57 protein-coding genes and 1 tRNA gene (1 of these 58 cut by a window edge) are annotated in these 53,500 nt (G+C 69.2%); 24 read left to right on the forward strand and 34 right to left on the reverse strand.

What is annotated here, in order from left to right; genetic code table 11:
- From ABS78_RS04560 to ABS78_RS04580, 5 genes are all read right to left on the reverse strand, one after another.
- The coding region (locus ABS78_RS04560; protein WP_293375489.1) for an acyl-CoA dehydrogenase family protein at window positions 1-770 on the reverse strand (770 nt) is incomplete at its 3' end.
- 128 nt (window positions 771-898) lie between these two features.
- Entirely contained in the window at window positions 899-1,306 is a 408-nt protein-coding gene (locus ABS78_RS04565) for a hypothetical protein (RefSeq protein ID WP_293375492.1), read from the reverse strand.
- 91 nt (window positions 1,307-1,397) lie between these two features.
- Window positions 1,398-1,772, reverse strand: coding sequence for a VOC family protein (locus ABS78_RS04570; protein WP_293375494.1), 375 nt, complete (start codon window positions 1,770-1,772; stop codon window positions 1,398-1,400).
- Between the two features lie 9 nt (window positions 1,773-1,781).
- Window positions 1,782-2,186: a hypothetical protein gene (locus tag ABS78_RS04575; protein WP_293375496.1), complete on the reverse strand. Its 405-nt coding sequence runs from the start codon at window positions 2,184-2,186 to the stop codon at window positions 1,782-1,784.
- A gap of 253 nt (window positions 2,187-2,439) precedes the next feature.
- Window positions 2,440-3,660, reverse strand: coding sequence for a cyclopropane-fatty-acyl-phospholipid synthase family protein (locus ABS78_RS04580; RefSeq protein WP_293375498.1), 1,221 nt, complete (start codon window positions 3,658-3,660; stop codon window positions 2,440-2,442).
- Window positions 3,661-3,872: 212 nt separating this feature from the next.
- On the opposite strand from ABS78_RS04580, the gene groES reads away from it, so the two are divergent.
- Together groES and groL are read left to right on the forward strand one after the other, a co-directional pair.
- A complete protein-coding gene (gene groES / locus ABS78_RS04585) occupies window positions 3,873-4,160 on the forward strand; it encodes a co-chaperone GroES (RefSeq protein WP_293375500.1) in 288 nt (95 codons plus the stop codon).
- Between the two features lie 68 nt (window positions 4,161-4,228).
- Entirely contained in the window at window positions 4,229-5,872 is a 1,644-nt protein-coding gene (groL, locus tag ABS78_RS04590) for a chaperonin GroEL (RefSeq protein ID WP_293375502.1), read from the forward strand.
- Between the two features lie 120 nt (window positions 5,873-5,992).
- Here the strand turns inward: groL and ABS78_RS04595 are convergent, their stop codons facing one another.
- The 3 genes from ABS78_RS04595 to ABS78_RS04605 form a co-directional block, all read right to left on the reverse strand.
- A complete protein-coding gene (locus ABS78_RS04595; RefSeq protein WP_293375504.1) occupies window positions 5,993-6,856 on the reverse strand; it encodes a CoA ester lyase in 864 nt (287 codons plus the stop codon).
- Window positions 6,857-6,992: 136 nt separating this feature from the next.
- Complete coding sequence (locus ABS78_RS04600) at window positions 6,993-7,424, reverse strand: hypothetical protein (RefSeq protein ID WP_293375506.1); 432 nt, start codon at window positions 7,422-7,424, stop codon at window positions 6,993-6,995.
- 92 nt (window positions 7,425-7,516) lie between these two features.
- Window positions 7,517-7,852 (reverse strand): hypothetical protein, encoded by a 336-nt coding sequence (locus ABS78_RS04605; protein WP_293375508.1) that lies wholly within the window; start codon window positions 7,850-7,852, stop codon window positions 7,517-7,519.
- Window positions 7,853-8,059: 207 nt separating this feature from the next.
- Here ABS78_RS04605 and ABS78_RS04610 point away from each other — a divergent pair, with 207 nt between their 5' ends.
- Together ABS78_RS04610 and ABS78_RS04615 are read left to right on the forward strand one after the other, a co-directional pair.
- Window positions 8,060-9,973, forward strand: a complete 1,914-nt coding sequence (locus ABS78_RS04610; RefSeq protein WP_293375510.1) for an ATP-binding protein — start codon at window positions 8,060-8,062, stop codon at window positions 9,971-9,973.
- A gap of 191 nt (window positions 9,974-10,164) precedes the next feature.
- Window positions 10,165-10,551 carry a hypothetical protein gene (locus ABS78_RS04615; protein ID WP_293375512.1) on the forward strand — a complete coding sequence of 129 codons (387 nt, stop codon included), beginning with the start codon at window positions 10,165-10,167 and terminating at the stop codon, window positions 10,549-10,551.
- 53 nt (window positions 10,552-10,604) lie between these two features.
- Here the strand turns inward: ABS78_RS04615 and ABS78_RS04620 are convergent, their stop codons facing one another.
- Window positions 10,605-11,417 carry a PhzF family phenazine biosynthesis protein gene (locus ABS78_RS04620; protein ID WP_293375514.1) on the reverse strand — a complete coding sequence of 271 codons (813 nt, stop codon included), beginning with the start codon at window positions 11,415-11,417 and terminating at the stop codon, window positions 10,605-10,607.
- A 91-nt stretch (window positions 11,418-11,508) separates the two neighbouring features.
- On the opposite strand from ABS78_RS04620, the gene ABS78_RS04625 reads away from it, so the two are divergent.
- Window positions 11,509-11,970: a GNAT family N-acetyltransferase gene (locus ABS78_RS04625; protein ID WP_293375516.1), complete on the forward strand. Its 462-nt coding sequence runs from the start codon at window positions 11,509-11,511 to the stop codon at window positions 11,968-11,970.
- A 12-nt stretch (window positions 11,971-11,982) separates the two neighbouring features.
- Here ABS78_RS04625 and ABS78_RS04630 read toward each other — a convergent pair whose 3' ends face one another.
- The 3 genes from ABS78_RS04630 to thiD are packed head-to-tail and all read right to left on the reverse strand — an operon-like array spanning window position 11,983 to window position 13,829.
- Entirely contained in the window at window positions 11,983-12,420 is a 438-nt protein-coding gene (locus ABS78_RS04630; RefSeq protein WP_293375518.1) for a hypothetical protein, read from the reverse strand.
- Window positions 12,421-12,447: 27 nt separating this feature from the next.
- Window positions 12,448-12,966: a nucleotidyltransferase family protein gene (locus ABS78_RS04635; RefSeq protein WP_293375788.1), complete on the reverse strand. Its 519-nt coding sequence runs from the start codon at window positions 12,964-12,966 to the stop codon at window positions 12,448-12,450.
- A 47-nt stretch (window positions 12,967-13,013) separates the two neighbouring features.
- Window positions 13,014-13,829 (reverse strand): bifunctional hydroxymethylpyrimidine kinase/phosphomethylpyrimidine kinase, encoded by an 816-nt coding sequence (gene thiD / locus ABS78_RS04640; protein ID WP_293375520.1) that lies wholly within the window; start codon window positions 13,827-13,829, stop codon window positions 13,014-13,016.
- 74 nt (window positions 13,830-13,903) lie between these two features.
- On the opposite strand from thiD, the gene ABS78_RS04645 reads away from it, so the two are divergent.
- The gene (locus ABS78_RS04645) at window positions 13,904-14,206 is read left to right on the forward strand and encodes a metalloregulator ArsR/SmtB family transcription factor (RefSeq protein ID WP_293375522.1); all 303 of its coding nucleotides are present in this window, start codon (window positions 13,904-13,906) and stop codon (window positions 14,204-14,206) included.
- On the forward strand, window positions 14,203-14,706 hold the full coding sequence (locus tag ABS78_RS04650; protein ID WP_293375524.1) for an SRPBCC family protein: 504 nt from the start codon (window positions 14,203-14,205) through the stop codon (window positions 14,704-14,706). Before ABS78_RS04645 ends, ABS78_RS04650 begins: the two co-directional genes overlap by 4 nt.
- A 12-nt stretch (window positions 14,707-14,718) precedes the next feature.
- Here ABS78_RS04650 and ABS78_RS04655 read toward each other — a convergent pair whose 3' ends face one another.
- The 5 genes from ABS78_RS04655 to ABS78_RS04675 form a co-directional block, all read right to left on the reverse strand.
- Window positions 14,719-15,051 carry a type II toxin-antitoxin system RelE/ParE family toxin gene (locus ABS78_RS04655; protein WP_293375526.1) on the reverse strand — a complete coding sequence of 111 codons (333 nt, stop codon included), beginning with the start codon at window positions 15,049-15,051 and terminating at the stop codon, window positions 14,719-14,721.
- Entirely contained in the window at window positions 15,048-15,326 is a 279-nt protein-coding gene (locus ABS78_RS04660; RefSeq protein ID WP_293375528.1) for a type II toxin-antitoxin system Phd/YefM family antitoxin, read from the reverse strand. The genes ABS78_RS04655 and ABS78_RS04660 overlap by 4 nt, the downstream gene beginning before the upstream one ends.
- Before the next feature lie 64 nt (window positions 15,327-15,390).
- Window positions 15,391-16,221: a dihydropteroate synthase gene (gene folP, locus ABS78_RS04665; RefSeq protein WP_293375530.1), complete on the reverse strand. Its 831-nt coding sequence runs from the start codon at window positions 16,219-16,221 to the stop codon at window positions 15,391-15,393.
- Window positions 16,222-16,270: 49 nt separating this feature from the next.
- The gene (locus tag ABS78_RS04670; protein WP_293375532.1) at window positions 16,271-17,890 is read right to left on the reverse strand and encodes an alpha-glucosidase family protein; all 1,620 of its coding nucleotides are present in this window, start codon (window positions 17,888-17,890) and stop codon (window positions 16,271-16,273) included.
- A 55-nt stretch (window positions 17,891-17,945) separates the two neighbouring features.
- A complete protein-coding gene (locus tag ABS78_RS04675; protein WP_293375534.1) occupies window positions 17,946-18,566 on the reverse strand; it encodes an ATP-dependent Clp protease proteolytic subunit in 621 nt (206 codons plus the stop codon).
- A gap of 128 nt (window positions 18,567-18,694) precedes the next feature.
- Between ABS78_RS04675 and ABS78_RS04680 the strand changes: the two genes are divergently transcribed.
- Complete coding sequence (locus tag ABS78_RS04680; RefSeq protein ID WP_293375536.1) at window positions 18,695-19,438, forward strand: extensin family protein; 744 nt, start codon at window positions 18,695-18,697, stop codon at window positions 19,436-19,438.
- An 85-nt stretch (window positions 19,439-19,523) separates the two neighbouring features.
- Window positions 19,524-20,321, forward strand: coding sequence for an SDR family oxidoreductase (locus ABS78_RS04685; RefSeq protein ID WP_293375538.1), 798 nt, complete (start codon window positions 19,524-19,526; stop codon window positions 20,319-20,321).
- Window positions 20,322-20,375: 54 nt separating this feature from the next.
- Here ABS78_RS04685 and ABS78_RS04690 read toward each other — a convergent pair whose 3' ends face one another.
- On the reverse strand, window positions 20,376-21,044 hold the full coding sequence (locus tag ABS78_RS04690) for a class I SAM-dependent methyltransferase (RefSeq protein ID WP_293375540.1): 669 nt from the start codon (window positions 21,042-21,044) through the stop codon (window positions 20,376-20,378).
- Between the two features lie 131 nt (window positions 21,045-21,175).
- Between ABS78_RS04690 and ABS78_RS04695 the strand changes: the two genes are divergently transcribed.
- The gene (locus ABS78_RS04695; protein WP_293375542.1) at window positions 21,176-21,955 is read left to right on the forward strand and encodes a helix-turn-helix transcriptional regulator; all 780 of its coding nucleotides are present in this window, start codon (window positions 21,176-21,178) and stop codon (window positions 21,953-21,955) included.
- Window positions 21,956-22,020: 65 nt separating this feature from the next.
- Window positions 22,021-22,545 (forward strand): hypothetical protein, encoded by a 525-nt coding sequence (locus ABS78_RS04700; protein WP_293375544.1) that lies wholly within the window; start codon window positions 22,021-22,023, stop codon window positions 22,543-22,545.
- Between the two features lie 267 nt (window positions 22,546-22,812).
- Here ABS78_RS04700 and ABS78_RS04705 read toward each other — a convergent pair whose 3' ends face one another.
- Entirely contained in the window at window positions 22,813-23,985 is a 1,173-nt protein-coding gene (locus ABS78_RS04705; RefSeq protein WP_293375546.1) for an aminotransferase, read from the reverse strand.
- 50 nt (window positions 23,986-24,035) lie between these two features.
- On the opposite strand from ABS78_RS04705, the gene ABS78_RS04710 reads away from it, so the two are divergent.
- A complete protein-coding gene (locus tag ABS78_RS04710; RefSeq protein ID WP_293375548.1) occupies window positions 24,036-24,488 on the forward strand; it encodes a GNAT family N-acetyltransferase in 453 nt (150 codons plus the stop codon).
- Between the two features lie 162 nt (window positions 24,489-24,650).
- Here ABS78_RS04710 and ABS78_RS04715 read toward each other — a convergent pair whose 3' ends face one another.
- Entirely contained in the window at window positions 24,651-26,456 is a 1,806-nt protein-coding gene (locus tag ABS78_RS04715; RefSeq protein WP_293375550.1) for an ABC transporter ATP-binding protein, read from the reverse strand.
- A gap of 209 nt (window positions 26,457-26,665) precedes the next feature.
- Between ABS78_RS04715 and ABS78_RS04720 the strand changes: the two genes are divergently transcribed.
- The gene (locus ABS78_RS04720) at window positions 26,666-27,139 is read left to right on the forward strand and encodes a hypothetical protein (RefSeq protein WP_293375552.1); all 474 of its coding nucleotides are present in this window, start codon (window positions 26,666-26,668) and stop codon (window positions 27,137-27,139) included.
- Window positions 27,140-27,205: 66 nt separating this feature from the next.
- Here the strand turns inward: ABS78_RS04720 and ABS78_RS04725 are convergent, their stop codons facing one another.
- Both ABS78_RS04725 and ABS78_RS04730 read right to left on the reverse strand, forming a co-directional pair.
- Window positions 27,206-27,874, reverse strand: coding sequence for a hemolysin III family protein (locus ABS78_RS04725; RefSeq protein ID WP_293375554.1), 669 nt, complete (start codon window positions 27,872-27,874; stop codon window positions 27,206-27,208).
- Window positions 27,875-27,919: 45 nt separating this feature from the next.
- Complete coding sequence (locus tag ABS78_RS04730; RefSeq protein ID WP_293375556.1) at window positions 27,920-28,540, reverse strand: glutathione S-transferase family protein; 621 nt, start codon at window positions 28,538-28,540, stop codon at window positions 27,920-27,922.
- A gap of 94 nt (window positions 28,541-28,634) precedes the next feature.
- Here ABS78_RS04730 and ABS78_RS04735 point away from each other — a divergent pair, with 94 nt between their 5' ends.
- Window positions 28,635-29,333 (forward strand): hypothetical protein, encoded by a 699-nt coding sequence (locus tag ABS78_RS04735; protein WP_293375558.1) that lies wholly within the window; start codon window positions 28,635-28,637, stop codon window positions 29,331-29,333.
- Between the two features lie 3 nt (window positions 29,334-29,336).
- Here ABS78_RS04735 and typA read toward each other — a convergent pair whose 3' ends face one another.
- Together typA and ABS78_RS04745 are read right to left on the reverse strand one after the other, a co-directional pair.
- A complete protein-coding gene (gene typA, locus ABS78_RS04740; RefSeq protein ID WP_293375560.1) occupies window positions 29,337-31,172 on the reverse strand; it encodes a translational GTPase TypA in 1,836 nt (611 codons plus the stop codon).
- Window positions 31,173-31,500: 328 nt separating this feature from the next.
- Window positions 31,501-32,412: an N-formylglutamate amidohydrolase gene (locus ABS78_RS04745; protein ID WP_293375790.1), complete on the reverse strand. Its 912-nt coding sequence runs from the start codon at window positions 32,410-32,412 to the stop codon at window positions 31,501-31,503.
- Between the two features lie 156 nt (window positions 32,413-32,568).
- Between ABS78_RS04745 and cpdR the strand changes: the two genes are divergently transcribed.
- Window positions 32,569-32,925 (forward strand): cell cycle two-component system response regulator CpdR, encoded by a 357-nt coding sequence (cpdR, locus tag ABS78_RS04750; protein ID WP_293375562.1) that lies wholly within the window; start codon window positions 32,569-32,571, stop codon window positions 32,923-32,925.
- A 90-nt stretch (window positions 32,926-33,015) separates the two neighbouring features.
- A tRNA-Val gene (locus tag ABS78_RS04755) sits at window positions 33,016-33,090 on the forward strand.
- 128 nt (window positions 33,091-33,218) lie between these two features.
- Here ABS78_RS04755 and ABS78_RS04760 read toward each other — a convergent pair.
- The 5 genes from ABS78_RS04760 to ABS78_RS04780 all read right to left on the reverse strand — a co-directional run bounded on the left by ABS78_RS04760 (window position 33,219) and on the right by ABS78_RS04780 (window position 41,500).
- Window positions 33,219-34,361 carry a hybrid sensor histidine kinase/response regulator gene (locus tag ABS78_RS04760; RefSeq protein ID WP_293375564.1) on the reverse strand — a complete coding sequence of 381 codons (1,143 nt, stop codon included), beginning with the start codon at window positions 34,359-34,361 and terminating at the stop codon, window positions 33,219-33,221.
- On the reverse strand, window positions 34,358-34,933 hold the full coding sequence (locus tag ABS78_RS04765; protein ID WP_293375566.1) for a chemotaxis protein CheB: 576 nt from the start codon (window positions 34,931-34,933) through the stop codon (window positions 34,358-34,360). Before ABS78_RS04765 ends, ABS78_RS04760 begins: the two co-directional genes overlap by 4 nt.
- The gene (locus tag ABS78_RS04770) at window positions 34,930-35,766 is read right to left on the reverse strand and encodes a CheR family methyltransferase (protein ID WP_293375568.1); all 837 of its coding nucleotides are present in this window, start codon (window positions 35,764-35,766) and stop codon (window positions 34,930-34,932) included. Before ABS78_RS04770 ends, ABS78_RS04765 begins: the two co-directional genes overlap by 4 nt.
- A complete protein-coding gene (locus ABS78_RS04775) occupies window positions 35,763-39,188 on the reverse strand; it encodes a response regulator (RefSeq protein WP_293375570.1) in 3,426 nt (1,141 codons plus the stop codon). Before ABS78_RS04775 ends, ABS78_RS04770 begins: the two co-directional genes overlap by 4 nt.
- A 344-nt stretch (window positions 39,189-39,532) precedes the next feature.
- Window positions 39,533-41,500, reverse strand: a complete 1,968-nt coding sequence (locus ABS78_RS04780) for a cellulase family glycosylhydrolase (protein WP_293375572.1) — start codon at window positions 41,498-41,500, stop codon at window positions 39,533-39,535.
- An 88-nt stretch (window positions 41,501-41,588) separates the two neighbouring features.
- Here ABS78_RS04780 and ABS78_RS04785 point away from each other — a divergent pair, with 88 nt between their 5' ends.
- Both ABS78_RS04785 and ABS78_RS04790 read left to right on the forward strand, forming a co-directional pair.
- Entirely contained in the window at window positions 41,589-42,542 is a 954-nt protein-coding gene (locus tag ABS78_RS04785) for an aldo/keto reductase (protein ID WP_293375574.1), read from the forward strand.
- Window positions 42,539-43,210 carry a polysaccharide deacetylase family protein gene (locus ABS78_RS04790; RefSeq protein ID WP_293375576.1) on the forward strand — a complete coding sequence of 224 codons (672 nt, stop codon included), beginning with the start codon at window positions 42,539-42,541 and terminating at the stop codon, window positions 43,208-43,210. The genes ABS78_RS04785 and ABS78_RS04790 overlap by 4 nt, the downstream gene beginning before the upstream one ends.
- Window positions 43,211-43,239: 29 nt before the next feature.
- On the opposite strand, the gene ABS78_RS04795 is transcribed toward ABS78_RS04790, so the two are convergent.
- Window positions 43,240-44,208, reverse strand: coding sequence for a WD40 repeat domain-containing protein (locus ABS78_RS04795; RefSeq protein WP_293375578.1), 969 nt, complete (start codon window positions 44,206-44,208; stop codon window positions 43,240-43,242).
- Between the two features lie 175 nt (window positions 44,209-44,383).
- On the opposite strand from ABS78_RS04795, the gene ABS78_RS04800 reads away from it, so the two are divergent.
- The 3 genes from ABS78_RS04800 (at window position 44,384) to ABS78_RS04810 (ending at window position 45,750) form a co-directional block, all read left to right on the forward strand.
- Window positions 44,384-44,827, forward strand: a complete 444-nt coding sequence (locus tag ABS78_RS04800) for a biopolymer transporter ExbD (protein WP_293375580.1) — start codon at window positions 44,384-44,386, stop codon at window positions 44,825-44,827.
- Between the two features lie 151 nt (window positions 44,828-44,978).
- Window positions 44,979-45,398 (forward strand): biopolymer transporter ExbD, encoded by a 420-nt coding sequence (locus ABS78_RS04805; RefSeq protein ID WP_293375582.1) that lies wholly within the window; start codon window positions 44,979-44,981, stop codon window positions 45,396-45,398.
- Window positions 45,399-45,561: 163 nt separating this feature from the next.
- Window positions 45,562-45,750, forward strand: a complete 189-nt coding sequence (locus tag ABS78_RS04810; RefSeq protein WP_293375584.1) for a hypothetical protein — start codon at window positions 45,562-45,564, stop codon at window positions 45,748-45,750.
- A gap of 25 nt (window positions 45,751-45,775) precedes the next feature.
- Here the strand turns inward: ABS78_RS04810 and ABS78_RS04815 are convergent, their stop codons facing one another.
- Entirely contained in the window at window positions 45,776-46,888 is a 1,113-nt protein-coding gene (locus ABS78_RS04815) for a GTP-binding protein (RefSeq protein ID WP_293375586.1), read from the reverse strand.
- A gap of 103 nt (window positions 46,889-46,991) precedes the next feature.
- Here ABS78_RS04815 and ABS78_RS04820 point away from each other — a divergent pair, with 103 nt between their 5' ends.
- On the forward strand, window positions 46,992-47,960 hold the full coding sequence (locus tag ABS78_RS04820; protein ID WP_293375588.1) for a cation diffusion facilitator family transporter: 969 nt from the start codon (window positions 46,992-46,994) through the stop codon (window positions 47,958-47,960).
- A 43-nt stretch (window positions 47,961-48,003) separates the two neighbouring features.
- On the opposite strand, the gene ABS78_RS04825 is transcribed toward ABS78_RS04820, so the two are convergent.
- The 3 genes from ABS78_RS04825 to ABS78_RS04835 all read right to left on the reverse strand — a co-directional run bounded on the left by ABS78_RS04825 (window position 48,004) and on the right by ABS78_RS04835 (window position 50,159).
- A complete protein-coding gene (locus ABS78_RS04825; RefSeq protein ID WP_293375590.1) occupies window positions 48,004-48,390 on the reverse strand; it encodes a hypothetical protein in 387 nt (128 codons plus the stop codon).
- 119 nt (window positions 48,391-48,509) lie between these two features.
- A complete protein-coding gene (locus tag ABS78_RS04830; RefSeq protein ID WP_293375592.1) occupies window positions 48,510-48,878 on the reverse strand; it encodes a PRC-barrel domain-containing protein in 369 nt (122 codons plus the stop codon).
- 69 nt (window positions 48,879-48,947) lie between these two features.
- A complete protein-coding gene (locus ABS78_RS04835; protein WP_293375594.1) occupies window positions 48,948-50,159 on the reverse strand; it encodes a helix-turn-helix domain-containing protein in 1,212 nt (403 codons plus the stop codon).
- Between the two features lie 170 nt (window positions 50,160-50,329).
- Between ABS78_RS04835 and ABS78_RS04840 the strand changes: the two genes are divergently transcribed.
- Together ABS78_RS04840 and ABS78_RS04845 are read left to right on the forward strand one after the other, a co-directional pair.
- The gene (locus ABS78_RS04840; RefSeq protein ID WP_293375596.1) at window positions 50,330-52,309 is read left to right on the forward strand and encodes a TonB-dependent receptor; all 1,980 of its coding nucleotides are present in this window, start codon (window positions 50,330-50,332) and stop codon (window positions 52,307-52,309) included.
- A 64-nt stretch (window positions 52,310-52,373) separates the two neighbouring features.
- On the forward strand, window positions 52,374-53,500 hold the 5' portion of the coding sequence (locus tag ABS78_RS04845) for a PepSY domain-containing protein (RefSeq protein ID WP_293375792.1). Its footprint extends 259 nt past the window's final position; the window shows 1,127 of its 1,386 coding nt (coding positions 1-1,127); the start codon lies at window positions 52,374-52,376; its stop codon lies beyond the right edge, outside the window.

Genomic DNA, 53,500 nt, shown 5'->3' on the forward strand with positions numbered 1-53,500 from the left:
ATGTGCATGTGGCCGTGCGGCGCGTCGGGATCGCCGAACACCTGCTGGCCCTGGACGATCTCGACGCCCTCGGTCGGCAGCGGCACCAGGATCTGCGACTGCTGCAGGTGCGGCGGGGCGTTTTCCTCGCCCGTCTTCACCATGCAGATCATCACCTTGCAGCGCGGGCTGCCCGCGCCCGAGATGTAGTGCTTCTCGCCGTTGATGATGTATTCGTCACCGACGCGGACGGCGCGGGTGTCGATGTTCTTGGCGTCGGACGAAGCCGTGTTCAGCTCGGTCATGCAGTAGGCCGACCGGATCTTCCCTTCCAGAAGCGGTTCGAGCCACTGCTTCTTCTGCTCGGGCGTGCCCACGCGCTCCAGAACTTCCATGTTGCCGGTGTCGGGCGCGGCGCAGTTCATGATCTCGGAAGCGAGGCGCACCTTGCCCAGCTCGACGGCGATGTAGGCGTAGTCGAGGTTCGACAGGCCCTCGCCGGTCTCGGCGTTCGGAAGGAAGAAGTTCCAGAGGCCCGCAGCCTTGGCCTTGTCCTTGGCGGCTTCCAGCACTTCGAGCTGGCCGGGCGCATATTGCCACGGGTCGGGACGGCCCTCGCCGAGACGATGCCATTCCTCGGACGCCGGCTCGGCGACCTCTTTGATGAACGTCTTGACGGCGTTGTAGAGCGGCAGCGCCTTGTCGGACATCCGCAGGTCGTTCAGCTCGTCCTGCGGGCTGAGGCCGAAGCTCGAACGGGCCTCGGTGGCCCGGTCTGCGGTCGTTGTCATGCTGGTCGCTCCCTGCAAATGGCTCTTGCGGGAGTTTTGGCGCACTTTCCGGCAATTTCAAACAACTGTTTTATGAACCGCGGCTCCGGTCCGGCGAAGCTTGCGCCCACCGGACCGGACGCGACCCGTCAGACCGTCGCGAGCGCGGCGCGGCGCGCCCGGCGCAGGATCAGGTACTGCAGATCGGCCACGACCGCCGCGGCCGCCGCCTGGCCCACGATCAGCACGACGCCGAGCGCCGTCGGCTCCACCCAGCCCAGGACGATCACCCCCACGCTCTCGACGGCCCACACCAGGTTGAACGCCACGAGGCCCCAGACGGCCTTGCGCGGGAGGGCGGGGCGCGCGGCCATGACGGCGAGGAGCGCCGCATAGCCCAACAGGAACAGGCCGACAGGCTGCGTGAAGGCCGGAGAAAGGCCCAGCGGGCCGGCCAGCACCGGCGCCGCGAAGGCCAGGCCCGCCCCGCCCGCGCCGCAGGCGGCGGCGTCTGCGGCGATCACGGCGCGGAGGAAGGTGGAACGGACATCAGTCATGAGGCGGCTCCCTGAAGGGTTAGACCCGGACGGGTCGGTGGCTTCAGGGTCGCGCGGCCTGCACGGCGGGTCGATTACCTCGGAGGTAGCGTCACGCCGGCGCGTGGCAGACGGCCTCGATGTTGTTGCCGTCGGGGTCCAGCACGAAGGCGCCGTAGTAGGTCGGGTGGTAGTGGGGCCGCAGACCCGGCGCGCCGTTGTCGCGCCCGCCCGCCGCCAGCGCCGCCGCGTGGAAGGCCTCGACCGTCGCACGCTCGGCCGTCGCGAAGGCGACGTGCGCGTAGCCTGCACGGCCGTCGGACCCGATCCAGAAGAACGGCCTCCCCGCGCCATAGCCGGCGAAGGTCTCGCCATCGCCGAAGAGACGGGTCAGGCCCAGAGGTCCAAGGGCGGCGTCGTAGAACGCCTCGGCCCGGCCGTAGTCCCCAACCTTGAGGGTCACATGGTCGAGGTTCGCCGCCGTCATCGACGGCCCCTATTTGACCGGCGCATGCTCGGCGTGAGGACAGACCGAGGCGATCAGGGCGGTGTTGTCCGCGCCTTCGGCCTTCTTGGGCGTGTCCGAACGCCAGTTGGCCTTGATGTCCAGCGGCTGGTTCGGGCGGTAGTTTGCCAGGGAGATGATGTTCTTCTTCGCGCAGTCGAGGGCGATGACGCTGCCCACGCTGTCGGCCTTGCCGGGCGCCGAGGGGCCGAGGGTCCCCTTGGAGAGCGCCTGCATGACGATGAGGCGGCCCGTCTGGCTGTCCTTGTAGGTGTAGTCGCTGTCGTAGGAGATGTCGGCCCCGTTCTCCATCGTGTGGAACTTGGTCCAGGTCTCGGCGGCGGCCGAGCCGGCCAGGATGGACAGGGCGGCGGCAAGCGCGATCGCGCGGCGCATGTTCAGGCTCTCCAGTGGGACGTTTCCTCAGGTGGTGCACGAGCCTAGCGGCGGTTTCAGGGCGCCTCCAGCCCTTTCCACGGCCGCCGGCATCGGCCGCCTTCGGCACATCAACCCCGAAGAGCACGAAAGGTCGCGAACCGGCGCCTCTCGGATCCGAAGGAACCACTGAAAGAGCGTCCGCTCGCGCGGAAGCTCGGGGATGATTCGCCCTTTCTTGCCCTTCGGGGTTCGAAAGGCGCTTCGGAACCGGTCAGGCGGCCTTCGGCCTGGCCTTGGCGAAGGCGCGTTCGGCTTCGCCGATATAGTCGCGGGTGATGGGAACGGCGTCCACGCGCTTGGCGAGCTGGATCTGGAAGATGAACTGCCGCCGCGCCCGGAAGCTCTGCTCGGCGATCCCCAGGTAGAACTCCCACATCCGGCAGAACCGCTCGTCGTACAGCTCTGCGATTTCGGGCCGCACCTTGCGGAAGCGCTCGCGCCAGTGACGGATCGTCTCGGCGTAGTGCAGGCGCAGGATCTCGACATCGGTGACGATCAGCCCCGCGCGCTCGATGGCCGGAAGCACTTCCGACAGCGCCGGGGAATAACCGCCAGGGAAGATGTACTTGTCGATCCAGGCGTTGGTGACGCCGGTCTCGGGCCGCCCGATGGAATGGACCAGGCCGACCCCGTCGTCCTTCATCAGCCGGGCCACGCCGTCGAAGTATTCCTGATAGTTCGGCCGGCCCACAGCCTCGAACATGGCCACCGACAGGACGCGGTCGTAGGTCCCCTTCAGGTCGCGGTAGTCGGTGAGCGAGAACCGCGCCTTGTGCGCCAGGCCCTTCGCTTCGGCGCGGGCCTGGGCGATCTTGAGCTGTTCGATGGAGAGCGTGATGGCGTCGACCTCGGCGCCGGCCTCCTCGACCAGTTGCAGCGCCATGCCGCCCCAGCCGCAGCCGATCTCGACGACGCTCATGCCGGGCTCGACGCACAGCTTGGCGGCGATGTGACGCTTCTTGGCCACCTGGGCCTCCTCCAGCGTCATGTCGGGCCGCTCGAAGTAGGCGCACGAGTACTGCATGTCCTCGTCGAGGAACCGCCGGTAGAGGTCGTAGGAGAGGTCGTAGTGGTGCGCCACGTTGCGGTGGGCCGCAGCGCGGTCGTTGGCCTCGCGCACGGTGCGCTTCATCCACCGCCGGACCCGGCTCAAGAGGCCGCGGGACCGGGGCTTGTTCTTGGCGTTGGCCCCGATGAGGTCGATGAAGTCGTCGATGTCGCCCTGCTCCAGGACGAGGCCGCCGTCCATGTAGGCCTCGCCCACGCCCAGGCCGGGCTTGGCCGCGATCCGCGCCGCCCAGCTCGCGCTGGTGATCCGCGCCACCAGCGGCGGACCCGCGCCGTTCCCCAGCCGGAGTTCGGACCCGCCAGGCAGCTTGATCGTCAGGTCGCCCTCGCGGACGAGGTTCCGGAGAACGTCTTGCAGCCCCACGCCTACCCTCCCATGTCAGGCGCCAGAGACTAGGTTGATGCGCGCATTTTCCAACCGCGCATTTGTCGCCCCCGGGCTTGACTCCAAAACGCGCTGTTCCTAACTCGCGAGCCGACGTTGGCACTCGTGAAGCCGGACTGCTAACAGCGCCCCTCACGGAGCCGCGTCACCGCAAATTCGACCGTCTCGAACGGAAAAGAGAGAGAACAAATATGGCGTTTCGTCCCCTGGGAGATCGCGTCCTCGTCAAGCGCGTCGAGGAAGAAGAGAAGACCAAGGGCGGGATCATCATCCCCGACACCGCGAAGGAAAAGCCGCAGGAAGGCGAAGTGATCGCCGTGGGCCCCGGCAACCGTGACGACGACGGCGACTACATCGCCCTCGACGTGAAGGCCGGCGACCGCATCCTGTTCGGCAAATGGTCGGGCACCGAGGTGAAGCTCGACGGCCAGGACCTGCTGATCATGAAGGAAAGCGACATCCTGGGCGTCGTCTCCTAAGCGAGCCGCACCCGGAGGGGCCGCTCGGCCCCCGCCTCCTCCCGAAATTCTAGGAAAGAGAACCAGCCATGGCTGCCAAAGACGTCTATTTCGCTTCCGACGCGCGCGACCGCATGCTGCGCGGCGTCAACACCCTCGCCAACGCGGTGAAGGTGACCCTCGGCCCCAAGGGCCGCAACGTCGTCATCGAGAAGTCGTTCGGCGCGCCGCGCTCGACCAAGGACGGCGTTTCGGTCGCGAAGGAAATCGAACTGTCGGACAAGTTCGAGAACCTGGGCGCCCAGCTCATCCGTGAAGTCGCCTCCAAGACCAACGACAAGGCCGGCGACGGCACCACCACCGCCACGGTCCTGGCCCAGGCCATCGTGGTCGAAGGCCTGAAGTCGGTCGCGGCCGGCATGAATCCGATGGACCTGAAGCGCGGCGTCGACAAGGCGGTCGCCAAGGTCATCGAAGAGATCAAGACCAACGCCAAGAAGGTCTCGGCCAACAGCGAGATCGCCCAGGTCGGCACCATCTCGGCCAACGGTGACGTGGAAGTCGGCGAGATGATCGCCAAGGCCATGGAAAAGGTCGGCAACGAGGGTGTCATCACCGTCGAGGAAGCCAAGACCGCCGAGACCGAACTCGACGTCGTCGAAGGCATGCAGTTCGACCGCGGCTACCTGTCGCCCTACTTCATCACCAACCCTGACAAGATGCAGGCCGAGCTGGAAGAGCCGCTGATCCTGCTCTTCGAAAAGAAGCTCTCCACGCTGCAGCCGCTGCTGCCGGTGCTGGAAGCCGTGGTCCAGTCGGGCCGTCCGCTGCTCATCATCGCGGAAGACGTGGAAGGCGAGGCGCTGGCGACCCTGGTGGTCAACAAGCTGCGCGGCGGCCTGCGCGTCGCGGCGGTGAAGGCTCCGGGCTTCGGCGACCGCCGCAAGGCCATGCTCGAGGATATCGCGATCCTGACCGGCGGTCAGCTGATCTCGGAAGACCTGGGCATCAAGCTCGAGAACGTCGCTCTCGACATGCTGGGCAAGGCCAAGAAGGTCACGATCGACAAGGACAACACCACGATCGTCGACGGCACGGGCGACAAGGCCGACATCGAAGGCCGCATCTCCCAGATCAAGAAGCAGATCGAGGACACCACCTCGGACTACGACCGTGAGAAGCTGCAGGAGCGTCTCGCGAAGCTGGCCGGCGGCGTCGCGGTGATCCGCGTCGGCGGCGCCACCGAAGTCGAGGTGAAGGAGAAGAAGGACCGCGTCGACGACGCCCTGAACGCCACCCGCGCCGCGGTGGAAGAAGGCATCGTCCCCGGCGGCGGCGTCGCCCTGCTGAAGGCCTCGAAGGTTCTCGACGGCTTCAAGGGCGACAACGACGACCAGGAAGCCGGCGTCGCCATCGTGCGCCGCGCGCTCCAGGCTCCGATCCGCCAGATCGCCGAGAACGCCGGCGTGGAAGGCTCGATCGTGGTCGGCAAGGTGCTGGAGAACGGCGCCGCCACCTTCGGCTTCAACGCCCAGACGGAAGAATACGTCGACCTGGTGAAGGCCGGCGTCATCGACCCGGCGAAGGTCGTCCGTACGGCCCTGCAGGACGCCGCCTCGGTGGCCGGCCTGCTGATCACGACGGAAGCCGCGATCGTCGAAGCGCCCAAGAAGGGCGGCGCCGGCGGACCTCCGGGCGGCATGCCCGGCGGCATGGGCGACATGGACTTCTAAGTCCGACGCCCGACACGGTATCGAAGGACGAGGGCGGGGCCGCAAGGCTCCGCCCTTTTTCGTGCCAATCAGTTCGCGTCGGCCAGGGCCTGCAGGATCGCCGGCGGACTGCGGCGGCGCTCAGGCCCCGACGGCGTCCGCGACGGCGTCCGCGATGGCCAGGGCGCGGCGGGCCGCCTCCAGGTGCAGCCGCTCGACCATCTGGCCCTCCACGCGCAGCACGCCCTTGCCGGCGTTCTCCGGCTGCGCGAAGGCCTCGACGACGGTCCGGGCCCACAGCACCTCGTCGTCGGTCGGCGCGAACGCCGCATTGGCCACCGGGATCTGGCGGGGATGGATCAGGGTCTTGCCGTCGAACCCGAACTCGACGCCCTGACGGCACTGCCGCCCGAGCCCGTCGTCGTCCTCCAGCGCATTGTAGACGCCGTCCAGGATCACCAGCCCCTCGGCCCTGGCCGCCGCCACGGCCAGCGACAGCGCCGCCAGAAGCGGGCGGCGCTCGGCGTCCAGGCGGCAGCGCATTTCCTTGGCCAGGTCGTTCGTCCCGATCACCCAGGCCGCGAGGGGCAGGGCGCGGGCGGTCGCGGCGATGGCGTCCAGGCGGAACAGGGCGCTACAGGTCTCGATCATGGCCCACAGCGGACGATCGCCGATCGCCGACGCATAGGCCGCCACGTCGTCGGCCGACGAGACCTTGGGCGCGAGGATGGCGTCGGGCCGCGCGGCTGCGGCGGCTGCGAGATCGTCGGCGCCCCAGGGCGTGTCCAGGCCGTTGACCCGTATCACCACCTCGCGCCGGCCGAAACCGCCGGTCCGCACCGCCTCGGTCGCCTGTCGGCGCGCGTCGGCCTTGGCCTCAGGAGCCACGGCGTCCTCCAGGTCCAGGATGACGACGTCGCAGTCGAGACTGCGCGCCTTCTCGATGGCGCGGGCGTTGGCCGCAGGCATGTAGAGGGCGCTTCGGCGAGGCCGCGGGGCGGACATTTCGGAATCTCCTCGCTGGAGCCCGGCGACCGGGCGCCGTGATGGCGTGGCGGCCGGAACCGAGCGGAGTCCGGCGATCGCTTCCCTAGCGGATTCGAGACTCCGGCAGCTAGCCCTGCCGGGCGACCCGGGTGCGTCAGCCGGCCTTGCGCCTGCGGACACGGGCGCGCCACGCCGCCGCGGTGCCGATCACGATGCAGAGGATGATCGCCATGAAGTTGGCGTTGTTGATCATGGCGTGCAGCAGGTCCGGCTTGCGGTCCATCACCAGGTAGTAGGATCGCAGCGCGAACTGGGCGGCATAGATCAGCATGGCCGCGCCCAGCCACATGCGGCCGAACATCAGCGTCATCGCCAGGAAGCCCACGGCGGTCGCACCGTCCAGGACCAGGCCGAAGATGTAGCTGGAGCCGGAGGCCAGGAGGTTGCCCCCGATCAGGGTCAACGCCGAATTGAGCAGGATGATGCCAGCGCCCAGGCGTTCGGGCCGCCCGCCCTTCCACAGGCCGAACGCACAGCCGGCCACCACGAGGGCCAGCAACATCTGAACGAGAGGTGAGGTCGGCATGATTAAGCGCCCCTATTGCGAAATAGAGGCGCCTAACCAGTTAATCTATTGCAATGATCGGCCGTTTACCGGCCGAGCAGCCGTCTCTCGGCTCAGCCGACGTCCCGCATGGCGGTCGAATCGGTGGCCGCGGAGATCGCGGGCTTGTCTTCCAGGCCCATCTTCGTGCGGATGCCGAGGCGAAGCTTCGCATCGTTCAGCTCGGTGTGCACGGCGACCATGGCCGTACGCGCTTCGCTGAGGGCCTTCATGGCCTCCATCATCTTCACCTGCACGTCGTCGGCGAACACCAGCGAGGTGCTGACGTCCTTCCGAGCCTTGAGCATTTCGCCCATCAGTTCCGCCGCTTCGACCAGAGCGCCGTCAACAGCGGCTTCGGTCTCGAACAGCTTCTTGGCCACACGCTTGGCCACGAACACCTTATCCATTGTGGATACACCCCTTGAGTTACCCGACACCCGTTAAGGTAAAGATACGGTTAGCGCACACGCAACAGATTCATGAGTTGTTAACCATATTTTCTTCCGCCAGCAGTTGTATCGTGGCGCCCAGAGCACAGTTTTTTCTGTGTTGCGCCCGAGCGGAGTGATCCTTCAGAAGCGAAGCGTTAGGACTATCGCCCTTAAACCGGCGCCATGGGTGATGCAGGGCAAATCGCCGAGGACGAGGCGCCGACCGGCTCCGCGCCGACGGCGACGTTCCATGCCCGGGTGGCCGGCGTGGGCCTCATCACCACGGTGGTCGTCCTGCTGGCGGCCTGCCTGACCTTCATGTTGCAGCAGTGGGCGGTCGCGCGCACCCAGTCGCACCGCTTCCACGAAGACCTGGCCGCCATCGCCGCCGAAATGGCGACGCCCAGCGTGGCCGCGCCCGGCCGCATCGAGCTGTCCCGTTCCATCGACGCCCTCAAGACCAGCCGCGATGTCGTGGCGGCGCGTGTGACCGACACGTCGGGCAAGGTGCTGGCCGATTTCCAGGTCCGGGAGGCCGGCGACGCCGAGACCGAGACCATCGTGCGGCCCGTGACGGTCGACGACCGCACGGTGGCGCAGTTCAGCATGACCTTCGAGCAGCCGTCCCTGGCGCCGCTGCTCCCGCAGTTCATCGCCCTGACCTTCGTCCTGCTGTTCGGCGGCGTGGGCGTGGCCCTCTTCCTGGCCCGCAGCCTGGCGCATCGGGTGATCCGACCGGTCCAGATCCTGTCGCAGGCCATGGGCGAGGTGGCGGCCACCGGCAGCTTCCGGCCCGTGGAGGTCACCGCCTCGGACGAGCTGTTCAAGAGCCTGACCGAAAGCTTCAACCACCTGCTGGCCAAGCTGGCCGAGCGCGAGGACGACCTGCGCCGCGCCATGCGCGAACTCGAACTCGCGCGCGACGCCGCCAACGCCGCCAACGTGCTCAAGACCCAGTTCCTGGCCAACATGAGCCACGAGATCCGCACGCCGCTGAACGGGGTGCTGGCGATGGCCGAGGTGATGGCTCTGGGCCAGCTCGACCAGGTGCAGCGCGATCGCCTGGACGTCATCCGCCGTTCGGGCGGGCTGCTGCTGGCGGTGCTCAACGACGTCCTCGACCTGTCGAAGATCGAAGCCGGAAAGCTCACGCTGTTCGAGGAGGATTTCGACGTCGAGGCCGCGATCGAGCAGGCGCGCGAGAACTTCGAGATCATGGCGCGCTCGAAGAGCCTGGGCTTCTCGGTCGAGGTGGCCGAGGAGGCCAGGGGCTGGTGGCGCGGCGACGCCGACCGCCTGCGCCAGATCGTCGGCAACCTGCTGTCCAACGGCGTCAAGTTCACGCCCCAGGGCTCGGTGGGCGCGCGGGTCGACCTCTCGCCCTCGGGCGCCCTGCGGATCGTGGTGCGCGACACGGGCGTCGGCATCGCGCCCGAGAAGCTGCCGACCCTGTTCGAGAAGTTCACCCAGGCCGACAACTCCGCCACCCGTCGCTTCGGCGGCACCGGGCTGGGCCTCGCCATCTGCCGCGAGCTGACCCAGATGATGGGCGGCGCGATCAATGTGGAGAGCCAGGAAGGCGTCGGCTCGACCTTCACCGTCGAACTGCCGCTGACGCGGGGCAAGCCCACCTCGCTGCCGGCCGCCGAGACGCCCCAGGCCAACGACGACGGCGACCTGCGCCTGCTGGCCGCCGAGGACAACGCCACCAACCAGCAGGTGCTCGCCGCCGTCCTGGGCTCGCTGGGGATCGACGTCCACATCGTGCCCAACGGCAAGGAAGCGGTCGACGCCTGGCGGACCGGGACCTACGACCTGATCCTGATGGACATCCAGATGCCGGTGATGGACGGGATCACCGCCGCGGCCACCATCCGCGACACCGAGAAGGCCATCGGCCGCCGCCGCACCCCGATCGTCGCCCTGACCGCAAACGCCCTCACCCACCAGGTCGAGGAGTATCTGGCGGTCGGCATGGACGCCCACGTGGCCAAGCCCATCGAGATCGCCAAGCTGTACGACGCCATCTCCAGCGTCCTGAACGCCGCGGCCACGGACGGCGTCTCGCCCGCAGCCCAGGCGACGTCCGCGGCCTGACGGGGCGCGGCCTGATGGGGCGCGGCCTGATGGGGCGCGGCCTGACCGGGCGCTCCCTGACAGGCGCTTCACCAAGCTGAACCTCGCCCAACGGCCGGCTCAGACACTGGTCAGGCGCGGCGTGGTCTCTTCAGTCCCATCGACGGCCGATCCCAATTCCTGGGGGCCGACACGGACCTGGAGGACCGGACATGAAGACCCTGATCGCCACCCTGGCCGCAGCCGCCGCCGTGACGGCCGCGGTCCCCGCGATGGCCCAGCCCTACGGCCACGGTCCCGCGCGTTATGAAACCCAGCGCTGGGATTCGCAGGCGAACGTGAACCAGCGCCAGCGCGAACTCGAGCGCATCATCGAGGCGGCCGCCCGCCGCGGCGACCTGAACCGGCGCCAGGCGAACGAGCTGCGCAACGACATGCGCTCCATCGCCCGGCTCGAGGCCAGCTATCGTTCGGGCGGCCTGAACGCCCGGGAGCGGGCCGAACTCAACCGTCGCCTCGACTGGGCCGAGCGGCGCCTGGTGAGCCGCCTGGACAACAGCGCCCATCGCTACGGCTACGGCTACGGCCACCGCCGCTAGGACGACCCCTGCCGCCGACGCCCCCGGAGTTCCGCTCCGGGGGCGTCTTTGCGTCAGAGCCGCAGGCGGCTCTCGATCACGGTGACGGCGTTTCCCGCCAGCATCACCCGCGCGCCGCGGTGGGCGCAGACGAGATCTCCGCCGCGCCCCGGGAAGGCCTGATGGAACCGCAACACCGGCCGGCCGAGCTTGCCGGCGAACAGAGGCGTCAGGATGCAATGCAGGGAGCCGGTCGTGGGGTCCTCGGGGATGCCCGACCCCGGCGCGAAGAAGCGATCGACCACGTCGTAGGGGGCGCCGGCGTCCGCCAGCGCGGCCACGCCGACGTTGCCCCGCCCGCCCGTGGCCTCGCCGGCGATGCGGTTCAGCGCGGCGAGATCCGGCGCGAGCCCCCGCACCGCCGCATCGTCGGACAGAACCGCCACCAGATAGCTCGACACCCACACTTCGACGGGCTCGGCGCCCAGAGCCTCGGCCAATCCCTCTGGAACCGCCGTGCGCACGGGCGGCTGGGCCGGGAAGTCCATCTCGTAGCCGACCTCGGCGCGGGCGACCGTGAGCGCGCCCGAGCGCGTGTCGAACGTCAGCGTTCCCGCCGTCGCGCCCAGTTCGGCGAACAGGACGTGCGCCGAGGCCAGCGTTGCGTGCCCGCAGAGCGGGACCTCCAGCGCCGGCGTGAACCAGCGCAGGCCGAAGCGCGCGGGATCCGGCGTCCGCAGCAGGAAGGCGGTCTCGGCCTGGTTGTTCTCGGCCGCCAGCGCCTGCATCCAGGCGTCGTCGGGCCAGGCGTCGAACGGCTCGACGACACAGGCCGGGTTGCCGCGAAACGGCGCGGCGGCGAAGGCGTCCACGGTCCACTGGCGCATCGGAAGGCTCCCTGTTGCCGACCGGGTCCTTGCGGCCTGGCCCGCCGCACGGCAATGGCCACTTCCCCGCCTGCGGACATTGGAGCGCGCCTTGGCTTGCGAGATCACCCCCTTCGAAATCACCGGCGATGGCTTCGTGATCAGCGACGACCCTTCCCGCTTCGACTTGCCTCGCGCCCACCGCTGGATCGCGACCGAAAGCTATTGGGCCGAGGGCATCCCGTTCGACACCTTCGCGCGCGCCTGCGCAGGCAGCCTGACCGTCGGCCTGTACGCCGCCGACGGAGAGATGGCGGCCATGGCGCGGGTGGTGACCGACCGCGCGACCTTCGGCTGGGTCTGCGACGTCTTCGTGGACGCCGCGCACCGGGGCGCCGGCCATGGCAAGCGGCTAGTGCGCTACCTGAAGGCCCATCCCGACCTGCAAGGCTTCCGTCGGCTGCACCTGGCCACCCGCGACGCCCATGGCCTCTATCGCCAGTTCGGCTTCACCGACCTGACCGGCGCCGACCGCTGGATGGAGATCCACGACCGCGACGTGTACCGAAGATAAGGCGTTCGAGGCTCACAGCCCACAACGTGGTAGCTGAGGGCCGTGCCACTGGATCATCTCGACGTCCTCCAAGGGACCAGGGCCAGGCGCACCGGTCGAGATGGTTATCTCGGCCCCTTCAACACCTGCTCGCCGCACGCCCACCAGGTTCCGAAAGGTTCCTCGGAGGGTCGCCATTCGCCGTTGACGCGATGAATGAAACTCCGATTGCTTGTCCCAGTCGACATGGATCGCATGCGCGCGTGACTGCGAGGAGCAGTAGTCGCGCCAACTCGAGTAGAGCCCCAGGTTCTCGAACTCTGCGACGACCAGTCCCGTCACTTGAACACGCTGGCCGTCCCAGCGATCCGGATGCGCGCTCAAGTCGATGATGGAGACAACAGCGAGGCCGTCTGGTGCGGGAGGAAGGCTTGCGCACCCCGCCGATATCAAAGCCAGCAGCGAGGCCATTCGCGCGCTCATGCCGACGATAGGAAATCAGGCCTCTGCGATCGTCAATTCCGGCCAGCGTGCCTTGGCCGAGGCGGCGATGCGGGGGAAGTTCTTCGCGCCCCGCCCGGGCGTCGGCCTCAGCACGCGGGCGAACAGGTCGTCGAGGCCGAACGGCGCCACCACCGTCATCGTGTCGTCGGGCTCCAGGCGAACGCCCACGGCGTGCAAGGGGCTTACGAAGCGGGTGAGGGCCTCGGCCGTGCAGGTGAGCGGTTCGTAGGGCAGACCGAACTTGTCTTCGAACCAGACGTGGACGCGGGCCTGGTTGCGCACCTCCACGAGGTCTCGGAGCGGCGGTTCGAACGCGGCGGCGACGCGCCGGATCACCACATCCTCGGCTTCGTAGGAGATGTCGGAGGCGTCAAAGTAACCGACGTCGTAGTCCTTGATCCCGTAGTCGGGATCGCGGCCGCCCAGGTGGTTCAGCACCCGCTGGTAGATCGCGCCCGAGAAGATCAGCCAATCGGGCGGGTCGAGGCTGCGGATCGTCCGCATCACCGCCATCAGCGGGGCCGAGCGCCGCAGGATCGTCTCCAGCTCGGCGGCGTGCTTCACGCGCGCCCCCGCAGCGGCCAGGCGTGGTCCAGCGGGCCGTGACCGGCGCCCAGGCCGGGCGCGCAGAGCATGGCGTTGTGGACGTAGTCCCACGCCCGCGCGACCGCCGACGTCAGGTCGAGCCCCTGGGCCAGCCCGGCGGCGCAGGCCGAGGCCAGGGTGCAGCCCGTGCCGTGGGTGTGGCGGCTGTCGATCCGCTCGCCCTCGAACGCGGTTTCGCCGGCCGGCGTCATCAGGAGATCGACCACCCGGTCGCCGGGAACATGGCCGCCCTTCATCAGGACGGCGCGCGCGCCGGCCGCCAGCAGCGCCGCGCCCGCCCGCCGGAGATCGTCGGTGGTGGCGACGGGCAGGCCGGTGAGCGCCTCGGCCTCGGGCGCATTGGGGGTCAGCAGGGCGGCCCGTGGGATCAGCCGCTCGCGCACCGCCGCCACCGCGTCGGCGGCCAGCAGCGAGGCGCCGCCCTTGGCCACCATGACCGGATCGACCACGGCCGGGACGGCCGCCTCGTCCAGAAGCTCGGCGACCAGGGCGACGACGGCCGCATCGCCCAGCATCCCGGTCTTGATGGCGTCGGCGCCGATGTCGGAGAGGACCGCCCGCGCCTGGGCCGCCACCACGTCGAGCGGGATCGGATGCACGCCGGTGACGCCCAGGGTGTTCTGCACCGTGACCGCCGTGATCGCGGTGGCCGCGTAGCCGCCCAGCGCGGTCACGGTCTTGATGTCGGCTTGAATCCCCGCACCGCCGCCGGAATCGGACCCTGCGATCACGAGAACGCGGCCGAGGGCCGAAGGCGAGGGGGAAGGCATGATCGCCGATAGCGCGTTTCCGACAGCGCATCATATATCTTGACGGTTATATTTCTACATAAGAATATTACCGGGTGAGCCCGTTCGAAGCCCTCGCCGAACCCAATCGCCGCCGGATCCTGGATCTTCTGCGCGGCGGCGAACGACCGGCGGGCGAGCTGGTGGACGCGCTAGCGATCAGCCAGCCGGGCGTCTCCAAGCACCTGAAGTTGCTGCGCGAGGCCGGCCTGGTGCGGATGCGCGCCGACGGCCAGCGGCGGCTCTACAGCCTTGAGCCGGACGGCCTCGCCGAGATGGACGCCTGGCTTGCGTCCTACCGCCATTTCTGGACCCGCCGTCTGGCGGCCCTCGAAGATCATCTGGAGCGCGAGCAATGAACGTCGATCCCGACCTCGGCGAGGTCGTCCGCCAGGGCGAGACCGTCACGCTGATCTTCCGCCGCCGCTTCGCCCGGCCGGTCGAGAAGGTGTGGGCGGCCCTGACCGTCCCCGAACGTATCTCCGACTGGTTCGCCGAGGCCAGAGTCGACCGGCTGGAGCCGGGCGGGACGATCCAGCTCTATTTCACCGGCGCCGACTATCGCAGCCTGGCCCGGATCGAGGTGCTGGACCCGCCCCGCACCATCGCCTGGACCTGGTCCGAACTGGACGGAAGCAAGGCGTCGCGCGTGCGCTTCGACCTGGAGCCCGACGGCGACGGCTGCCGCCTCACGCTCACCCATTCCGAGCTGCCGGCCGACGAGTCGTCGGGCGTGCTCTCGGGCTGGCACGCGCACCTGGAGGCGGTGGAGGACGCCTGCGACGGCGTCTTCACGCCCTGGGACACCCTGATCGCGCGCGAAAAGCGGATCGCCCCGCTCTACGCCCCGCCCGTCTGACGGATCGCGGCCTCAGTCTTCGAGCAGGCGGCGTTCGAGCAGAGCCTGCATGTCTCTTCGACTGTCGGCGACGACCATGACCACGACCGCCGCGTCATACAGACGATAGATCAACCGATATCGTCCGAGGCGCACCTGCCGGTAATCGGTGATCCCCAGCGGAGCCAATTCGCTCGGGATCGCGCCGCGGGCCGGATGCGTCTCAAGCTTGGAGACACAGTCCAGGATCTCGTCGAGAAGCGCGGCCGCAGCCCGTTCGGACCCATGGGCGGCGACGTACTCGACGATGTCGGCAAGATCCTGTTCGGCGGCGGCCGTCAGCCGGACGTCGAACCTGCCGCTCATTCTTCGGGCGCGAGGCGGCGTCGGAGCGTCTCGACCACGGCGCGCGCCGGCTTCGTCCGGCCGCTCTCAACCTGCGCCGACCCCAGGGCGAGCACCTTCAGCAGAGCCAGGGCTTCCTGCTGCTGCTCGAAGCTCGCCACGTCCTGGAGCACGGCCTTGGCTTCGCCGTTCTGGGTGATGACCAGCGGCCGGCGATCTTCAGCCAACTGCGCCAGGAGTTCGGCTGCATTGGCCTTCAGATAGCTGATCGGCTTGACCTGGGTGGAATATCGCACGGCTCGAACCCGACTGAATTCAGTCCGAATTTAGTCCGCTGATCGTCGGAAGGCAATCGGTCGTCTACGCCCCGCCCGCCTGACGGATCGCGGCCCAGACCTTGAGCGCCTGGGCCGTTTCGGCCACGTCGTGGACCCGGACGGCGGCGACGCCGGCCTCCGCGCCGGCCAGGGCCGCAGCGATGGAGCCGCCCAGGCGCGCGTCGGGCGCGGCGCCGCCGTCGAGGGCGCCGATGAAGCTCTTGCGGCTCGCGCCCAGCAGCACGGGGAATCCCAAGGCCACGATGCGGTCCAGATGCGCCAGGACGGGCAGGTTGTGGCGGGTCATGTGCTTGCCGAAGCCCACGCCCGGGTCCAGCCAGATGCGCTCGCGCGCCACGCCCGCTGCGACGGCCGCCTCGGCCCGCTCGGCCAGGAACTCCGCCACCTCGCCGACCACGTCGTCGTAGCGCGGCTCGGCCTGCATGGTCCGCGGCTCGCCCTGCATGTGCATCAGCACCACCTCGCAGCCCAGGCCCGCGGCGGTGTCCAGGCTGGCCGGATCGTGGCGCAGGGCGGTGACGTCGTTCCAGATCGTGGCGCCGGCGGCGACGGCCGCGCGCGCCACCTCGGGCTTCATCGTATCGACCGAGATCGCGACGTCGCTCTCAGCCCGGATCGCGCGGATCAGCGGGACCAGCCGCTCGATCTCCACCCCGGCCGGGACGGGATCGGCGCCCGGCCGCGTGGATTCCGCACCCAGGTCCAGGATGTGCGCGCCTTCCGCGACGAGGCGGCGGGCATGGGCCAGGGCGACATCGGAGTCGAGGAAACGGCCGCCGTCCGAAAAGCTGTCGGGCGTCACGTTGACGATCCCCATCACGCGGGGCGGCGGTCGGTCGGGTCGGAAACTCATCGGGCCTCGCCCTGGTCATACCGCCGGACGCGTCGTCTCTGGAAGCGCGTCAGATGAGACGCAGGAAACAGGCGGCGTAGGGCGACAGTCCCACGGACTCGCCGCGCAGTTCGGCCTCGCCGCTGCGCAGCGGATAGAGGTCGGCGCTGGCGAGGCTGGGGTGCGAGAACACCTGCGGTTCGCCGCTGAAGTTGAAGAGGCAGATCACCGCCTCGTCGTCCTGCTCGCGCACGAAGGCCAGGACCGGCGCATCCAGCTCGGCGAAGGCGATATCGCCCAGGCGCAGGGCGGGCGAGGCCTTGCGGAAGGCGATCATCTCGCGGGCGAAGGCCAGCATCGAGTCCGGGTCGCCGGCCTGTTCCTCGACCGACAGACCCCGGTGCTCGGCCGCGAGGGGAAGCCAGGGCTCGCCTTCGGTGAAGCCCATGTTGGGGCCGGGCGTCCAGGGCATCGGCGTGCGGCAGCCGTCACGGCCGCCGTCGTAGGGCCAGTAGAGGTCGCCCACGGGATCGCGGAGCTGGTCGCGGCGCAGGCTGGCCTGCGGCAGGCCCAGCTCCTCGCCTTGGTAGATCAGCGTCGTGCCCTTGAGCGCCACCAGCAGGGCGAACAGCATCCTGGCCAGTTCGGGCGGCGCCGACGGCCCGCCGAAGCGGCTGGCCGTCCGCGGCACGTCGTGGTTCGAGAAGCTGATCGTGGGCCAGTGGTCGGGGAAGCGCGCCAGGGTCTCGTAGTGCGCGGCGACGAAGCCGGGCTGGAGCTTGCGCGCCAGCAGCATCACGAAGGTGTAGGCCGAATGCAGGCCCTCGTCGGGCGTGCAATAGGCGCCGCAGCGCTCCTCTTCCTCCGAGAACTCGCCGAAGACGAACCGGGCGCCGCCGTTGACGCCGTCGTGGGCCTCGACCCGCCGCCGGATGACGTCGAGCATCCCGATGTTTTCCGCCAGGTTCGAGTCGTGGAGGTGGCGCTGGAGGTTGCCGGCGTGGCTCCAGTTGAGGCCGGTGCGGTCCTCCATCGGAACGGACGGATTGGGCGTCAGCGCCGGGTCGTGGAGATAGGTGCCAGCCACGTCCAGGCGGAAACCGTCCACGCCCTTGAACAGCCAGTAATCCAGGACCGACAGCGCGGCCTCCCGCGCGGCGGGATTGCGCCAGTTCAGCTTGGGCTGCTGGCGCAGGAACTTGTGGTGATAGTGTTGACGGCGCTTGGGCTGGTAGGCCCAGGCCGGGCCGCCGAAGACGCTGAGCCAGTTGTTCGGGGCCGTCCCGTCCGGCTGGGGGTCGGCCCAGACGTACCAGTCGGCCTTGGGTCCGTCCTTGCCGCCGGTCAGGCTCTCCACGAACCAGGGATGGACGTCGGAGGTGTGGCTGAGCACCTCGTCGAGAACCACCTTCAGGCCGCGCGCATGGGCCTCGTCGAGCAGAAGCTGGAAATCCTCGAGCGTGCCGTAGTCGGCCTGGACGCCCTGGAAGTCGGCGACGTCGTAGCCCCAGTCGCGGTTCGGCGAGGGATGGATCGGCGACAGCCACAGGCCGTCCACCCCGAGGCTCTGGATGTAGTCCAGCTTGGCGAGGACGCCCGGCAGGTCGCCGTGTCCGTCGCCGTCGGAGTCGAAGAAGCTGCGGACGTAGACGTGGTAGAGGACCGCGCCCTTCCACCAGGGATCAGCCATCATGACCTCCGCCCTTTCCTCCCCCGCGAAGCGGCGGGAGAGGGGCCGCGCAGGCCTAGACCTCGCTGGTGTCGGTGACGATGCGGCCCACGAGGCCGTACTCCACCGCCTGCTCGGCGTTCATCCAGAAGTTCCTCTGGGTGTCCTTGACGATCTTGTCGTACGGCTGGCCGGTTTCCTTGGCGATCATCAGGTTGACGCGCTTCTGCATCTTGATGATCTCCTCGGCCTCGATCTGGATGTCCGAGGCCTGCCCGCGCACGCCGCCCGCCGGTTGGTGGAGCAGGAAGCGGGTGTTGGGGAGGCAGAGGCGGTTTTCCTTCTTGGCGCCCAGGAAGATGTGCGCGCCCGCCGAGGCCACCCAGCCGGTGCCGATCACCTTCACCTCGGCGCCGCAGAACCGGATCATGTCGTGGATGGTGTCGCCGCTCTCCACGTGGCCGCCCGGCGAGTTGATGATCACGCGGATGGGCTTGTCGCTCTCGGCGGCGAACGCGGTGATCTGGGCCGTGACCCGTTCGGCCAAGCGCATGTCGATCTCGCCGAAGATCAGCACGGTGCGGCTCTTGAACAGCGCGTTCTGGACCGGACCGGCGGTCATGGGCATGTCGGGCAGGCGGCCCTTGTCCTCGTCGTCGCCGTTGTCGTCGTCGAGGTAGGAAGTCCACTTCAGCATCAGGGTCGCCTCAAAGAAGTTCGTCCCTCACGAGTTATTGGTCCGCGGCCCATCCCGCAAGCGCCGAGGCGGCTTTCCCTCGCCGCCACGGCCGCTGAACTCCGGCGGGGCGCCGGCATTCTTTTCCCGTGGCTCGCCCCCTGTTCCACCTGAAGACGGTCTCGCCGCGCGCGCTGGCCTGGGCCGGCGTCGGCGCCCTGGTGCTCGACCTGGCGGTCGCCGCGCTCCTGCTGGGCGTGGCCGTGGCCCGCTGGGCGCCGCCGCAGGACCTGCCCTGGACGCCGCTGCGGCTGGACGAGCCGGTCGGAATCGCCACGCGCGCCAAGTTCGAGGCGGTCGCCGGGGATCCGGCCCGATGCCGCGCGGTCCTGGCCGAGGGCGGTGTGGCCTTCGTCGAGGCGCCGGCGCGCCCGGACGGCGCCTGTCCGACCGAGGGCACGTTGCGGCTGGGACCGGGCGCGCTGCCGCTCTCCCCCGCCCGGCCGACGATGACCTGTCCCCTGGCCCTGGCCTACGTCTTCTGGACGCGCCACGACGTGCAGCCTGCCGCCCGCGCCGAACTGGGCCAGCCGATCTCGCGGATCGGACACTACGGAACCTTCGCCTGCCGCAACGTCTATGGCCGCGCGACCGGAGTCCGGAGCGAGCACGCCGCCGCCAACGCGCTCGACGTAGCGGCTTTCCGCGCCGCGTCGGGGACCGAGATCGGCGTCCTGCGAGACTTTCGGGGGGAGGACGCCGAGGGACGCTTCCTTCGCCGCGTCCGTGACGGCGCCTGCCGCTGGTTCCGCGCCACGCTCAGCCCCGACTACAACGCCGCCCACGCCGATCACCTGCACCTGGATCGGGGACGTTTCGCCGCGTGCCGGTGACTCGAAGGTCCCCACGCCTTGACCTTCCGGCAGGCCGCGTCGCAAATGGCCGCGAACTCAAACAACCGTTTGGAAGGAACGCCCGATGAGCAAGGTTCTCGAAGCCCCGAAGGTCAGCGCCCGCGGGCTCTTCGACCTCACCGACAAGGTCGCCGTCATCACCGGCTCGTCGCGCGGCATCGGCCGGGCCATCGCCGAGCGCATGGCGCAGCAGGGCGCGAAGGTGGTGATCAGCTCGCGCAAGGCCGGTCCCTGCGAAGAGGTCGCCGCCGGCATCAACGCCACCTATCCGGGCCACGCCATCGCCGTGCCGGCGAACATCTCGTCGAAGGAAGATCTCCAGCGCCTCATGGACGAGACGCGCAAGGCGTTCGGCAAGATCGACATCCTGGTCTGCAACGCCGCCTCGAACCCGTTCTACGGCAGCCAGCTCGACATCCCGGACGACGCGTTCCGGAAGATCATGGAAAACAACATCATCGCCAACAACTGGATGATCCAGATGGTGGCGCCCGAGATGCGCGAGCGGAAGGACGGGGCGATCATCATCGTGTCGTCCATCGGCGGCCTGCGCGGCTCGGAGGTGATCGGCGCCTACTGCATCTCCAAGGCGGCCGACATGCAGCTCGCCCGGAACCTGGCCCGCGAGCTGGGCCCCGACAACATCCGCGTGAACTGCATCGCGCCCGGCCTGGTGAAGACCGACTTCGCCAAGGCGCTGTGGGACAATCCGGCGGGCGAGGAGCGCGCCAGCTCGGGCACCCCGCTGCGCCGCCTGGGCGAGCCCGACGACCTGGCGGGCGCGGCCATCTACCTGGCGTCGCGCGCCGGCGCCTGGACCACCGGCCAGACCATCGTGGTCGACGGCGGCAGCGTCAGCTGAGCCACGCAAGCCTTCCCCGCTGTCGAGGTCGGCCTCGGCGGCGGGAACTGGGACCTATGTCCTGACCACCATCTCCAGCCCGTTCGCGAACGGCAGGGTGAGGGTCTTCAGGCCGTTCTTCGGATCGTCCACGAAGGCGAAGAAATCGCGGTAGGCGCGGCGGAACTGGTCGGTGTTGTCGGCCACCACCACCGCGCCCGGCCGCAGATGCGGCGCGACCAGTTCCAGCGCGGGGCGGGCCATCTCGGTCCAGATGTCCATCAGCACGAAATCCACCGGGCCCTCGATCGCCTTCAGGGTCTCGCGCAGGTCGCCCTCGCGCAGGTCGATCCAGGGCGTCAGGCCGGCGGCCTCGAAACTGGCCCGCGCGGCGGCCGCCTTGGCCGGCTCGTACTCGGTGGCGATCACCGTCCCGCCCCCATTCGCCCGCACCGCGTCGGCGAGGTAGAGCGTCGAGACGCCGAACGAGGTGCCGATCTCCACGACGCGCGTGGCCCGCAGCGCCCGGCACATCATGTGGCAGAACTCGGCCTTGACCGGCTCCAGCGCCACCAGCTTGTCGGCCATGTACGCGTGGGACGCGGCGTCGAACCCGTCCCACGACAGCTCGCCCTTCTTCGCCCGTTCCGAGAACCAGGCCGTCATCCCGACCTCCTGGGCGGTGCTCTGGGCCTGGAGCGCGTCCACCCGCGCCTGGAGGGCCGGATCGCTCAGCACGCTCATGGCCGGGCCTCGCGCAGCTTGGCGGCGGCGTCGGTCGAAAGATGTCGCGGGGTTGCGGGCATGATGTCCTCCGTCACGACCTCAGGATAGGACCTCCCATCGACGGCGTGCTTGCGCTAATCGGACGACTTATGTCGCGCGAACGACAGCCTGGTCCCGATCCCGAGGGTTTCGCGGTGCGCGGCCTCGCGCTCACCTACTGCGACGGCCACGTGCTGGACCGCCACACCCATCCGTGGGCGCAACTCGTCTATGCGGCCAGCGGCGTGATGCGCGTCTCCACGCCCGACGCCGCCTGGCTCGTGCCGCCCACCCGCGCGATCTGGGCGCCCGGCGGGACGCCGCACGAGATCGAGATGCGGGGCGCCGTGGCCATGCGCACCCTCTATCTCGCGCCGACCGGCGACGATCCCCGGCTGGCGGCCTGCCGCGCCATCGAGGTCTCGCCCCTGTTGCGGGAGCTGATCCTGCACATCGTGCGGGTCGGGACGCTGGACGCCGCCGACCCGGGCCACGCGCGCATCGAAGGCCTGCTGGTCGACCTCCTGGCTCAGGCCGAGACGGCGCCCCTGGAGCTACCCCTGCCGCGTGACCCGCGGGCGCGGCGGATGGCCGAGCGCATCCTCGCGGCGCCGGGACACGGGGCCCTGCTGGCCGACCTGGCCCGGGACGCGGGCGCCAGCCTGCGCACCCTCCAGCGCCTGTTCCTGGCCGAGACCCGCCTGCCGCTGGAGGCCTGGCGCGCGCGGGCGCGGATGCAACAGGCGGTGGCCGCCCTGGCCGGCGGCGCCTCGGTGACCGCCACGGCCCTCGACGCCGGCTACCAGAGCCCCTCGGCCTTTATCGCCGCCTTCAAACGCACCTTCGGCGTCACCCCGGCGCGGTGGCGGGGACAAGCGCAAACCCGCTGAGCGGCATTGCGGGTCAAGAACAAAATAGGTACGAATTCGAGATCATGGCCGAGCCTTGAGGTAGCATGATGGTTTCCGACTCGTCGAAGAACGCAGCACTGGAGCCCGGCTTCTTCGACGGCCGCTTCATGGTCGAGATCGCCGAGTGGGACTGGGGCTTGTACGTCGGCCTCAGTTCGGGGCTCATGCCCGTCGAGCACCGGTTCCAGGGCGGTCTGAACTACGTCCGGAGCATCGAGATCCTTGGGCGGATCCGGGCGCCCCTCGTTCACCGCGCAAAGCTCATGCGGATATGGATTTCTCCGTTCCGCTCAGACATGCGGTTCGGCGACGAAGGGCTCGATGAGGTTGGACAATTCTACCGGGGTGCGGGTGACGTGTTCGGAACCAGCTTCCAGGCAAGCCTACACCTCCCCGAAGATGCGCTCGCACCCGCCCTTTCGTGTTTGAGCTCCATCTGGAGATTCATGGATATCTGGACAGTCGAGGACGACCCGGACGATCGGGGAAGCGTCACGGCGTTCACCTTCTCTGCGCGCATCCATCCGAACCTCGCGGAGTGGGCTGGGCCGGAGCTGGAGGCTCGCTAGTCACCGGAGATCATCCTGCGAGCGGGATGCCCTGGAGGCCGTTAGGGAACCGAGTCCCGACACGGCGTTGAACAACATGGGCTCGTCATGGCCGGGTGTCCCGGCGACCCATCCCTCAGCCGCAACGCCGTGGGGGCGGGCCGCGCGGCGGCTTGCCGCAGAGGCCTACGGAAGCCGAAACATGGGTCCCCGGGACAAGCCCGGGGATGACGATCTAGAAAGAGAGGGGCGAGCGCCGAATCCCAAAGCGCAGCCCCCCAACAACCTCTAGATCGCCGCCGCCCGGCTGAGTTCTCTCGCCCACGCCAGCCGGCGCACGCCCTCGTCCAGGGTCTCGTCGGCCTTGGCGAAGCAGAGGCGCACGATGCTCGTGACCGGGTCGGTCTCGTAGAAGGCCGAGACGGGGATGGCGGCGACGCCGGCGTCCTTCACCGCCCGCAGGCAGAAGGCGCGGTCGGCCTGCGCCACCCCTGAGGCGGCGAGGTCGATGCTGAGGAAATAGGTCCCGTCGCCGGGCAGGACGGCGAAGCCCTCGCGCGCCAGGCCCGCGGCCAGGCGGTCGCGCGAGCGTTCGAGGCCTCGCGGCATGTCGCGGAACCAGTCGCCGGCGTTCTCCAGCCCCCACGCCGCCGCGCCCTGGAGGTTGGGCGGGGTGGTGAAGGTCAGGAACTGGTGGGCGCGGGCCAGCGCGTGGGTGAGGGCGGGCGCAGCGCAGAGCCAGCCCACCTTCCAGCCGGTGAGGCCGAACATCTTGCCGGCCGAGCCGATCTTGACGGTCCGCTCGCGCATGCCCGGACAGGCGACCAGCGGCCGGTGGCGAGCGCCGGCGAACACCACTTGTTCCCAGACCTCGTCACAGACGGCGATGACGTCGTGGGCCACGCAGAACTCGGCCAGCAGGGCGAGGTCCTCGTCCGGCAAGACGACGCCGGTGGGGTTCATCGGGTTGTTCAGCACCACCAGCTTCGTGCGCGGCGTGAACGCCGCCTCCAGCATCGGCCGCGTGAAGCGCCAGCGCGGCGGCTCCAGGCGCACGAACTTCGGCACGCCGCCGGCGCGGCGGATCAGCGGCGGATAGGCATCGTAGAAGGGCTGGAACACCACCACCTCGTCGCCGGGCTCGATCAGGCCGAGGAAGCTGGCGGCCAGGGCCTCAGTGGCGCCGGACGTGACCGTGACCTCGGACGCCCAGTCCAGGTCCAGCCCCTGGGTGCGGGCGTAGTGGGCGGCGACGGCCTGGCGCAGTTCGGGCAGACCGGCCATGGGCGGATACTGGTTGTAGCCCGAGACCACCAGCTCGCCCGCCTTGACGCGCACCGCCTCGGGGCCGGGATCGTCTGGAAATCCCTGACCCAGGTTCACGGCGCCCAGCGTTCGGGCGAGCCCGGACATCTCCTCGAAGATCGTGGTGGGCAGGGCGGAGAAGATCGTATTGGCCATCGGCGCGACATTGGCGTCAGAGTCGGCCTCTGGCCATCCCGGAGACACCGATGGAGATCGTCGAGTTCGCGCCACGCCACGCCGAGGCGTTCCGAACGCTGAACGAGGCCTGGATCTCGAAGCATTTCGCGATCGAGGCCAAGGACCGCGAGGTGCTGGGCGATCCGCAGCGGAAGATCGTCGCGCCGGGCGGTCGCATCTTCATGGCGATGAACGGGGACGAGGCGGTGGGGTGCGTGGCCCTGGTGAAGATGGCGGACGGCGGGTTCGAGGTGGCCAAGATGACCGTGTCCGAAGCCTTGCGCGGTTCGGGCCTGGGCCGGCGCCTGATGCAGCGCTGCATCGACGCCGGCGCCGAGATGGGGGCCACGCGCCTCTATCTGGAGACGAACTCGGGCCTGGGTCCCGCGCTGGCCCTCTACCGCGCCATGGGGTTCCGCGACCTGGCGCCGGCCGAGACCCCCTACGCGCGCGCCGACGTCTTCATGGAGCGACGGTACTGAGGGGCCCGTCCCGGGCCTCTGCGCGAGCGATGTTTGTCCACGGATGCACACGGAGACACACAGATCGCGCGAGGACCATCATCCGTGTGGATCCGTGGACCTTTGAGATCGGAAGGCGGCGCTTCGCGGCCTCGCAGGAACCGGGTGAAGCGCGCCCGAGGCCTACAGGCTGGCCTGCGTCCGGTGGAGGCGGGCGTAGGGGCCGTCGGCGGCGATCAGGTCGTCGTGCCGGCCCTCCTCGACGACGCCGTCCGCGGCGAGCACCACGATCCGGTCGGCGTTGCGCACCGTCGACAGCCGGTGGGCGATCACCAGGGTGGTGCGCGCCCGGGCCAGTTCCGTGAGCGCCTGCTGCACGGCCCGCTCGCTCTCGTTGTCGAGGGCGCTGGTGGCTTCGTCGAAGATCAGGATCGGGGGGTCCTTGAGGAAGGCGCGTGCAATGGTGAGCCGCTGCTTCTGCCCGCCCGAGAGGCGCACGCCGCGCTCGCCGATGTCGGTGTCGTACCCATCGGGGAGTTCGCGGATGAAGTCGTGCGCGCAGGCCCGCCGCGCGGCGGCCTCGACCTCGGCCCGCGTAGCGTCGGGGCGGCCGTAGCGCAGGTTCTCCAGCACCGTGCCGGCGAACAGATAGACGTCCTGCTGCACCAGCCCGATGTTCCGCCGCAGCGACTCGAGCGTCACGTCGCGCACGTCCCGGCCGTCCACCAGCACCCGGCCGGACGTCGCCTCGTAGAAGCGCGGCAGCAGGGCGCACAGCGTGCTCTTGCCCACGCCCGAGGCGCCCACCAGGGCCACGAACTCGCCCGGCCGGATGTCGAGCGAGACGCCGCGAAGCACCGGCGGCCCGCCGATCCGGTAGGTGAAGCCCACGTCTTGGAAGCGGATTTCGCCCCGCACGCGCCCCAGGGTCCGGGCGTCGGGCGCATCGCGGATGTCGGGCTCGGTCTCCAGCACCTCCATGACCCGCTGGAACCCGGTGTAGCCCTGCTGCCAGAGCCGCACGAAGTTCACCGCCCGGCGCACCGGATCGATCAGGATCGCCACGCAGAGCAGGAAGGTGAGCAGGTCGGCCACGTCCAGCGCGCCCTGGGCCACCCGCACCGCGCCCGCCACGATCACCGCCAGGGTCACGAGCTGGGCGAAGGCCTCCATGCCCACGGAAAAGTGGGCCTCGCTGAGGTAGCCGGCGCGGCGGATGGCCAGGAAGCGATCGTTTTCCACGGCGAACCGGCGGGTTTCCTCCGCCTCGGCGCCGAACGCCTTCACGACGCGGATGCCGGAGAGCGAGTCCTCCACGCGGGCGTTTATGGCCCCGATCTGGGCCTTGCCCTGGCGCAGGATGACGTTCATCCGGCCGTTGAAATACAGCGCGTAGACGACGGCGACGGGAAACGCCGCCAGGATCGCGCCTGTCAGGGTCGGATCCAGCCATGCCAGGATGGCCGCCGCGCCGAGGAACTTCAGCAGCGAGATGGCCAGGTCTTCGGGTCCGTGGTGGCAGAGTTCGCCCACGGCGAAGAGGTCGTTGGTGATCCGGCTCATGAGCTGGCCCGTCCGTTCGCGGTCGTAGAAGCCGAACGACAGCTTCTGCAGGTGCTCGAAGAGCTCCTGCCGCATGCGGCTCTCGATCCTGGCCCCCATGACGTGGCCCTGATAGTCGACGAAGAGGGTGCAGAGCGCCTGGACTCCCACGAGCGCCAGCATGGCGCCGCCCATGGTCAGGATCGCGACGATAGCCGCCTCCGGTCCCGCCGCGGCGGACAGGTTGCGGGTGATCCAGTTCGCGCAGACGGGCAGGGCCAGCGCCGTGGCGGCGATGACGATGGCGCAGGCGATGTCGGCGGCCAGCAACGGGATGTGCGGCCGATAGTAGCTCAGGAATTTGCGGAGCCGCCGGCGGGCGGCGGGATCGACGGAACGGGCGCTACGGTCGGCGTGGGCCGGCGCCTCCAAGGTTCGCGAAGGCATGTGTGGTCATGTCCTGATGTCGGGAAAGGGCTCCTTTCGGTTGGGACATGACGGTCTGCATCTCGCTCTCCCCGGGCGGACATTGGCGTAGATCACGACGATGACGGCGATCGTCGGTCGGCGCAACCGCGATATCACGACGCCGTGATGATCGAACTTGATTGCGAACGACTCGCAATAGCAATAGGGTCGCGGCTCTGGAGAAGGCCATGATCGACACCTACGCCGGCGATGCGCTCACCCACGGCGAACGGCTCCTGATCCGTACGCTTCGGCTGCTCACCCTGACCACGCCGTGCCACAGCCTGCGGGCCCATTTCGAGGCCGCCTGCGGCTGCGCCGGCGACGAGGCCTATCGGATGCTGGAGGCCTTCGTGCAGCAGGTGGCGGCCCGGGGACGACGACGCCTCCAGCTCTCCATCCCTGTCGATCCTCGCCTGACCGACGACGAAGCGCTGATCCTCGACGTGTTCGGTTGCGCCCAGGCCGGCGACTATCGCGCCATGGACGAGCGGCTGCGCGGCCTCATGGGCGTGGCCCCGCCGGCCGCGACCGGCGCCGCGGCCTGCCTCGTGGCCGAGATCCTCGACATGAGCGGCCTTGTTCTGCGCGCAAGGCCGACGCCCGACACCCTGATCCCCCCCGCCTGCCCCGTGGCCATCTTCCCGATGGCGGCGGAGTAGCGGCTGGAGCCTGTCGCGGCGTGGCGGTCCCATGTCGCGCCGCGACAGGCTCCCCTTTTCCGATCTTCAGTGCTGGGCGGCCAGCACGACGCCCAGCAGGACCGCGGTCCAATGCGCCGCGGCGGCGGCCACCACATGGCCGTGCCAGATCGCGCGGGCGAACTTCAGCTTCTTGTTCACGTAGAAGACGACGCCGGTGGAGTAGAGCACCCCGCCGGTGACCAGCAGGGCCAGGGCGTACCAGGCCAGGGAGTCGATCATCGGCTTCAAGGCGATCACCACCAGCCAGCCCAGGGCCAGATAGACCGCCACCCAGAATTTCCGGTCGATCCCGGTCAGCAACAGCTTGCCCAGTGCGCCCAGGGTGGCGATCGACCATACCGCCGCCGTCATGCCCCACCCCCAGGCGCCCGGAAGGTTGATCGTGAACGGCGTGTACGAGCCGGCGATCATCAGGAAGATGCCCGCGTGGTCCAGCCGGCGCAGAGTGGGACGGTGCTGCGGCCGCGCGAAGTTGTAGGCGGTGGAGAACGCCAGCATGGCCACCACGCCCAGGGCGTAGATCGACACGCCGACGACCTGACTGATGGAACCGCCCAGCACCGCCAGCGTCAGCAGGACAACGCCGCCCACCAGGGCGAGGGTGAGGCCCATGACATGCACGACCAGATCGGCGCACTTGGCCGCCGGCGTGGGATAGTGGCGTGGCGGGTATGGCTTGGCGGGCAGGCTCATGCCCCGGCTTTTACCGCGGACGTGCGACGCAGGTAAGGCGCCGCCTTACCCGGCCACGCGCGCCAGCACGCTCTGGACGGCCGGACGGGCGCCCATGCGCACGAAGTGATCGGCCAGGCGCGGAAAGGCGGCCAGATCCAGCCCATCGCGCGGCAGCCAGCCCGCCACGACATAGAGATAGGGATCGCAGACGGTATAGGCCTCGCCCATCGCCCAGGGCCCCTTGAAGAGGTCGGCGTCGATCAGGCGCATGGCCTCGCCGAACACCTCGGGCGCCTTGCGGCGCATCTCGGCGATGGCCGCGGGATCGTCGGCCCAGCGATAGCCCCGATGCCGGTGCGCCGCGGCCGGATGCGCCCATGAGCAGAGATAGCTCATGAACGACTCGACTTCGGCCATGCCGAAGGCGTCGGCGGTGGGCGCAAGCCCCGCCTCGGGGAAGGTCCGGGCGACATAGCCCAGGATGGCCGGCGCCTCGGTGATGATGCCGCGATCCGTCGCTAGCGCCGGAACCCGCGCCTTGGGATTCACCGCCAGATAGGCTTCGCCCCGCTGCTCGTTCTCCCGGAAATTCAGGCGGACGGCTTCGTAGGGCGCGCGCGCCTCCTCCAGCGCGATCTCGCAGGCCAGGCCGATCGTGCCGGGCGCCGTGTAGAGTCTGAGCATGGCGACCCTCCTGGCCCACGCATGTGCATCGGCGCGGAACCTGCCGCAAGGGCCGGCTTGACCACGAAGGCTCGGGCGTGGAACCCGTGGCGTCATGACCAGCCTCGACGCCCAGCTCCTGGCGCGGACCGCCGAACGCGTCGCCGCCCGCCCCGGGCGGACGTTCCTCATCGGGATCGCCGGCGGCGTCGCGGTGGGCAAGACCACGCTGGCGCATCGGCTGGCCGAGGGGCTGAAAGACGCCGGCTTCACCGTGGAGGTGGTGGCCACGGACGGCTTCCTGCGGCCCAATCGCGAACTGGAGGCCGCGGGCCTGAACCTCAGGAAGGGCTTCCCCGAGACCTACGATCGCGACGCCTTCCACCGGTTCCTGGCCGAACTGGCGGGGGGCCGGGCGGCCGCCAGCCCGGTCTATTCGCACGTCACCTACGACATCGTGCCGGGGGAGGTCCGGAGGGTCCCGGCCCGGGGGGTGGTGATCGTGGAGGGTGTGAACGTGCTGCAGACGCCGCAGGCCCGGGCGGCGTTCGGCCTGTCGCTGTATGTGGACGCCGACCCTGCGGATGCGAAGGCCTGGTACCTCGCGCGACTGGCGCGGATCGTCGCCGAGGAGCCGGACAGCTTCATCGCCAGGATCGACGATCCGGCGCGGCGAGACGCCCTGATCGAAGCGGCCTGGACGCAGATCAACCTGGTGAACCTGCGCGACCATATCGCGCCGACGATGGCGCACGCCGACGTGGTGGTGCGGAAGCGCGCCGATCACGCGCTGGAGGCGGTCGCCTGGCGGTAGGGATCAGTCCTCGCGCGCCCGCTTCTTGCGGAAGCTGGGGTTCAGGACCTTCTTGCGCAGCCGGATGTTCTTGGGCGTCACCTCGACCAGCTCGTCCTCCTCGATATAGGCGATGGCCTGTTCGAGGGTGAGGCGGCGCGGCGGCGTCAGGCGCACGGCTTCGTCCTTGCCCGAGGCGCGGACGTTGGTGAGCTGCTTGGCCTTCATCGGATTGACGTCGAGGTCGTCCGACCGGCTGTTCTCGCCGATGATCATGCCCTGGTAGGTCTTCTCGCCGGCGCCGACGAACATCGTGCCGCGCTCCTCCAGGTTCCACAGGGCGTAGGCCGCAGTCTCGCCGTCGGAGTTGGACACCAGCACGCCCTTGCGGCCGGCGTCGATGGGCCCCTTGTAGGCCTCGTAGTGGCTGAACACGCGGTTCAGCACGCCCGAGCCGCGGGTGTCGGTCAGGAACTCGCCCTGGTAGCCGATCAGCGAGCGCGACGGACTCATAAGGCTGATGCGAGTCTTGCCGGCGCCCGACGGGCCCATGTCCTTCAGTTCGGCCTTACGCGCCGACAGCTTCTCGATGACGATGCCGGTGAACTCGTCGTCCACGTCGATCATGACGTCCTCGATGGGCTCCATGCGCTCACCGGTCTCCTCGTCGGCCTGGTAGACCACGCGCGGGCGGCTGATCGAGACCTCGAAGCCCTCGCGCCGCATGCTCTCGATCAGCACGCCGAGCTGGAGTTCGCCGCGGCCGGCCACCTCGTAGGCGTCCTTCTCGGAGGTCTCGGTGACCCGGATGGCGACGTTGGACTCCGCCTCCTTCTGCAGGCGCGCGGCGATCACCCGGCTCTGCACCTTGTCGCCCTCGCGGCCCGCCAGCGGGCTGTCGTTGACGCTGACGGTCATCGAGATGGTGGGCGGATCGATCGGCTGGGCCGGGAGCGCCTCGGTGACCTCCAGCGCGCACAGGGTGTCGGCCACGGTGGCTTTCGAGAGGCCCGCGATGGCGACGATGTCGCCGGCCTCGGCGCCGCCGTCGATCGGCTGGCGCTTCAGGCCGCGGAAGGCCAGCACCTTGGTGATCCGGCCCCGCTCGATCTCCTTGCCGTCGCGCGACAGCGCCTTGATCGGCATGCCCGGCACGGCCTTGCCGGCCTCGATACGGCCGGTCAGCAGGCGGCCCAGGAACGGGTCGCTCTCGATCAGCACCGACAGGATCTGGAAGGGTTCGTCCTTGCGCGCCTCGGCCTTGGGCGCCGGCACGTGGTCGACGATCAGGTCGAACAGGGGCGACAGGTCGTCGTTCGGCTTGGCCAGGTCCAGCGTCGCCCAGCCGTTCTTGCCCGACGCGTAGATGTGCGGGAAGTCGAGCTGCTCGTCGGTGGCGCCCATGGCGGCGAACAGGTCGAAGGCGTCGTTCAGAACCCGGTCGGGGTCGGCGTGCGGGCGATCCACCTTGTTCAGGCAGAGGATGGGACGCAGGCCCATCTTCAGCGCCTTGCCCAGCACGAACTTGGTCTGGGGCATGACGCCTTCCTCGGCGTCCACCAGCAGGACGCAGCCGTCCACCATGCCCAGGATGCGCTCCACCTCGCCGCCGAAGTCGGCGTGGCCGGGCGTGTCGATGATGTTGATCCGCGTTTCGCCCGCCTTGCCGTTCCACAGCACAGAGGTGCACTTGGCCAGGATGGTGATGCCGCGCTCGCGCTCCTGGTCGTTGGAGTCCATGGCGCGCTCCACCGTGGCCTCGTTGGCTCGGAAGACGCCGGACTGGGCCAGGAGCTGATCGACCAGCGTGGTCTTGCCGTGGTCGACGTGGGCGATGATGGCGATGTTTCGGAGCGACATGGGGCGGCGGGCTTCTTTCGAGGGCGGGCGCTTTTACGGGAATGCGGCCGCGGCCGCCAGAGTGTTGTGCGCCGCATATAACGCAACGTCAGCGTCGCGTAAGGTGATTGCCTGAATCTATTGGGAAAACCAATCCGACGCTCAGGACGCGACGGAATATTTCAGCTTTTTCCCTTGCCGGATTGTGCGTTGCACACTAGATTGAGGATGTGAGGCGTCGCTGACGCCTCGGCCCTTATGGGCGTTTCCTCCCTAATGAACTGCCGCGCCGATGGCGCGGCTTTTTTTTGGCCTGATGGTCACACGGCGGATCGCCCCGCGGGTGGTTTCAAGCCGCGTTGAGCGCACTCCAGTCGGCCTCGGCGAGCGCGCGCGTCAGGATTTCGACGTCGGCCTTCAGGGTCTCGAAGCCCGAGGTGGGCGAGAGCGTCGCCTCGTCCAGGTAGAGGGCGCGGTTGATCTCGATCTGGAGGGCATGGGTCCGCCTCCGTGGCTGGCCGTAGAATTCGGTGGTGTAGCCGCCGGCGTAGGGCGCGTTGCGCGCCACCCGATAGCCGCGCGCCTCCAGCGCCCGCTCCACCCGCGTCGGCAGAACGCCCGCGCACGCGGCGCCGTATCGGTCGCCGAGCACGACATCGCACGGCCGGTCGCGACCCGTCGCACGGGCGGCGGCGGCCGGCATCGAATGCCAGTCGATCAGGATGGCGAAGCCGTGAGCCGACTGGGCCTCGGCGATCAGGCCGGCCAGCGCCTCGTGGTACGGCCGATGCGCCCCGTCGATCCGCACGCGCGCCTCGGCGAAGGTCAGCTTGCGGCGGTAGATCTCCTGGCCCTCCGAGACCACCCGCGCGATGGCGCCCAGTCCGGCCGCCACCCGCGCGGTGCGGGCGCGGGCGAAGGGCGGCAGTTCGTCGGCGAACATGGCCGGATCCAGTTCGAACGGCTCGCGGTTGAGGTCGATGTAGGCGCGAGCGTAGCGGGCCGCGATCACCGCCGCGCCCAGGTCGGGCGCGGAGGCGATCAGGTCGTCCACGAAGGCGTCCTCCGAACGGCGGATCGACACCGCGTCCAGCGCGGCGGCGTCCATCATGTCGGCGGGATAGTCGCGCCCGGAATGCGGCGAGGCGAACACCAGCGGCGTGGGCGGCGCGCCCGGCGGCCCCGCCCGACGCAGGGTGAACGCCGGACCCGACGGCGGTTCTGCGGCCTGCGGCCGATTCAGCGGGTCCATGGTGTTCATCGCGCGCATAGAAGGCCGCCTCGCCCCCAGCGTCAAAGCCTTATGCCGCCGGGCCGAGGCGCGGGCAGCGCGTGGGGACCACGCCGGGCGCACGGCGCTTCATGGCGCCTTTACCCTTCGCCAGTTATTGTGCGCGATCAAGCTCCAGGCCCGATCATGTCCCGCATCCTGCTCGCCGAAGACGACGATTCCCTCCGCGGCTTCCTGGCCCGTGCGCTCGAACGCGCCGGCCATGACGTGACCGCCTGCGCCGACGGCGAGGAGGCTGTCACGTTCCTGGACGAACCGTGGGACCTTCTGCTCACGGACATCGTCATGCCCGGACTCGACGGCATCGAGGTGGCTCGCCAGGCCGCCGCCAGGCACCCCGGCCTCAGGATCATGTTCATCACCGGGTTCGCCGCGGTCGCCCTGGCCGCGGGCGAGCAGGCGCCCGCCGGCTCCAAGGTCCTGTCCAAGCCGATCCACCTGCGCGAGATCGTCTCGGAAGTGGAGCGGATGATCGCCGCCTGAGGCCGGCTCCAAAGTCGCATGCTGCGGCCTTGCTAAGCCCATTTGGCCTCTGTATATCCCCGCCTTCCCGAAAGGGTCCGCCAATGGCTCGGACGCGTAGCTCAGCGGGAGAGCACTACGTTGACATCGTAGGGGTCGCTGGTTCAATCCCAGCCGCGTCCACCATTCCGTCTCTCGACAATCGAAGATCTCGCTGAGAGCCGGCCTCCCCAGGGCAGGCCGCATGGGGCAAGCTGCATGGGGCACGCCGCACCGGCAGGATGTTCCGCGGAGGACCGAAGACCGGCCAGTCCTCAGTTCGGCAGCACCGGCAGGCGGATCCGGAACGTGCTCCCGACGCCGGGCTCGCTGGCGGCCAGCGAGATGGCTCCCGAATGCAGCTCCACGAGCTGCTTGCCCAACGCGAGGCCAATGCCGAGGCCTTCCTGCGCCCGCTCGGTCGGACTCTTCACCTGGGCGAACAGCTCGAAGATCTTCGACTGCATCTCGGGCGGAATCCCGATGCCGGTGTCCGAGACGTCGATCTCGACGAATCCGTCGGCGACCCGGGCCTCGAGCACGATGCGTCCGCCGGCCGGCGTATAGCGCGCGGCGTTGTTGAGCAGATTGCTGACCACCTGCGCGAGACGGGTGGGGTCGGCGTGCAGGCGCACCGCCTCGGCCGGGATGTCGGCCTCGAACGCGTGCCCCGCGGCGTCGATCTGGGGCTTGCTGGCCTCGATCGCGAACTGGAGCACCGTCCCTAGGGCGACGCGCTCCTTGGAGAGCGAAATCTTGCCCTGGTCGATGCGCGAGATGTCGAGCATGTCGTCGACCAGTCGCGTCAGATGGGCGACCTGACGCTCCATCTGGCTGTGAATCTCCTCGGTCTTCTGCGGATCCTTGCGCCGGCGCAGGAAATGGAGGCCCGCGCCCAGCGCCATGACGGGATTGCGAATCTCATGGCCGAGCACCGCCAGGAACTCGTTCTTATGGCGATCGACCGTCTGCAGCGCCTCGGCCAGGACTTCGAGCTCGTCGCGCTGAGCCATGATCTGCCGACGCTGCTGGTGCAGGTCGAAGAACACATTGGCCTTGCTGCGCAGGATGTCGGCCTCGATCGGCTTCTGGAGGAAGTCGACGGCGCCGGCCTCATAGCCACGGAACCGGCGCTGGCGATCCGCCGTGCCGGCCGTCAGGAAGATGATGGGCACGTGGCGCGACACCTCGGCGCCGCGCATGAACTCGGCCAGCTGGAAGCCGTCCATCCCGGGCATCTGCACGTCCAGCAGCGCCAGGGCCACATCGTGAGCCAGAAGCAGTTCGAGCGCCTCGTCGCCGGACCGCGCCTTGAGACACTCCAGCCCCTCGCGCCGAAGCAGCGCCTCCAGAGCCAGGAGGTTCTCCTGGAGATCGTCCACCAGCAGGAAGCGGATCGGTTCGTCGAGGCGCTTCATGCCGCCTCCAGTCCGGCCAGGTACGCGGCGATCGCATCCAGCGACATGACCCTGGCCTCGGGACAGGCCTCGACGGCGGCGGTGGGCATCGCGGCCGCATAAGCGCCCGCGGGGTCCTGAACCAGCGCCACGCCACCCGCGCCCGCCACCGCCTTCAGGCCCTGCGCGCCGTCATGGTTGGCGCCGGTCAGGACGATCGACGTCAGCGCCCCGCCGAAAGCGTCGGCCGCAGCCTCGAACAGGACGTCGATCGAGGGGCGCGAATGGTTCACGAGCTCATCGGACGACAGCGAAAGCGTTCCGTCCGCCTCGACCAGCAGATGGTAGTCGGACGGCGCGAAATAGGCCACGCCCGGGGTCGTCGGCTCCTTGTCCTCGGCCTCTTTGACCGCGATGCGACACTTGCCCTGGAAGAGCGGGACCAGCGCATTCTCCCGGTCCGGCGGCACGTGGACCACGATGAGAATCGGCGCGGGAAAGTCGGCGGACAGGGTCGGCAGGAGACGCAGCAGCGCCTGCACTGCGCCGGCGGACCCTCCGATGGCGATCGCTCCCGTCGAGGCGTCGGTCATGCGTCCTGCCTCTGGTAGATCTTGTCTTCGCGGGAGAATTCGAGAAATGCGGCGGCGTGGGCGGAGAAGCGGAGGCTCTCCTTCGAGCCCAGCCCCAGAAAGCCCTTGCGCGCGAGCGAGTCCCGAAGGAGGCCGATGGCGCGATCCTGCAAGGCGCGGTCGAAATAGATCAGAACGTTGCGGCACGAGATGAGGTGCATCTCCCCGAACACGGCGTCCGTCACTAGGCTGTGGTCCGAGAAGACGACGCGGCTGCGCAGGGACTTGTCGAAGATCGCCCGCCCGTAGTCCGCCGTGTAGTAGTCGGACAGCGAGGATCGGCCGCCGGACTTCTGGTGGTTCGCCGTGAACTTCTTGACCTGGTCGAGCGGATAGACCCCGGCCTCCGCGGCCTGCAGCGCCGCGGGGTTGATGTCCGTGGCGTAGAAGATCGTCCGCTCCTCCAAGCCCTCCTCCCGGAACAGGATGGCGAGCGAGTAGAGTTCCTCCCCGTGGCTGCACCCCGCCACCCAGACCTTGAGCGAGGGATAGGTCCGCAGGTGCGGCAGCACCTTCTCGCGCAGGGCGCGGAAGTACGACGGATCGCGGAACATCTCGCTGACCTGGACGGTCAGGTAGCCGAGGAGCCGGCTCAGGGTCGTCGGCTCGTGCAGGAGACTGTCCTGCAGGGCCGAGATGCTGGAGAAGCCCAACTGGTCGCGCGCCTGGACCAGACGGCGCTTGATCGAGGCGCGGGCGTAGCTGCGGAAATCGTAGTGGTAGCGCCGGAAGAGCGCTTCCAGGAGCAGGCCGATCTCCAGATCCTCGACCCCGTCCCGCACGACGGCGCTCATCGGGGCATCCAGACACGCACGAGGGACAGCAGCCGGTCGACGTCGATCGGCTTGGCCATGTAGTCGTTGGCGCCGGCCTCCAGGCAGCGCTCCTGATCGTCGGGCATCGCCTTGGCGGTCAGCATGATGACGGGAAGGTCCGTCCAGCGCGCTTCGGCGCGAATCCGGCGGGTCGCCTCCAGCCCGTCCATCACCGGCATCATCACGTCCATGAGCACGAGGTCGATGGCCGCCTGGGCGCCGTCGGCCGACTGGGCCAGCGCCACCAGCGCCTCCTGGCCGTTGCGTGCGATCTGCACCGATGCGCCCCGGGGTTCAAGCACGCTGGTCAGCGAATAGACGTTCCGCACGTCGTCCTCGACCACGAGGATGCGACGACCCTCGAGCACGGCGTCCCGGTTCCGCGCCTTCCGGATCATCCGCTGCTGCTCCGGCGGAAGGTCGGCCACCACCTGGTGGAGGAACAGCGACACCTCGTCGAGCAGCCGTTCGGGCGACTTGGCGCCCTTGATGATGATCGAATGCGAGTATCGGCGGAGGCGCTGCTCGTCGTCGGCCGACAGGTCGTGGCCCGTGTAGACGATGACCGGCGGGAAGGCGTGGTCGCCCTGACTCAGGCTCTCCAGCAGCGAGAACCCCGAAGCGTCGGGAAGGGAAAGATCCAGGACCATGCAGTCGAACGTCTGGGACCTGAGCGCCTCGAGGCACTCGGCGGCCGTCCCGACGCCCACCGTCTCCACGTCGCCAGACGCCAGCAGACGGCTCACCGCGTCGCGCTGGACGTCGTCGTCCTCGACGATCAGCACCCGGCGCATGGTGCGGGTGAGCTGCGACTCGAGGTTCTGCAGCACCTCGGAGAGCTGCTCGCGCTGCACCGGCTTGATGAGATAGCCTACCGCGCCCAGCGACAGCGCGGTCTGGCTGTGATCGGTCCCCGAGACCACGTGGATCGGGATGTGCCGGGTGGCGTCGTCCCGCTTCAGCCGGTCCAGCACCGTGAGGCCGGACTGGTCCGGCAACCCGACATCCAGGACGATGGCGTGCGGCTTGTATTGCGCGGCGACGCTGAGGGCCTCCTCGGCGGTGCCGGCCACCAGGCACTGGAAGCCCAGCTCGCGGGAGAGATCGCAGACGATGCCCGCAAACCCCGGATCGTCCTCGATCACCAGAAGCAGGCGACGCGCGTCGGTCAACGCGTCGCGGTCGTCTTCCACCTTTGCGACGGGGGCTTTCCGACGGACCCGCGGCGCGGCGAGGGCCTTCGTCTCGGCGGAAGGCGTCATCGGCGGCTCATGGGCCGCGATCTCGCCGGGCGCATAGACGAACGGAATCGTCACGGTGAAGGTGCTGCCCTCCCCGGGCGTGCTTTCCAGGGCGATGACGCCGCCCAGCAGCCGCGCCAGTTCCCGCGAGATCGAGAGCCCGAGGCCCGTGCCACCGTACCGGCGGCTGATCGTGCCGTCGGCCTGTCGGAAGGCCTCGAAGACGCCCTGCTGCTGCTCGGGCGAAATCCCGATGCCCGTGTCGCTGACGGCCAGCGCAAGCCGATCGACGCCGGTAGGCGCGACCGTGAGCCGCACGACGCCCCGCTCGGTGAACTTGAAGGCGTTCGAAAGCAGGTTCTTGAGGATCTGCTCCAAGCGCTTCCGGTCGGTCTCGATCATGGCCGGCGCGTCGTCGGCGATCGCGATCTCGAAGGCCAGCCCCCGCTCGTCGGCGACCGGCTGGAACAGCGAGCGCAGGTCGTTCGAGAGCCGCGCCAGGGCCACGGTCTCGGGGCGGATCTGCAGCTGGCCGGCCTCGATCTTCGAGAGATCCAGGATGTCGTTGATCAGGGTGAGGAGGTCGTCGCCAGACGAGTGAATGGTCCGGGCGTATTTGACCTGGTCGTCCGAGAGGTTGCCGTCGGGGTTGTCGCTCAGCAGCTTCGACAGGATCAGCAGCGAGTTGAGCGGCGTACGCAGCTCATGGGACATGTTGGCGAGGAAGTCGGACTTGTACTGGCTGGCCTGTTCGAGTTCTCGGGCCTTCAGCTCGATCGCCGCTGCGGTCCGCTCCAGTTCGTCGCGCTGTGTTTCGAGGGTCTGGGCCTGTTCCTCGAGCTGGCTGTTGGTCTGCTCCAGCTCGACCTGCTGCTGTTCCAGGCGGACCTGGGACTCCTTCAGCGCGCGGCCCTGCTCCTCAAGTTCCTCGTTGGAGACGCGAAGCTCCTCGGCCTGGACCTGCAGCTCCTCCGACTGTCGCTGGGTCTCCTCGAGCGCAGCCTGCAGCTGCGTGCGGTAGCGGGCGGAGCGCAGCGCGACGCCCATGGCCGCCTCGCCCTGTCGCAGCAGTTCGAGCACCTGCGCGTCGACGGGCTTCAGGAAGCCCAGCTCGATCACGGCGTTGACGAAGCCGTCCGTCGTCGTCGGCACGATCACGAGATGTCGCGGCTTGTCGCGGCCGAACGCCGAGCCCAGCGTCAGATAGCCTTCCGGGACCTCGTCGATGACGATCAGCCGGCCCTCGGAGGCCGCCTGGCCGAGCAGGCCTTCCTTGATCCCGAAGCGCAGGGGTACGCCCGCATCGGCGGGAACGCCCAGGGTCGCGGCCAGCCGGTACTCGGCGGATTCCCCCTTGAACACCGCGCCGGCGTGGCTGCCGACGTATTGGGCGAAGAAGGCCAGGATGGCTTCCGAGAGTTGTTCGACCGACTTCTCGCCCATCATGGCGGCCGCAAGCTGCACCTGCCCCGCCTGGAGCCACGCCTGCCGCGCCCGCGTCCGCGCGTTGCTGCGGATCAGTCCGAAGACGATCACCGTCAGCGCGGCCCCCAGGAGACCGGAGAGCACCCCGCTCAGCACGGCCGTACGCTGCGCGACCTTCATCTCGGCAAGGCCAACCTCGCGAAGGCGCTGCTCTTCGCGACGCATGGCTTCGTGGCGGGCCCGGATGGCGTCCATCTCGGCCTTGCCGCGATCCGTGTTCACGACCGCAAGAGCCGCCTCGGCGCCTTCCCGCGTGCGCAGGTCGATCGTCTCCCTCAGTTCGGCCAGCTTGGCTTCGAGACTGCGGCGCAACTGGGCGATGTTGTTCTGCTGAACAGCATTGTCGCGGGTCAGGTCGGCGACCGCATCCAGGCGCGGGGCCGCGTCCGCCACGGCGCGTTGATAGGGCTCCAGATAGCGGTCGTTGCCCGTGAGCAGATAACCTCTCTGGCCGGTTTCTGCGTCCTGGATGGTCGACAGGAGATCGTCGATGGCGACGATCACCGCGTGGGAGTGGCGGATGCGGGCGTTGTTCTCCTGCAGCGCGGCGATGTTGAGATACGAGATCGCGCCGCTGACGAGGAAGAAGAGCAGGACCGCGACCAACCCGAGATGGGTCCACACCTCGCCCCGCGACCCGGAAGGTGAATCGAGGCTGGGGCGGGGTGTCGGCATGGATGTCCTGAACGAGGCGGGGGCCTCTCACTTGCCTAGCGGGTCGGCGCCCTGACGGGCAAGAAGTCCGAAGCGCCAAAATGCGTGATCGATTCCCGTGGGGCTCGCGGGCATCGATACGCAACGGGTCAAAAACGATGCGGCCAGGAATTCGGCCATACGCCCCGCCAACACAACGACCGAGCTTCACTGTGGTTCCGCCGGAAAGCGCACATGCGGTCGGAGACTGGGCGGCGCCTCGCCACAGGCCACCCTGCGCCACGTCCATGCCCGGCGTGGCGGGCGGCGAAAGAGGTCCGCCCAGCGCCCCCGGACGCCGCAAGACCTCCGGACTCGGACGGCGGCTAGCGGCCGCGCAGGAAGAGGGTGACGCGGCCGGGCCTCCGCGCGGTCACCGTCACGCTCCGGGCCTCGACGACGGCCTCGGCGTCACCCTCGATCGACAGGTCGAAGCCCGCCGGGAACTGGATCGCCGGAGCGTAGACCTCGGTCGGAGCCGGGATCGCCGGATCGGCGTCCCACGCAACCTCGAACACCCGGGCTTCCCGGTCGAAGCGCACGCGCTCCAGCCGCCCCTGCAAGGCGCGCGCATAGGGGCGGCAGAAGCCTTCGATCGCCCGCCCCCCGGAATCGGCGCCCATCCCGGCGTCGGCCTGGTCGGCCGAGTAGATGGACAGGTCCTCCTGGTTCCAGCCGTCGCCGACCATGAGGTCGTTGCGGTTGGATGCGGTGTAATTCCACTGGGCCGAGTGGATCTGGAGGGTGTCGATGGCGTCGTACATGAGCCCGAGCGCCGCGACATGCGCGTCCCACATCGCCGGATCACGCCGGCCCTCGGCCCACAGGTCGTAGGCCCGGCCGTCGTCCAGGTCGAACGGGATGCCGAATTCACCCAGCAGCGACGGCGCGCCGCCGCCGGGAAAGGTCGCGGCGGGCCGCGTGCTGCGGAAGGCGATCTGGCGCGTGAAGCGGTCGCGCACCTCTGCGGCGGAGGTCGCCTTCTCTCCGGTCGCGAGGTCGAACGAGGCGTTCGGGTCGAACGCCTTGAGATACAGCGTCGCCGAGTCGTACCAGTGGCTGGCGTTGACCGTGCGCTCGGGCAGGTCGGCGGGGAAGGGCCGGCCGGCCGCGGCGCCGTAGGGATCGATCTCGGCGAACACCGACCAGTCGGGGTTCTCGGCCCGGGTGACATCGGCCACCTGACGGAAGAGGGGCCCAAAGCCATCTTCGGAAATGGTGATCCGTCGGCCGCCCCGGGTACGGAAGAATTCCTCGTCCAGCGCCTCCGCACGGTCGCCCGTGAGGCGATAGGCGCCGGCGCGTTCGAACGGACAGTCTCCCGTCCAGATCCGCACGCCGTCGGGGTTCAGCACCGACGTCTCGCCCACGTCGCGCGAACGGCCCGTATGCGGATCGCGTACGAGACGCGGGACCTCGACCGTGAGGCCCTGGGCGGCGGCCAGGGAATCCAGCGCCGACAGCGCCGGGCCGGGGGCCGCACGGCCAGGGTTGTCCTCGCTGGGACCCAGGTGCCGGTAGCTCAGCCGTTCGCCCACCCAGCCGGGCGCCGGCTCGTTGAGCGTATCGAAGCCCAGGACATTGGGGAGATCCCTCACCCGTCGCGCCACCTCGCGCATGGCGCCGAGATACGCCTGTTGCAGCACATCCTGGATATTGCGGCCGTCGACCCGGAAGTCCGGCGTGAAGGTCCGACCGCCCCAGAACAGGGTCCACATGATGGCCGCGGCCGGCAGGCGGTTGTTCCCGCCCCAGCTCATCTGGGGATAGGCGTCCTGGCGGCCGCCCTTCGCATAGTCGTACTTGGCCTGCATCACGTGGGCCGCGCCAGCGCGGTGGAAGCGGGTGAGGTCGAGGCCCGCGGCTTCGAAGGTCCAGCCGGGCGCGCCGTCGCCGCCCGTCATCCGGCTCCAGGCGTCCTGGTGGAAGTCGATGAAGACGTGGAAGCCGTGTTGGCCGGCGCGCCGCGTCACCTCGACGAGGTAGTCGAGATAGGCTTCGTCGTAGCGGCCCGGCCCCGCGTGCTCCACCGCCTCCCACGTGGTGAGCAGGCGCAGGAGGTTGAAGCCCCAGTGGCGGAGCCGGCCCAGATGCTCGTCGGCCTCTTCCAGCGGGAACGGGCGACCGATGAACGACACCTCCCGGTGATCCGAGAAGTCGGAGGGGAAGTTCGTCCCGCCGCGAGGGAACGGGACCTTGCAGTCGCCGCCAAGGTTGACGCCGCGCAGGATCACCTGGCGGCCGGCGGCGTCGAGGAAGAACCGCCCGGACTGGCGAACCGGCGAGATATCCATGCTTCCTCCACGCGTCGCAACGACTGGCAATTTATGTATCTAATATTGCCTACTGGACGATTTCAGATCGAAAATCTAGACAAGGCGCATGGAGCGGCGAGCTTTCGGATCGACAGGCCTGGACATCGGCGTCCTCACCTATGGCGCGATGACGGTCGCGACCGATCCCGGGTTGAGGGACGGGGTCGCGCCTTCGCTGCTGGCCGCCCTGGAGGCCGGGGTGAATCTGGTCGACACCGCGAGGGTCTATCCGGGCTCGGAAGAGATCGTGGGCGCGACGATCCGCGCCTGGAGCGGCCCGGCTCCCCATGTCTCCACCAAGGTGCGTTCGCGGGCGCGGGACGCCTACCGCTTCGCCTGCCCCGTCTCCGAAGCCTATCCGCCCGCAGCCATCCGCGAGTCGGTGGAAGACAGCCTGAAGGCCCTGGGCCGCGACGTCCTGGACATCGTCCACCTGCACCAGTGGCACTACGGCTGGACGCACGACCTGACGTGGCTGGAGATGCTGCACGCCCTCCGCGATGAGGGGAAGCTGCGGCTCATCGCCGTCAGCGTCCAGGACCACGAGCACGACGCGGCGCTGGAGCTGGTGAGCCGCGGACTGGTGGACGGCGTGCAGGCCATCGTCCATCTCTTCGAGAGCCGACCGGCCAATGCGCTGCTGCCGCTCTGCGCCGAACGGGGCGTGGGCGCGATCGCCCGCTGCGTGCTGGATTCCGGCGGCCTGACCGGAGGGCTCAGCGCCGAGGACTTCACCGCGCGCACCTTCCTCAAGCACGCGCCCCATGCTGACTATGCGGCCCGGCTGGCGGCGCTGGAGGCCGCCTTCGTCCCCCGTGTGGCCGAGAGCCTGCCCGAACTGGCGCTGCGCTTCACGGCCTCGCTGCCGGGCGTCTCGACCCTGACCCTCGGCCTGCCCGAGCGCCGGTTCGTGACGGACGCCGCCCAAAGCCTGGCGAAGGGGCCCCTGCCGGCCGAGGCGGTGACCGCAATCCGGCGCGAGCACGTCTGGAGCCGGAACTTCTACGAGAAGCTGCTGTGAGCCGGTCGGTCAGCTTCTGCTTCGACGACGGCTTCCGCCGGACCGCAGGCGGGGTGCGCGAGGTGTTCGAGGCCCGCGGCGTCCACGCGGCCTTCTGCGTGCTGGCTGCGCCGGAGCAGACGGCCGACCCGTTCATCCGCGCGACCCCCGTCGCGGACTGGGGCTGGTGGCGCGAGACGGCGGCGGCCGGACATCCGGTGGAGGCGCACGGCTGGGCGCATGAACGCCTCGCCGACCTGCCGCTTTCGGAAGCCTGCGAGGGGCTGGACCGGACGCTGGACGTATTCCGGCGCGAACTGCCGGGCTTCGAACCGTCGCGGCAGGTGTTCCACCTGGCCTACCTCGCCGCCCCGCAGGCGGTGGTGGATCACCTGGCGCAGAAGTCGCTGGGCGTCCGGCGCGCCCTGGGCGGCGCCGGGCTGAACGCCGCGCCGGGCCGGGACATCGACTGCGTCACCTTCGGCGACCCCGCCGACGAACGGCTGGCCGCCCGGATCGACCGCTTCCTCGCCGAGGAGGACGGTTGGCTCGTCCTGGTGCTGCACGGCCTCGACGGCGAGGGTTGGGGGCCGATTCGCCGGACGACCCTGGAAGCCCAGCTCGACCGCCTGCTCTCGGCCGGCGTGCGCGTGGCGCCGCCGAGCCACGTACTTCCGACCGGGGGCTGAACGCCCGCCGCCGGGGCTTTGCGGCGATGCTAGGCGATCGTCGCCACGCCGGCGTTTCCGTCCTCGTCGCCCCAGGCGACGCGCCGGGCGTCGGGACTCATGGCGAGGGCGGTGATCGCGGCGCCCTTCTCGGCCTTGATGCGCTCGATCCGCTCGCCCGTGACGTCGGCGGCCCAGACCCGGCCGTCATCGAGGCCGGCGGCCAGCCAGGCGGTCTGGGGCGCGGTGGCGATGCGAGTCGTCAGCGCCGCCTCGTCCCAGCCGATCTCGGCGGCCTGCTTGCCCATCGGGCCCGTCGCGCCGGCGAACGGCCAGCAGACCGCGCCGTTGGCGCCCGACGTGGCCATCAGGGCGCCCTTCTGGAGGAAGGCCAGGCTCTTCACCTTCGACGGATAGCCGCCCATCCGCATGTTCTTCTCGTCGGCCACGCGCCAGCCGTGGAGCTGGTTCTCCTGCATGCTGCTGACCAGGAACCGGCCGTCCGGGCTCCAGGCGAGGCCGATGTGGCTGCCGGCCCATTTCAGAACCACCGCCTTCTGGTCGGCAATCCGGGCGTACCAGAGCCAGGCGCCGCCGTAGGTGGCCGCGGCCAGGCGGCGTCCCTTGGGGTCGAAGGCGATGTCGGCCACAGACGCCTCATGGGTGAAGACCCGGGTGAATGACGGATCGGCGGGATCGCGGACGTGCAGGTCGCGCCCGGCGCCGAAGGCGATCAGCTTCGATTCCGCCGACGCCGCCAGCGATTCGATCCACCGGCCCGGAACCCTGGCGACCTCGACCGCGCCCGCGGGCGTCGTCGCCACGACCCGCCCGTCGTCGCCGCCCGTGAGCACGCCATCGCCGGTCGGGGGCAGGCAGGCCGACAGCACCGCGCCGTCGTGGACCTCGACCACCTCGCCGCCCTCATAACGAAGGGTTCCGTCACCGAGGGCGAAGGCGGCGCGACCGGCGCGATCGAAGAGGGCGGCCGTCACATAGGCGTCGAAAGCGAAGGTCATGGCGTCGCTCTAGTCTCTGGGGGGCGGCGCGGGCAAGGCGATTGGCGACAGGATCGGGCGCCGGGCCGCATCCGAACGGCGTTCGGGCGCTTTCGGCTTTACAAGCTCCCGACGGCTTGCCAATGGTCCGGACGACGGGCGCGGACGCGAGCGCTCATGGGAAGGAATTGACGGTATGGGCGCAAAGGTTGGCGGAGGGGGCGGCTCGAAGTTCGACCTCGGCCAGAACGCGGACATGAACGTGACGCCCTTCGTGGACGTCATGCTCGTGCTCCTGATCATCTTCATGGTGTCGATCCCGGCGGCGACGACGTCGATCAAGCTCGACCTGCCGCCCGCGATCCCCCCGCCCCCCGGGACGGTGGTGAAGGAACCCACCCTCATCAACATCCAGCGCGGCCAGGCCGTGTTCATCGGCGAGCAGGCCACGTCTCTGGAGCGCCTGATCCCGGATCTGTCGGCCCGGCTGTCGACGGACGATCCGACGATCCCGCCGACCGAGCAGCGCGTCTACATCCGCGCCGACCGCGACGTGGTCTACGGCGACTTCATGGCCGTGATGAACACGCTGCAAGGCAACGGCTTCTATCAGGTCGCTCTGATCAACGAAGAGATCTAGAGGCTACGCAGTTTAGAGTTCCGAAGGCCCGTCGGGAAACCGGCGGGCCTTTTTGTTGCGCCCAATCTGTCGCCCAAGCCGCCCGACATGCTGTCGCTTGTCATGGGTTACATGTGTGATATATTACATGCGTAACCTTTTGGAGGTCGCCATGGGAGCCGCTCTTTCCGCACGCCACGACGCCTGGGGCGTGCCCCAGAACGCGGACATCAACGTCACGCCGTTCGTCGATGTGATGCTGGTCCTGCTGATCATCTTCATGGTGGCTCTCCCGGTCTCGACGGTGTCCGTGAAGGTGGACCTGCCGCAGGCCTCCGCAGCGCCGCTCTCCGCCCCGCCCCCGGTGGTGGTCAGCCTGACGCTGGCGGGTGTCGTCTACGTGGGCGACCACCGCACGACTCTCGAGGCGCTGCCCGACGATGTAGCCGCCGCCCTGGGGCCACAGCCCGGCGCTCCGCGAATCCATCTTCGAGCGGACGAGGCCGTGAGCTATCGCGCCCTCATGGAGGTCATGAACCGCCTGCGCGAACGGGGATACGAGCGCATAGGCCTCGTGGGCGAGGCGTTCTGACGGCGCTACGCGCCCAGCCGGAACAGCCCGAACGGCCCCCGTCCGGAGATGGCGTGGCCCAAATTCACCATTAACGGCCGCACAACCCTGTGGGGCTACGGTGAGCCTCAAATGGTGGGGCCAGAACGGCCCCGGACAAGCGCGAAAAAGGGCGCGGGCGAACATGTGGCAGACGATCGAGGTCGATATCGGCTCCGAGCGCGTCCGAGGCCGCTACCGGCTGGAGGGCCGTCGACTGGTGCTGGAATGGCGCGGCGGGCGCAACTTCGCCTGGTGCGGGCAGGTCAAGCCGGAGATCGTCGCGGCCAGGACCCTGCGCCGCCTGACCTCGGCACGGCCGCTGGCGGCCTGACCCATACGGCCAGGACCGCCCGGTCCTAAGCCGCCAGACAGTTCTCGAAGCCGGCGCGCAGGGCGTCTTCGTCCAGGTTTCGGCCGATGAACACCAGGCGTGAATACCGCTTGTCGCCGTCGCGCCACGGCGCCTGGAAGTCGCCCTCCAGGATCATGTGAACGGCCTGGAAGACCAGGCGGCGGTCCTCGCCCTTGACGTCCAGGATGCCCTTGGCGCGCAGGATGTCCGGGCCCTGCGTCTGCAGCACATTGTTGAGCCAGGCGGTGATGCGATTGCCGTCCACCTGCCGGTCGGCGGTCAGCGACACCGAGCGGATGCCGCTCTCGGCCACGTGATCGTGGATATGGTCGTGGTCGTGGTCGTGGTGGCCGTGACTGTGTTCGTGGTGATCGTGGCCGTGGTGGTGATCGTGATGATCGTGGTCGCAGTGCTCGTCGTGCACGTGGCCCGCCTCGCCGTGCGGCGGGTTCAGGAAGTCGGGCTGAAGTTCGGTCACCCGCGTCAGGTCGAAGGCGTGGCGGCCGAGGATAGTCTCCAGCGGCACGTTCGACCGTTCGGCCCGCCGGATCGGCGCGATGGGGTTCAGGGTGCGGATCGCGCGCTCGACCTCGCCGAGTTCAGCTTCCGAGACGAGGTCGGTCTTGTTCAGGATGATCTGGTCCGCGAAGGCGATCTGCTCGGCCGCCTCCCTGGAATCCTTGAGCCGCAGCGGAAGGTGCTTGGCGTCGACCACGGTGGTTACGCTGTCCAGTTCGGTCCTGGCGCGAACGTCGTCGTCCACGAAGAAGGTCTGGGCCACGGGACCGGGATCGGCCAGGCCGGTGGTCTCGACGATGATCGCGTCGAACTTGCCCTTGCGCTTCATCAGGCCGGAGAGGACGCGGATCAGGTCGCCACGGACGGTGCAACAGACGCATCCGTTGTTCATCTCGAAGACCTCTTCGTCGGCGCCGACGATCAGGTCGTTGTCGATCCCGACCTCGCCGAACTCGTTGACGATCACGGCGTATTTCTTGCCGTGGTCCTCGGAGAGAATGCGGTTCAGAAGCGTCGTCTTGCCGGCCCCGAGATAGCCGGTCAGCACGGTGACAGGGGTCTTGGTGGCCAGCGCCGGGGTGGAGGGGGTCTCGCTCATGCGCCGACATGTAGTCGTCCGCGAGCAGCTTATGAAGGCAGGACTTATGGCCGGACGCGTCCTGGGCTAGTGTTATCCAATCTGAATGTTATAATATAACATAATGTCCGCCGCCGAGCCCCCTCCCGCCGATCTCCGCCCGCTGGACACGTTCCGCGACGACCGCACCTATCAGGGGCGCACCTACCTGGGCGCGGACCATCGGCGCAACGAGCGCCGCACCTGGCTCGTGACCGGCATCTGCGCCGCCACGCTGGCGGGACTGGTGGCCGGCGGACTGATCACCCAGTCCATGGCCCTGACGGCGGCGGGCCTGCACATGGGCGCACATGTCGCCGCGCTGCTGGTGGCGGCGGCGGCCTACGTCCTGGCGCGGCGCCACGCGGACAACCCGGCCTTCAGCTTCGGAACCGGAAAGCTGGGCTATCTCGCCGGCTTCGCGAACGGAGTCGTCCTGGCCGTGACGGCGGTGCTGATCGGCGCCGAAAGCCTGGACCGGCTGGGCAATCCGCACGAAGTCCACTTCCATGGCGCCCTGCCCTTCGCCGTCGGCGGCCTCGCCCTGACCACGCTCTGCATGCTGCTGCTGCGGCCGACGGGCGAAGCGGCGGCCCGAAACGACCCGCAGGGCGATCTCAATCTCTCGGCCGTCCACCTTCACCTGACCGCGGATGTCGCGGTCGGCGTCCTGGCGGTGGCGGCGATCTTCGCCGGCCGCATGGGGTTCGCCGCCGCCGATCCTCTGGCCGGGCTGCTGGCGGCAGGCCTGGTGGCGCATTTCGCCTGGACACTGCTGCGCCGGGCGGGGGCCGCGCTTCTGGATATCAACCCTTCGCCCGAACTGACGGCCGAGGTGCGGCGACGCCTGTCGGGGGAGGGGGAACAGGTGATCGACCTGCATCTGTGGCGCCTGGGGCCCGGCCACCACGCGGTGATCGCGGTGATCGCGGCCGATCCCCCGCAGGCCGTGGAGACCTACCGCGCGCGCCTCGACGGCCTCGCCGGCGTCTCGCATGTGACCCTGGAAGTCCGCGGGCCGGGCGGCGATCATCACCACGGCCACGCCCACTGACGCTCTGCGCCGCCCCTCCGGGACCCCGCTCAGAGAGCGACGTTCAGGGGCGCTGGATGCCCTTGACCACTGTCAGCCGGATCGGTTCGCCCTCCAGGCTTTTGGACGCCCAGACGGCGCCCACGCCCCCATCGGCCGGAAAGCTGGTGCAGTAGTTGAACGGAATGGGGATGGGCTTGGCCTGCTTCAGGCAGACGCGTTGTCCGTCCCGCTGGGTCCAGTGGCCCGATGACCACTTTCCGCGGCGACCAAAGGCCTCCCATGTGCCGTCGGCGTTGAACCAGAGCCACTGGTAGCGCCCGTCCGGGTACAGCGCTTTCACGGTGTTGCCGAACGCCGCGGCGACGCCCCTGGGCGGCTCCGCGGCCCACAACGGCGTTCCGGCGAATACGGCGGCCATAAGGGAGAGGCTGAGAGTCGTTCGGATCATGGACCTGTGGAATACGCGGCGGGACTTTCGGGTGAGACCCGTCCGTGACGGATCTCACCTGAACCGCAGATGACAGGCTTCGGCGATCGATCTCAACCCCTGGCCTCGACCTCGCGGGGTCAACCCCAGTACGGGCCGACGCCGTAGGGCGAGTAGTAGCCGTAGATGGAATCCCGGGCGCTGAGGTCGTTCCAGCCGCTCAGTTCGCTCTCGTCGATGGTCGGCGCCTTCTCGAGCGCGTCCTTGGCCACGGGAATGACATAGGCCCGCTTGTCGGGGTCGTAGGTCAGCAGGCGCCAGGGCACCGGATGGTACTTGGCGCCGATTCCGAACAGGCCGCCGAACGACAGGATGGCGTAAGCGACCTCGCCCGACACCTTCTCGATCGCGACGTCCTCGATCTTGCCCAGCTTCTCGCCGTCGGGGCTGACGACATCCGTGCCGTTGACGCGGTCGGCAGGGATCAGAGGGCGGATGGGTTCGGTCATGGCGAATCTCCCTGGATGGGTCGTTTCGTGGATTGGCTCGGGGAGAGAACGGGTGAACCCGCCGTCGGTTCAGCGCACGACCACCACGGGACGCGCTTCCAGCGCCGCGCGGCCCACGCCGTCCACCTCGTACAGCGCTTCGAGGGGACGAGCGGACGCGACGCCCAGCATTCCGGCCGTGCGGGGATCGGACACCAGCTCCGCCGCCTGGGCCACGCCGATGTCGCGGGCGCCGGCGACGATCAGGAAGCGGTTGCCCGCGGCGCCGGTGAAGGCCGCCAGATATCCGTAGTCGCGGTTGGGCCGGTCGCCCTGGGCCTTGCCGGCGCCCGACACATAGGTCTCGCCCGTCTCGCGATCGACGAGCTCGTCGTAGGTGGAGCCCACGGCGAAGCGCGAGCGCTCGAACACCGGCTGTTGCAGGACGCGCAGGCCCGAGAGGTAACCGACATAGACGATGTCGGACGTCTTCAGCATGTCCGGCGTCAGATGCGAGGCGGTCACGACCCGCACCCGGTCGGCGCGGCCGGCCGCGTGCCGGACCAGAGGCATGATCTCGCGCAGGGCGACGGTGGCGCCTATGGGCGTGTAGTAGGTGTCCAGGTCGATGTAGCGGGTCTGGAACGCCGGGTTGTCCCGGAGCCAGGCGTCGAGGTCGGCCGGGCTGTTGACCTCGAACGCGCGGATCATCCGCCGGGGTTCGGCGCCGCCTTCGGTGTCGCCGAAGATGTAGTAGTCGCCCACGACGACCAGCACCGGCCGGTCGCGCCCGATCCCCGCCCACAGCGGCGAGGCGGCGGCGAGCGCGAGTGGCCGGGCCGGCGCCGTGCTCCGGGCGAACCACGCCCAGGCCGCCACGTTTCCCGCCAGAACCACGGCGCCGGCGGCCAGCGCCGGGATCAGCCAGGACGGAAGGCGCCGGGGAGCCGGAGCGGCGGATGGCGGGACGGAAAGATCGCCTCCCCCGACCGTCACAAGGTCCAGCCGATACTCTCCCACCGGGATGATCAGCCGATGAGGCTGGCCGGCGCCGGAGCCGTCGTAGAACGCCTCGAGTTTGCGCCTGAGGCGGTGAATGTAGACGCGAACCGACGCATCGCCCGACAGCTCGGGCGTCCGGCCGAAGACGTCGACGGCGACATCGGCCTCGCGCAGCGGACGTCCGCGATTGGCGGGATCGGCCAGGTAGTCGAACAGGCGCTCCAGGCCGTGGCTTCGGCCCAGCACGCGGGCCCTTCGGATCTCGGCGACCTGTTCGGCGATGGCGTCGGCAGCGTCCAAGGCATACCCGGCATTCGAGCGAGAGAGTGTCTGTAACCCCGTGTAACGCCGCTGGAAACCGTAAAGTACGCGCGTACGGACAACAGCCCCTCTAGCGATTTCACAAAAGACTGGCGCGGCGCTTGGCCTGCCACATATGTTATATTATAACATCTACGGGGGCGACATCGATGACCGGCAGAAACTCCGTCGCGGCGTTCGCACTGGGCGGCGCGCTGGCCGTGGCGGGCGGTGCCCCGGCGGGCGCAGCAGACACGACGGTGGATGAGCTGCGGGTCACCGCCCGGCTGGACGAGACCTTGCCTCAGGAGCTGGCTCGCTATGGCGGCGATCTCGAGGTCGTGACGGCCGAGATCGTGCGTCGCAACGCCTATGTCGACGTCTCCCAGGCGCTCCAGATGCAGGCGCCCGGCCTGTTCCTCTCGCCGCGCAACGGGCCGTTCTCCTACGCCGACATCTCGTTGCAGGGTTCGCGCACCGGCGATGTGCTGTGGCTGGTGGATGGGGTGCGGATCAACAACCGCCTCTACACCGCGACCAGCCCGGCCGACACCCTGCCGGCCAGCATGGTCGAGCGCATCGAGGTGCTGAAGGGCGGCCAGAGCCTGTTCTACGGGACCCAGGCGGCGGCGGGCGCCATCAACATCGTCACCCGACCCTATGCGGACGAGCTGAGCGGCGCGCTGACCGTGGGCGGCCACACGAACAGCGGCGTCCACGCCGACGCCCTGGTCCGCGGACCGGCGGGGCCGGCGCGGTTCGTGGCCTGGGTCTCGAAGGATGAAGCCAAAGGGTACCGCGCCTTCGACGTGTTCCAGCCCAGCGCCACGGCGCGCAAGCGCGGCTACGACGTGGTCAGCTTCGGCGGCAAGCTGGGCCTGGACCTGTCCGAGACCCTGGCCCTCAACCTCTACTACCAGCACACCGACGCCCACCTGGACTACCCCAATCCGCGGCTGACGCGGCTGTCGTTCAACGACCGGGACGAGGAGATCGGCAGCATCAGCCTGGACTGGACGGCCAGCGAGCAGGTCCAGCTCTCGGTGAAGGGCTACTATCACGACTGGGACAGCGTCTATTCGACCGTCAACAACGTGCCGGGCAATCCCGCCGCGCCGCCGGTGATCGTCGACGACCTGACCTACTGGGGCTACGAGGACTACGGCGTCGCCGTGCTGGCCAAGCTGAACCTGCACCAGGGCTTCGAGTACCAGCTCGGCTACGACTATCAGAACTTCAACGGCCGCGACGAGGTGCTGCTGATCGCCCAGCAGACTGAGCGGGTGCATGCGTTCGTCGCCCAGGTACGAACCACGGACGACCTCTTCGACTCCGCCCGCTTCGCCCTCGGCGTCCGCCACAACAGGACCAAGGAGAGCGGAAAGACGGTCTGGAGCGTATCCGGCCGATGGGACGCCAACCCGGCGCTGTTCCTGGAGGGCATGGTCGGCACGTCGTTCATCCTGCCCAGCGCCGAGCAGTTGTTCGGGATCGACCCTTGCTGCGCCGTGGGCGACCCGAACCTGAAGGCGGAGCAGAGCCTGAACGCAAATCTGTCCGTCGGCGGCGAGGCTGCGCGGCTCGCCTGGCGGCTCACCGGCTTCGCACGGACGATCGACGACCTGATCGTGGACGACTACAGCCGACCCGGCTTCCCGGACGGGATCTATGTCAACGTGGACCGCAAGGTGCGCTCGCGCGGGGTCGAGGGACAGGCCACGGTGCAGATCGCCGACGGGATCTCGGCCCGCGGCTCGTTCGCGCTGACCCGGACGCGGGCCGAGGGCGCGGGCCGCCAGTTCGACCGCATCCCCAAGGCCCAGGCCAAAGCGACAGTCAGCTATGACTCGCCGGAACATCCCTTCGGCGCCTCGGCCAGCCTGCTGTGGACCGGCGACGTCCACCAGCAGGTCACGGGCTTCGGACGGGTGAACTACGGCGACTACACGGTCGTGGACCTGGCGGCCTATGCCTATGTGGACGGCGACGCGCGCCGCCATCGCCTGACGGCGCGGCTGGAAAACGCCTTCGACGAGGACTACGCCACGCGGGTGAACTCGGCCCTGATCGACCTGTCGACCCAGCGCTTCCTCTTCAAGTTCCGGGGGGCGCCCCGGACCCTGCACGTGAGCTACGCCTATTCCTTCTGACGTCCCATCGGCTGGGGAGGGCCTGCGCCCGACGCGCGCGGCCTGGGCGCCGAAGTGGCTGGTCCTGACCCACCGATGGGTCGGGATCGTCATGGGCCTGCTGATGCTGGTCTGGTTCCTGAGCGGCGTCGTGATGCTGTTCGTGCGCTGGCCCGAGGTGACGGCGCAGGAACGGGCCGCCGGCCTGCCACCGATCGCCTGGAGCGCGTGTTGCGCTCTGGGGGAAGCGCAACCGGCGCAGGAGATCCGCCACGCCACGGTCGAGGATCTGGCCGGCCGCCCCGTACTGCGGTTCGACGGCCGGATGCTGGACCTCTCGACCGGCGCCCCCATCGACCGGGTGACGGCGAACGAGGCGGCGGCGGTCGCCAGGGCGTACGCCGCCGCGCACGGGATCGCGGGGTCGCCCGGCGCGGCCGTGGCGGTGGAGCGCGACCAGTGGACGGTGACGGGGTACTTCAACAGGCAACGGCCGTTCCATCGCTTCCGCTTCGACGACCCGCGCGCGAGCGACGTCTACGTCTCGGCCCGCACAGGCGCCGTGGCCCAGGTGACCGACCGGCCGACGCGCATCCTCAACTGGCTGGGGCCGATCCCGCACTGGCTCTATCCCGAGATTCTGCGCGCCAACACGCCGCTATGGTCCCAGGTGGTGATCTGGACCTCGATCGTGGGGACGTTTCTCACCGCGACGGGTCTCTACCTGGGCCTGCTCGCCTGGCGTCGCCCTTCGCGAGGAAGAGGGGAGCGGCCGCTCACGCCCTATCGCGGCTGGATGGCCTGGCACCATCTGACGGGCCTGGCGGCCGGCCTGCTGACCCTGACCTGGGTGGCCAGCGGCCTCGTTTCGATGAATCCCTGGGGCTTCCTGGAGAGCCGCCCCGACGACCGGGCCGAAGCGCTCACAGGAAGCTTCACCCTCGGCGAACTGGGCCAGGCGATCTCCGCGGCGCGGGACGCCGACATCCCGGCGCGGCAGGTCGAGACGGCGGCGCTCGCCGGCCGTCTCCATCTGATGGCGGACGGCGTGCGGCTGGACGCGCAGGCGCGACGCGCGCCCCTGTCCGCGCCCGAACTGGCCGCCGTCGTCGCCCGGATGGGCCCCGCGGCGTCGACCGGACTCATGACCCGGGAGGACACCTACCATTTCGGCCACCACGACCCGGTGACCCTGCCCGTCCATCGCGTGAT

It is taken from the genome of Phenylobacterium sp. SCN 70-31 (assembly GCF_001724605.1).
Classification (GTDB): Bacteria; Pseudomonadota; Alphaproteobacteria; order Caulobacterales; family Caulobacteraceae; genus Phenylobacterium.

Excerpts from the sequence above, each read along its gene's own strand:
- ABS78_RS04805 (WP_293375582.1), top strand. The coding sequence starts at position 44,979 with ATGGGAGCCGCTCTTTCCGCACGCCACGACGCCTGGGGCGTGCCCCAG.
- thiD (WP_293375520.1), bottom strand. The coding sequence starts at position 13,829 with ATGCCTTCCCCCTCGCCTTCGGCCCTCGGCCGCGTTCTCGTGATCGCA.
- ABS78_RS04630 (WP_293375518.1), bottom strand. The coding sequence starts at position 12,420 with ATGGCCTCGCTGCTGGCTTTGATATCGGCGGGGTGCGCAAGCCTTCCT.
- ABS78_RS04565 (WP_293375492.1), bottom strand. The coding sequence starts at position 1,306 with ATGACTGATGTCCGTTCCACCTTCCTCCGCGCCGTGATCGCCGCAGAC.
- ABS78_RS04635 (WP_293375788.1), bottom strand. The coding sequence starts at position 12,966 with ATGGCGGTGATGCGGACGATCCGCAGCCTCGACCCGCCCGATTGGCTG.
- ABS78_RS04685 (WP_293375538.1), top strand. The coding sequence starts at position 19,524 with ATGAGCAAGGTTCTCGAAGCCCCGAAGGTCAGCGCCCGCGGGCTCTTC.
- ABS78_RS04710 (WP_293375548.1), top strand. The coding sequence starts at position 24,036 with ATGGAGATCGTCGAGTTCGCGCCACGCCACGCCGAGGCGTTCCGAACG.
- ABS78_RS04730 (WP_293375556.1), bottom strand. The coding sequence starts at position 28,540 with ATGCTCAGACTCTACACGGCGCCCGGCACGATCGGCCTGGCCTGCGAG.
- ABS78_RS04700 (WP_293375544.1), top strand. The coding sequence starts at position 22,021 with ATGATGGTTTCCGACTCGTCGAAGAACGCAGCACTGGAGCCCGGCTTC.
- folP (WP_293375530.1), bottom strand. The coding sequence starts at position 16,221 with ATGAGTTTCCGACCCGACCGACCGCCGCCCCGCGTGATGGGGATCGTC.
- ABS78_RS04595 (WP_293375504.1), bottom strand. The coding sequence starts at position 6,856 with ATGTCCGCCCCGCGGCCTCGCCGAAGCGCCCTCTACATGCCTGCGGCC.
- ABS78_RS04620 (WP_293375514.1), bottom strand. The coding sequence starts at position 11,417 with ATGCGCCAGTGGACCGTGGACGCCTTCGCCGCCGCGCCGTTTCGCGGC.
- ABS78_RS04760 (WP_293375564.1), bottom strand. The coding sequence starts at position 34,361 with ATGAAGCGCCTCGACGAACCGATCCGCTTCCTGCTGGTGGACGATCTC.
- ABS78_RS04780 (WP_293375572.1), bottom strand. The coding sequence starts at position 41,500 with ATGGATATCTCGCCGGTTCGCCAGTCCGGGCGGTTCTTCCTCGACGCC.
- ABS78_RS04570 (WP_293375494.1), bottom strand. The coding sequence starts at position 1,772 with ATGACGGCGGCGAACCTCGACCATGTGACCCTCAAGGTTGGGGACTAC.
- ABS78_RS04815 (WP_293375586.1), bottom strand. The coding sequence starts at position 46,888 with ATGAGCGAGACCCCCTCCACCCCGGCGCTGGCCACCAAGACCCCTGTC.
- cpdR (WP_293375562.1), top strand. The coding sequence starts at position 32,569 with ATGTCCCGCATCCTGCTCGCCGAAGACGACGATTCCCTCCGCGGCTTC.
- ABS78_RS04610 (WP_293375510.1), top strand. The coding sequence starts at position 8,060 with ATGGGTGATGCAGGGCAAATCGCCGAGGACGAGGCGCCGACCGGCTCC.
- ABS78_RS04675 (WP_293375534.1), bottom strand. The coding sequence starts at position 18,566 with ATGCTGAAGTGGACTTCCTACCTCGACGACGACAACGGCGACGACGAG.
- groL (WP_293375502.1), top strand. The coding sequence starts at position 4,229 with ATGGCTGCCAAAGACGTCTATTTCGCTTCCGACGCGCGCGACCGCATG.
- typA (WP_293375560.1), bottom strand. The coding sequence starts at position 31,172 with ATGTCGCTCCGAAACATCGCCATCATCGCCCACGTCGACCACGGCAAG.
- ABS78_RS04735 (WP_293375558.1), top strand. The coding sequence starts at position 28,635 with ATGACCAGCCTCGACGCCCAGCTCCTGGCGCGGACCGCCGAACGCGTC.
- ABS78_RS04810 (WP_293375584.1), top strand. The coding sequence starts at position 45,562 with ATGTGGCAGACGATCGAGGTCGATATCGGCTCCGAGCGCGTCCGAGGC.
- ABS78_RS04600 (WP_293375506.1), bottom strand. The coding sequence starts at position 7,424 with ATGCCGACCTCACCTCTCGTTCAGATGTTGCTGGCCCTCGTGGTGGCC.
- ABS78_RS04720 (WP_293375552.1), top strand. The coding sequence starts at position 26,666 with ATGATCGACACCTACGCCGGCGATGCGCTCACCCACGGCGAACGGCTC.
- ABS78_RS04745 (WP_293375790.1), bottom strand. The coding sequence starts at position 32,412 with ATGAACACCATGGACCCGCTGAATCGGCCGCAGGCCGCAGAACCGCCG.
- ABS78_RS04605 (WP_293375508.1), bottom strand. The coding sequence starts at position 7,852 with ATGGATAAGGTGTTCGTGGCCAAGCGTGTGGCCAAGAAGCTGTTCGAG.
- ABS78_RS04575 (WP_293375496.1), bottom strand. The coding sequence starts at position 2,186 with ATGCGCCGCGCGATCGCGCTTGCCGCCGCCCTGTCCATCCTGGCCGGC.
- ABS78_RS04615 (WP_293375512.1), top strand. The coding sequence starts at position 10,165 with ATGAAGACCCTGATCGCCACCCTGGCCGCAGCCGCCGCCGTGACGGCC.
- ABS78_RS04690 (WP_293375540.1), bottom strand. The coding sequence starts at position 21,044 with ATGAGCGTGCTGAGCGATCCGGCCCTCCAGGCGCGGGTGGACGCGCTC.
- ABS78_RS04800 (WP_293375580.1), top strand. The coding sequence starts at position 44,384 with ATGGGCGCAAAGGTTGGCGGAGGGGGCGGCTCGAAGTTCGACCTCGGC.
- ABS78_RS04725 (WP_293375554.1), bottom strand. The coding sequence starts at position 27,874 with ATGAGCCTGCCCGCCAAGCCATACCCGCCACGCCACTATCCCACGCCG.
- ABS78_RS04775 (WP_293375570.1), bottom strand. The coding sequence starts at position 39,188 with ATGCCGACACCCCGCCCCAGCCTCGATTCACCTTCCGGGTCGCGGGGC.
- ABS78_RS04785 (WP_293375574.1), top strand. The coding sequence starts at position 41,589 with ATGGAGCGGCGAGCTTTCGGATCGACAGGCCTGGACATCGGCGTCCTC.
- ABS78_RS04770 (WP_293375568.1), bottom strand. The coding sequence starts at position 35,766 with ATGAGCGCCGTCGTGCGGGACGGGGTCGAGGATCTGGAGATCGGCCTG.
- ABS78_RS04695 (WP_293375542.1), top strand. The coding sequence starts at position 21,176 with ATGTCGCGCGAACGACAGCCTGGTCCCGATCCCGAGGGTTTCGCGGTG.
- ABS78_RS04715 (WP_293375550.1), bottom strand. The coding sequence starts at position 26,456 with ATGCCTTCGCGAACCTTGGAGGCGCCGGCCCACGCCGACCGTAGCGCC.
- ABS78_RS04655 (WP_293375526.1), bottom strand. The coding sequence starts at position 15,051 with ATGAGCGGCAGGTTCGACGTCCGGCTGACGGCCGCCGCCGAACAGGAT.
- ABS78_RS04830 (WP_293375592.1), bottom strand. The coding sequence starts at position 48,878 with ATGACCGAACCCATCCGCCCTCTGATCCCTGCCGACCGCGTCAACGGC.
- ABS78_RS04765 (WP_293375566.1), bottom strand. The coding sequence starts at position 34,933 with ATGACCGACGCCTCGACGGGAGCGATCGCCATCGGAGGGTCCGCCGGC.
- ABS78_RS04650 (WP_293375524.1), top strand. The coding sequence starts at position 14,203 with ATGAACGTCGATCCCGACCTCGGCGAGGTCGTCCGCCAGGGCGAGACC.
- ABS78_RS04795 (WP_293375578.1), bottom strand. The coding sequence starts at position 44,208 with ATGACCTTCGCTTTCGACGCCTATGTGACGGCCGCCCTCTTCGATCGC.
- ABS78_RS04705 (WP_293375546.1), bottom strand. The coding sequence starts at position 23,985 with ATGGCCAATACGATCTTCTCCGCCCTGCCCACCACGATCTTCGAGGAG.
- ABS78_RS04840 (WP_293375596.1), top strand. The coding sequence starts at position 50,330 with ATGACCGGCAGAAACTCCGTCGCGGCGTTCGCACTGGGCGGCGCGCTG.
- ABS78_RS04670 (WP_293375532.1), bottom strand. The coding sequence starts at position 17,890 with ATGGCTGATCCCTGGTGGAAGGGCGCGGTCCTCTACCACGTCTACGTC.
- groES (WP_293375500.1), top strand. The coding sequence starts at position 3,873 with ATGGCGTTTCGTCCCCTGGGAGATCGCGTCCTCGTCAAGCGCGTCGAG.
- ABS78_RS04820 (WP_293375588.1), top strand. The coding sequence starts at position 46,992 with ATGTCCGCCGCCGAGCCCCCTCCCGCCGATCTCCGCCCGCTGGACACG.
- ABS78_RS04825 (WP_293375590.1), bottom strand. The coding sequence starts at position 48,390 with ATGATCCGAACGACTCTCAGCCTCTCCCTTATGGCCGCCGTATTCGCC.